This is a genomic window from Pandoraea sp. NE5 (assembly GCF_024363545.1).
Classification (GTDB): Bacteria; Pseudomonadota; Gammaproteobacteria; order Burkholderiales; family Burkholderiaceae; genus Pandoraea; species Pandoraea cepalis.
The window spans coordinates 4517958-4574572 of the sequence record NZ_AP025517.1; the positions used below are offsets into that span (position 1 = coordinate 4517958).

General features: G+C 63.3%; 52 protein-coding genes, 5 tRNA genes and 1 pseudogene (2 of these 58 cut by a window edge). 34 read left to right on the forward strand and 24 right to left on the reverse strand.

Annotation, left to right across the window (positions count from 1 at the left end; all coding sequences use genetic code 11):
* The 8 genes from PanNE5_RS20405 to PanNE5_RS20440 all read left to right on the forward strand — a co-directional run.
* Window positions 1-27 carry the 3' end of a LysE family translocator gene (locus tag PanNE5_RS20405; protein ID WP_017233514.1) on the forward strand. 591 nt of this gene lie to the left of the window's left edge, so only the last 27 of its 618 coding nucleotides appear in the window; the start codon falls outside the window, past its left edge; its stop codon occupies window positions 25-27.
* Window positions 28-277: 250 nt separating this feature from the next.
* Window positions 278-610 (forward strand): DUF4148 domain-containing protein, encoded by a 333-nt coding sequence (locus PanNE5_RS20410; RefSeq protein ID WP_261938720.1) that lies wholly within the window; start codon window positions 278-280, stop codon window positions 608-610.
* A 435-nt stretch (window positions 611-1045) separates the two neighbouring features.
* On the forward strand, window positions 1046-1285 hold the full coding sequence (locus PanNE5_RS20415) for a hypothetical protein (protein WP_017233512.1): 240 nt from the start codon (window positions 1046-1048) through the stop codon (window positions 1283-1285).
* 183 nt (window positions 1286-1468) lie between these two features.
* A complete protein-coding gene (locus PanNE5_RS20420; protein WP_017233511.1) occupies window positions 1469-1654 on the forward strand; it encodes a hypothetical protein in 186 nt (61 codons plus the stop codon).
* A gap of 71 nt (window positions 1655-1725) precedes the next feature.
* Window positions 1726-1801 (forward strand) — tRNA-Lys (locus PanNE5_RS20425).
* Between the two features lie 57 nt (window positions 1802-1858).
* Window positions 1859-1934 (forward strand) — tRNA-Lys (locus PanNE5_RS20430).
* A 55-nt stretch (window positions 1935-1989) separates the two neighbouring features.
* Window positions 1990-2065: transfer RNA gene (locus tag PanNE5_RS20435), tRNA-Lys, on the forward strand.
* 199 nt (window positions 2066-2264) lie between these two features.
* Window positions 2265-2453: a glycine zipper 2TM domain-containing protein gene (locus tag PanNE5_RS20440; RefSeq protein ID WP_150564494.1), complete on the forward strand. Its 189-nt coding sequence runs from the start codon at window positions 2265-2267 to the stop codon at window positions 2451-2453.
* 27 nt (window positions 2454-2480) lie between these two features.
* Here the strand turns inward: PanNE5_RS20440 and PanNE5_RS20445 are convergent, their stop codons facing one another.
* Window positions 2481-2843 carry a hypothetical protein gene (locus tag PanNE5_RS20445; RefSeq protein WP_150564495.1) on the reverse strand — a complete coding sequence of 121 codons (363 nt, stop codon included), beginning with the start codon at window positions 2841-2843 and terminating at the stop codon, window positions 2481-2483.
* A 359-nt stretch (window positions 2844-3202) separates the two neighbouring features.
* On the opposite strand from PanNE5_RS20445, the gene PanNE5_RS20450 reads away from it, so the two are divergent.
* The 4 genes from PanNE5_RS20450 to fusA all read left to right on the forward strand — a co-directional run bounded on the left by PanNE5_RS20450 (window position 3203) and on the right by fusA (window position 8945).
* A complete protein-coding gene (locus PanNE5_RS20450; protein WP_026131863.1) occupies window positions 3203-3472 on the forward strand; it encodes a MoaD/ThiS family protein in 270 nt (89 codons plus the stop codon).
* A 72-nt stretch (window positions 3473-3544) separates the two neighbouring features.
* Window positions 3545-4669, forward strand: coding sequence for an exo-alpha-sialidase (locus PanNE5_RS20455; RefSeq protein ID WP_261938721.1), 1125 nt, complete (start codon window positions 3545-3547; stop codon window positions 4667-4669).
* A 313-nt stretch (window positions 4670-4982) separates the two neighbouring features.
* The gene (locus tag PanNE5_RS20460; RefSeq protein WP_261938722.1) at window positions 4983-6629 is read left to right on the forward strand and encodes a methyl-accepting chemotaxis protein; all 1647 of its coding nucleotides are present in this window, start codon (window positions 4983-4985) and stop codon (window positions 6627-6629) included.
* Between the two features lie 219 nt (window positions 6630-6848).
* Complete coding sequence (gene fusA, locus PanNE5_RS20465) at window positions 6849-8945, forward strand: elongation factor G (RefSeq protein WP_017232355.1); 2097 nt, start codon at window positions 6849-6851, stop codon at window positions 8943-8945.
* 163 nt (window positions 8946-9108) lie between these two features.
* Here the strand turns inward: fusA and fghA are convergent, their stop codons facing one another.
* From fghA to PanNE5_RS20480, 3 genes are all read right to left on the reverse strand, one after another.
* A complete protein-coding gene (fghA, locus tag PanNE5_RS20470; RefSeq protein ID WP_017232354.1) occupies window positions 9109-9963 on the reverse strand; it encodes an S-formylglutathione hydrolase in 855 nt (284 codons plus the stop codon).
* 471 nt (window positions 9964-10434) lie between these two features.
* Complete coding sequence (locus PanNE5_RS20475; protein WP_261938723.1) at window positions 10435-11907, reverse strand: PLP-dependent aminotransferase family protein; 1473 nt, start codon at window positions 11905-11907, stop codon at window positions 10435-10437.
* A gap of 65 nt (window positions 11908-11972) precedes the next feature.
* Window positions 11973-13529, reverse strand: a complete 1557-nt coding sequence (locus tag PanNE5_RS20480) for an EAL domain-containing protein (protein WP_261938724.1) — start codon at window positions 13527-13529, stop codon at window positions 11973-11975.
* Window positions 13530-13777: 248 nt separating this feature from the next.
* Here PanNE5_RS20480 and PanNE5_RS20485 point away from each other — a divergent pair, with 248 nt between their 5' ends.
* A complete protein-coding gene (locus tag PanNE5_RS20485; protein WP_261938725.1) occupies window positions 13778-15229 on the forward strand; it encodes a PLP-dependent aminotransferase family protein in 1452 nt (483 codons plus the stop codon).
* Between the two features lie 14 nt (window positions 15230-15243).
* Here PanNE5_RS20485 and PanNE5_RS20490 read toward each other — a convergent pair whose 3' ends face one another.
* The 3 genes and pseudogenes from PanNE5_RS20490 to PanNE5_RS20500 form a co-directional block, all read right to left on the reverse strand.
* Window positions 15244-16887, reverse strand: a complete 1644-nt coding sequence (locus tag PanNE5_RS20490; protein ID WP_261938726.1) for a diguanylate cyclase domain-containing protein — start codon at window positions 16885-16887, stop codon at window positions 15244-15246.
* Window positions 16793-17779: an EAL domain-containing protein gene (locus tag PanNE5_RS20495; protein WP_261938727.1), complete on the reverse strand. Its 987-nt coding sequence runs from the start codon at window positions 17777-17779 to the stop codon at window positions 16793-16795. The genes PanNE5_RS20490 and PanNE5_RS20495 overlap by 95 nt, the downstream gene beginning before the upstream one ends.
* 138 nt (window positions 17780-17917) lie before the next feature.
* A pseudogene (locus PanNE5_RS20500) lies at window positions 17918-18238 on the reverse strand (alpha/beta hydrolase-fold protein); the annotation flags it as partial.
* Between the two features lie 202 nt (window positions 18239-18440).
* On the opposite strand from PanNE5_RS20500, the gene PanNE5_RS20505 reads away from it, so the two are divergent.
* The 6 genes from PanNE5_RS20505 to PanNE5_RS20530 all read left to right on the forward strand — a co-directional run bounded on the left by PanNE5_RS20505 (window position 18441) and on the right by PanNE5_RS20530 (window position 22787).
* On the forward strand, window positions 18441-19148 hold the full coding sequence (locus tag PanNE5_RS20505; RefSeq protein ID WP_261939882.1) for a succinate dehydrogenase iron-sulfur subunit: 708 nt from the start codon (window positions 18441-18443) through the stop codon (window positions 19146-19148).
* Window positions 19149-19651: 503 nt separating this feature from the next.
* Window positions 19652-19858 (forward strand): hypothetical protein, encoded by a 207-nt coding sequence (locus tag PanNE5_RS20510; RefSeq protein ID WP_017232346.1) that lies wholly within the window; start codon window positions 19652-19654, stop codon window positions 19856-19858.
* Window positions 19859-19970: 112 nt separating this feature from the next.
* Complete coding sequence (locus tag PanNE5_RS20515) at window positions 19971-20159, forward strand: hypothetical protein (RefSeq protein ID WP_017232345.1); 189 nt, start codon at window positions 19971-19973, stop codon at window positions 20157-20159.
* Window positions 20160-20552: 393 nt separating this feature from the next.
* Window positions 20553-20846 (forward strand): hypothetical protein, encoded by a 294-nt coding sequence (locus tag PanNE5_RS20520; protein WP_261938728.1) that lies wholly within the window; start codon window positions 20553-20555, stop codon window positions 20844-20846.
* A gap of 229 nt (window positions 20847-21075) precedes the next feature.
* The gene (locus PanNE5_RS20525) at window positions 21076-21837 is read left to right on the forward strand and encodes a GntR family transcriptional regulator (protein ID WP_261938729.1); all 762 of its coding nucleotides are present in this window, start codon (window positions 21076-21078) and stop codon (window positions 21835-21837) included.
* A gap of 2 nt (window positions 21838-21839) precedes the next feature.
* Window positions 21840-22787: an AEC family transporter gene (locus tag PanNE5_RS20530; RefSeq protein ID WP_017232342.1), complete on the forward strand. Its 948-nt coding sequence runs from the start codon at window positions 21840-21842 to the stop codon at window positions 22785-22787.
* Window positions 22788-22836: 49 nt separating this feature from the next.
* On the opposite strand, the gene PanNE5_RS20535 is transcribed toward PanNE5_RS20530, so the two are convergent.
* Window positions 22837-23919, reverse strand: coding sequence for a sensor domain-containing diguanylate cyclase (locus tag PanNE5_RS20535; protein ID WP_261938730.1), 1083 nt, complete (start codon window positions 23917-23919; stop codon window positions 22837-22839).
* 881 nt (window positions 23920-24800) lie between these two features.
* Here PanNE5_RS20535 and PanNE5_RS20540 point away from each other — a divergent pair.
* Window positions 24801-25004 (forward strand): cold-shock protein, encoded by a 204-nt coding sequence (locus tag PanNE5_RS20540; RefSeq protein ID WP_017232339.1) that lies wholly within the window; start codon window positions 24801-24803, stop codon window positions 25002-25004.
* Between the two features lie 137 nt (window positions 25005-25141).
* On the opposite strand, the gene purT is transcribed toward PanNE5_RS20540, so the two are convergent.
* Both purT and PanNE5_RS20550 read right to left on the reverse strand, forming a co-directional pair.
* The gene (purT, locus tag PanNE5_RS20545; RefSeq protein WP_017232338.1) at window positions 25142-26344 is read right to left on the reverse strand and encodes a formate-dependent phosphoribosylglycinamide formyltransferase; all 1203 of its coding nucleotides are present in this window, start codon (window positions 26342-26344) and stop codon (window positions 25142-25144) included.
* A 96-nt stretch (window positions 26345-26440) separates the two neighbouring features.
* The gene (locus PanNE5_RS20550) at window positions 26441-27151 is read right to left on the reverse strand and encodes a TetR/AcrR family transcriptional regulator (RefSeq protein ID WP_083902198.1); all 711 of its coding nucleotides are present in this window, start codon (window positions 27149-27151) and stop codon (window positions 26441-26443) included.
* A 106-nt stretch (window positions 27152-27257) separates the two neighbouring features.
* On the opposite strand from PanNE5_RS20550, the gene PanNE5_RS20555 reads away from it, so the two are divergent.
* The 4 genes from PanNE5_RS20555 to PanNE5_RS20570 all read left to right on the forward strand — a co-directional run bounded on the left by PanNE5_RS20555 (window position 27258) and on the right by PanNE5_RS20570 (window position 32596).
* On the forward strand, window positions 27258-28154 hold the full coding sequence (locus PanNE5_RS20555; RefSeq protein ID WP_017232336.1) for an SDR family NAD(P)-dependent oxidoreductase: 897 nt from the start codon (window positions 27258-27260) through the stop codon (window positions 28152-28154).
* A gap of 25 nt (window positions 28155-28179) precedes the next feature.
* Window positions 28180-29754, forward strand: coding sequence for a flavin-containing monooxygenase (locus PanNE5_RS20560; protein WP_261938731.1), 1575 nt, complete (start codon window positions 28180-28182; stop codon window positions 29752-29754).
* A 112-nt stretch (window positions 29755-29866) separates the two neighbouring features.
* Complete coding sequence (locus PanNE5_RS20565; RefSeq protein ID WP_017232334.1) at window positions 29867-30862, forward strand: alpha/beta fold hydrolase; 996 nt, start codon at window positions 29867-29869, stop codon at window positions 30860-30862.
* Window positions 30863-30901: 39 nt separating this feature from the next.
* Entirely contained in the window at window positions 30902-32596 is a 1695-nt protein-coding gene (locus tag PanNE5_RS20570; RefSeq protein WP_026131671.1) for an MBL fold metallo-hydrolase, read from the forward strand.
* Between the two features lie 22 nt (window positions 32597-32618).
* On the opposite strand, the gene PanNE5_RS20575 is transcribed toward PanNE5_RS20570, so the two are convergent.
* The gene (locus tag PanNE5_RS20575; RefSeq protein WP_261938732.1) at window positions 32619-32867 is read right to left on the reverse strand and encodes a hypothetical protein; all 249 of its coding nucleotides are present in this window, start codon (window positions 32865-32867) and stop codon (window positions 32619-32621) included.
* A 648-nt stretch (window positions 32868-33515) separates the two neighbouring features.
* Between PanNE5_RS20575 and PanNE5_RS20580 the strand changes: the two genes are divergently transcribed.
* The gene (locus PanNE5_RS20580) at window positions 33516-34679 is read left to right on the forward strand and encodes a GGDEF domain-containing protein (RefSeq protein WP_232424524.1); all 1164 of its coding nucleotides are present in this window, start codon (window positions 33516-33518) and stop codon (window positions 34677-34679) included.
* 79 nt (window positions 34680-34758) lie between these two features.
* On the opposite strand, the gene PanNE5_RS20585 is transcribed toward PanNE5_RS20580, so the two are convergent.
* A tRNA-His gene (locus PanNE5_RS20585) sits at window positions 34759-34834 on the reverse strand.
* Window positions 34835-35022: 188 nt separating this feature from the next.
* Window positions 35023-36036 carry a tRNA dihydrouridine(20/20a) synthase DusA gene (gene dusA / locus PanNE5_RS20590; RefSeq protein ID WP_017232330.1) on the reverse strand — a complete coding sequence of 338 codons (1014 nt, stop codon included), beginning with the start codon at window positions 36034-36036 and terminating at the stop codon, window positions 35023-35025.
* Between the two features lie 243 nt (window positions 36037-36279).
* Between dusA and PanNE5_RS20595 the strand changes: the two genes are divergently transcribed.
* Window positions 36280-37164 carry an EamA family transporter gene (locus tag PanNE5_RS20595; RefSeq protein WP_261938733.1) on the forward strand — a complete coding sequence of 295 codons (885 nt, stop codon included), beginning with the start codon at window positions 36280-36282 and terminating at the stop codon, window positions 37162-37164.
* Window positions 37165-37322: 158 nt separating this feature from the next.
* Here PanNE5_RS20595 and PanNE5_RS20600 read toward each other — a convergent pair.
* Window positions 37323-37399 (reverse strand) — tRNA-Met (locus PanNE5_RS20600).
* Window positions 37400-37599: 200 nt separating this feature from the next.
* On the opposite strand from PanNE5_RS20600, the gene PanNE5_RS20605 reads away from it, so the two are divergent.
* From PanNE5_RS20605 to PanNE5_RS20630, 6 genes are all read left to right on the forward strand, one after another.
* Complete coding sequence (locus PanNE5_RS20605; RefSeq protein ID WP_083902200.1) at window positions 37600-38217, forward strand: NUDIX hydrolase; 618 nt, start codon at window positions 37600-37602, stop codon at window positions 38215-38217.
* 59 nt (window positions 38218-38276) lie between these two features.
* On the forward strand, window positions 38277-39041 hold the full coding sequence (gene aat / locus PanNE5_RS20610; RefSeq protein WP_261938734.1) for a leucyl/phenylalanyl-tRNA--protein transferase: 765 nt from the start codon (window positions 38277-38279) through the stop codon (window positions 39039-39041).
* Window positions 39038-39814 (forward strand): arginyltransferase, encoded by a 777-nt coding sequence (locus PanNE5_RS20615; protein ID WP_017232326.1) that lies wholly within the window; start codon window positions 39038-39040, stop codon window positions 39812-39814. The genes aat and PanNE5_RS20615 overlap by 4 nt, the downstream gene beginning before the upstream one ends.
* A gap of 186 nt (window positions 39815-40000) precedes the next feature.
* Complete coding sequence (locus tag PanNE5_RS20620; protein ID WP_130025676.1) at window positions 40001-41029, forward strand: quinone-dependent dihydroorotate dehydrogenase; 1029 nt, start codon at window positions 40001-40003, stop codon at window positions 41027-41029.
* A gap of 50 nt (window positions 41030-41079) precedes the next feature.
* Window positions 41080-41877: a transporter substrate-binding domain-containing protein gene (locus tag PanNE5_RS20625; RefSeq protein ID WP_026131669.1), complete on the forward strand. Its 798-nt coding sequence runs from the start codon at window positions 41080-41082 to the stop codon at window positions 41875-41877.
* Window positions 41878-41988: 111 nt separating this feature from the next.
* Window positions 41989-42648 (forward strand): amino acid ABC transporter permease, encoded by a 660-nt coding sequence (locus tag PanNE5_RS20630; protein WP_017232323.1) that lies wholly within the window; start codon window positions 41989-41991, stop codon window positions 42646-42648.
* Window positions 42649-42772: 124 nt separating this feature from the next.
* Here the strand turns inward: PanNE5_RS20630 and PanNE5_RS20635 are convergent, their stop codons facing one another.
* From PanNE5_RS20635 to PanNE5_RS20645, 3 genes are all read right to left on the reverse strand, one after another.
* Window positions 42773-44182, reverse strand: a complete 1410-nt coding sequence (locus tag PanNE5_RS20635) for a lactate utilization protein B (RefSeq protein WP_017232322.1) — start codon at window positions 44180-44182, stop codon at window positions 42773-42775.
* Between the two features lie 88 nt (window positions 44183-44270).
* Complete coding sequence (locus tag PanNE5_RS20640) at window positions 44271-44996, reverse strand: (Fe-S)-binding protein (protein ID WP_017232321.1); 726 nt, start codon at window positions 44994-44996, stop codon at window positions 44271-44273.
* A 90-nt stretch (window positions 44997-45086) separates the two neighbouring features.
* Window positions 45087-46136 carry a hypothetical protein gene (locus PanNE5_RS20645; RefSeq protein WP_261938735.1) on the reverse strand — a complete coding sequence of 350 codons (1050 nt, stop codon included), beginning with the start codon at window positions 46134-46136 and terminating at the stop codon, window positions 45087-45089.
* Between the two features lie 555 nt (window positions 46137-46691).
* Here PanNE5_RS20645 and PanNE5_RS20650 point away from each other — a divergent pair.
* The gene (locus tag PanNE5_RS20650; protein ID WP_017232319.1) at window positions 46692-47519 is read left to right on the forward strand and encodes an IclR family transcriptional regulator; all 828 of its coding nucleotides are present in this window, start codon (window positions 46692-46694) and stop codon (window positions 47517-47519) included.
* A gap of 92 nt (window positions 47520-47611) precedes the next feature.
* On the opposite strand, the gene pbpG is transcribed toward PanNE5_RS20650, so the two are convergent.
* The 4 genes from pbpG to PanNE5_RS20670 all read right to left on the reverse strand — a co-directional run bounded on the left by pbpG (window position 47612) and on the right by PanNE5_RS20670 (window position 51871).
* A complete protein-coding gene (gene pbpG, locus PanNE5_RS20655; RefSeq protein ID WP_017232318.1) occupies window positions 47612-48865 on the reverse strand; it encodes a D-alanyl-D-alanine endopeptidase in 1254 nt (417 codons plus the stop codon).
* Window positions 48866-49053: 188 nt separating this feature from the next.
* Window positions 49054-49875, reverse strand: coding sequence for a nitroreductase (locus PanNE5_RS20660; protein WP_017232317.1), 822 nt, complete (start codon window positions 49873-49875; stop codon window positions 49054-49056).
* Between the two features lie 47 nt (window positions 49876-49922).
* The gene (locus PanNE5_RS20665; protein ID WP_017232316.1) at window positions 49923-50876 is read right to left on the reverse strand and encodes a DMT family transporter; all 954 of its coding nucleotides are present in this window, start codon (window positions 50874-50876) and stop codon (window positions 49923-49925) included.
* Between the two features lie 53 nt (window positions 50877-50929).
* On the reverse strand, window positions 50930-51871 hold the full coding sequence (locus PanNE5_RS20670; RefSeq protein WP_261938736.1) for a histone deacetylase: 942 nt from the start codon (window positions 51869-51871) through the stop codon (window positions 50930-50932).
* A gap of 486 nt (window positions 51872-52357) precedes the next feature.
* Here PanNE5_RS20670 and PanNE5_RS20675 point away from each other — a divergent pair, with 486 nt between their 5' ends.
* On the forward strand, window positions 52358-52921 hold the full coding sequence (locus tag PanNE5_RS20675) for a phasin family protein (RefSeq protein ID WP_017232314.1): 564 nt from the start codon (window positions 52358-52360) through the stop codon (window positions 52919-52921).
* Window positions 52922-53161: 240 nt separating this feature from the next.
* On the opposite strand, the gene lpdA is transcribed toward PanNE5_RS20675, so the two are convergent.
* The 3 genes from lpdA to aceF all read right to left on the reverse strand — a co-directional run.
* The gene (gene lpdA, locus PanNE5_RS20680) at window positions 53162-54934 is read right to left on the reverse strand and encodes a dihydrolipoyl dehydrogenase (protein WP_261938737.1); all 1773 of its coding nucleotides are present in this window, start codon (window positions 54932-54934) and stop codon (window positions 53162-53164) included.
* A gap of 20 nt (window positions 54935-54954) precedes the next feature.
* The gene (locus PanNE5_RS20685; RefSeq protein WP_026131554.1) at window positions 54955-55536 is read right to left on the reverse strand and encodes an MFS transporter; all 582 of its coding nucleotides are present in this window, start codon (window positions 55534-55536) and stop codon (window positions 54955-54957) included.
* An 82-nt stretch (window positions 55537-55618) separates the two neighbouring features.
* Window positions 55619-56615, reverse strand: the 3' portion of a protein-coding gene (aceF, locus tag PanNE5_RS20690) for a dihydrolipoyllysine-residue acetyltransferase (protein WP_261938738.1). Its footprint extends 683 nt past the window's final position; only the last 997 of its 1680 coding nucleotides appear in the window; the start codon falls outside the window, past its right edge; its stop codon occupies window positions 55619-55621.

Sequence of the window (56615 nt, forward strand, 5' to 3'; positions counted from 1 at the left end):
GCCGCCGTCGTCATCGCGACGCGCTGAACGCAACACCCGCAGCCATCGCCGCTACGTCGTGATCGCCACCTGCGGGTGGCGTTTTTTTTGGGCGCACGTCGCGCATTGTTGCGATTCCCGGAAGTATTTATTCCCTCAATTGCCATTTTTCCGTGATAGCCAGACGCCTAGACTGTCTTCAACGGTCGCACACAACGCATACCGAAGCCTACGAAAGCGAACGCCGGTACCGATGCATTGCGCGCCCCCGCAACTGAGAAAGACAGGAGTCAACGTCATGAATCGCAAGCACATCGCCTCAGCCGTGATGTCGGTCTTGATGGTCACCGCCGCCGGAGCCGCCTTCGCACAGGCGGGTCGGAGCAGCGATGCCTATCCCGAGGGTTCACAATTCGCGTGGGTGTCGCAAACCTCGCAGGTCTCGCGCGAGCAGGTTCGCCAGGAATTGGTCGATGCCCGCGCGCAGGGCCTGATTCCGCAGAACGATTACGAGTATCCCGTGCTCGCCACGATGCAGCCCAATCAAGCGCCGGGCAAGACGCGCGCCCAGGTGTATGACGATCTCGTGCGCGCACGCCAGAACGGCGAAATGAAGTACTCGAATCCGTAAGCCTTGAGCCCTCGCTGAGCATCGCGGCACGCCGCAGCGCTCAATCGACAGCGTCGGTCGCCGCTCTCAGCCTCCCTCCGAGCCGCGCCGCACGCGCCGTCCCTCGTCGTGCTGCCGTACCCCGGCAGCACGACGTGACGCACACAGGCAGGACGGCATCGCCAGCCTGTGTTGCGTCACCTCGTATTGTCCCGCCGACAGGCACGCGCCTGAGCCTGACCGGGCAACCGGCACGCCCGCTCGTCCAGAACACTTCCCCTCTGGTTGGGCGGGCACCGACGGTTTCCCCACGGGCGCCTCTCCTGTCGCCATGCGCTCCCGCGAGCGCATGGGACCTTCGCCCGCGCCCAGCCCAAGGCGCGGGCTTTTTTCTTGAGTCGCGCAAGCTGCGTGCTACCATGCAGCCGTTTCATTTTGCATAGACAGGATCATCCGGTGAGTCAGATCGAATTCGATATCGAGTGGACCGAACGCGCAGCGAAGAAGGCCGAAAAACTCGTCCCCAAGGGCACCCCTCTCGCGCTGCCGCCGATCGAATGCATGCCAGCCGAAGGCGACGTGCTGTTCCTCGGCCAAGGCGACAAGAAGCAACCGTTTATCGTGGTGGAGCGTCAGTACCACCACGAGGGCGACGACGCATGGACGATCGTGCTGATTCTCGATCTGCCCGAATAACGTTGAGGATCGTTTGCTGCGCCTGGATCGAGTGAATCGAACGTTTCGGACAGATCGCATCGCAACAACGCGCGGCGCGGCCACTGGGGAAATCCCGGTTGCCGCGCCGCTTTGCTTGGACGGGGCCGTTTTCTATACTTGAAACATGATTTGACTCGCGCAATAGCGGCAGGGAGACCGGCGATGATCGTGCCCCACCTTTCCAACGCGGAACTCATGAGCATGTTTGCGATCGCCGCATTCGGCGCGATCGCTGTCGGCGCCATGCCCTGCAAAGGCGCCGTTCGAATGTGCTGGCGCTCGCTACTCGTTGTCGTCGGCGCGGTGCTTGCCGTGCTGGCGTTCGAGCTGGTACCCCTCCTGACATAAGTCGTTTTTGCGGATTTTCACCATTAAGGGTTGACCCCTTACGGAAGAGCCGATATTATCTCGGTCTCGTTGGGGCGTTAGCTCAGTTGGTAGAGCAGCGGACTCTTAATCCGTAGGTCGAGTGTTCGAGTCACTCACGCCCCACCAAACGAATTCTGAAAAAGGCTGCTACGCCGTGCAGCCTTTTTTATTCCCGGTAGCATCGGGGCGTTAGCTCAGTTGGTAGAGCAGCGGACTCTTAATCCGTAGGTCGAGTGTTCGAGTCACTCACGCCCCACCAAAGTACGACAGCGAAGGCTGCGCCGCGTGCAGCCTTTTTTGTTCCCGGCAGCACCGGGGCGTTAGCTCAGTTGGTAGAGCAGCGGACTCTTAATCCGTAGGTCGAGTGTTCGAGTCACTCACGCCCCACCAGATGCATGACGAAGGCCGCACGCTGTGCGGCCTTCGTCGTTTCTGCCCGCCCATGCTCCGCATCCTGCCGGTCATCCCCTGTCGTCCGATTCCTACAGTCAATTCAGTCGCGACCGATAGTCCGCGAAACGCGTGCCATCTAAGCTGGATTCACGTCGTTGCGGGTCGCACGGCCACCTCATGCTTCAGGAGACGCATCATGAATACGACGAAGTCGATTCTCGTTGTCATCACGGCACTCGCGATGGGCTCGTCCCTCGTCGGCTGCACGCTGGGCGGCGCCGCCGCGGGTGGGGTCATCGGGCACGAAGCCACCGGCGGCAGCACCGCCGGCACCATCGGCGGCGCGGTCGTCGGCGGGGTCATCGGGCACGAGTTGGGCAAGTAACGTTGCCGCTCGGCCCGGCGCACGCCGTCATCGCCCCACGGCATAGAGTGGGGAGTTGGCGGCGTAGCCGTACATGATCAGCACCGCGCCCACCAAGGCATCTGCCGCCGCCCGGGCCTCCGCCACATTCGCATAGCGCTTGGCCTGCGCCGTGCAGGTCGCGTAATGACGCGCGCCATGCTTTAACGCGCCGTCGTGCCGACCGATAAACGCCGCCTGACGGCCGCTCCATACGAAGTAGCCTTCACACCTCGCCATCTCCGGCGGCCGCCTGACCGTCAAGTCCTCCTTCTGCGATGCCTCGCCCGCCTTGTGCAAGCGCCACTGACGCTTGATCGCCGCATCGGACCAGCGTCCCATGCCAATGTCTTTTCCTCGGTTCTTTGCCATTGCTCCCTCCTGGAGTTTGCCTGCGGCACTGCGCTCGCGGGCACTCCGATAATGGTGAACAATAACGCGGTGAAGTGGGATGGGGAGTGTCCGATATGCGATGCCACACCCTACGACGACGCCCCACGAGACTCGATACTCGCTGCTCGTCATGCAAAGGAAACCAAACCGCGCCCTCTCGCCTCATGATTGGCCGCAAGGGACGATGAGCCCGCTATCTTCCGGCAAACATAGCGCGGCGAATGCACAACAGTGCTGCACTGCACACCATGCAAGCGATCCGCATTGTCTACACTGAAGGTCTCGTTCTCTTCGGAAGATGGATCCGTTGGCCGCAACGGCATCCGCGAAACCAGGACATGGCGACCGTCACCTTCGCACCCGCAATTCAGCGCCACGTCTGCGTTGACGATCAATGCATCGATGGACCGACCGTCCATGCCGTGCTCGCGCAATGCGTGACGCTCACGCCCGAGTTGCGCGGCTACCTGTTCAACGATCAGGGACGATTGCGTGCGCACGTCGCAGTCTTTGTCGATGGCCGGCTGATCCGCGACCGACACACGCTGGGCGACACACTGAACGACGCCAGCCGCGTGTATGTCGCCCAGGCGCTCTCGGGCGGATAAGGGAGCACGGCGGGAGCGGCGGATGAATGCGCGAGCATCGAACAAGACTCGCGCGAGCCAAGGAGGCAGATCGTGAAACACGTCACCGGAGCCACGTTGCTGGTTGCCACCCGCAAGGGATTGTTCACATGGCAGCGTGAGGACGCCGTCTGGCGCCTGAAGTCGAGCGCGCCCGACTTTCCCGGCGAGCCCGTGAGCATGGTGCTGCGCGACCCGCGCGACGGCACCGATTACGCCGCGCTCAATCTGGGTCACTTCGGCGTGAAGCTCTGGTGCCGCGAACGCGACGCGAGCGAGTGGACCGAACTCTCACCGCCGGCCTTCGCCCCAGAAATAGAGCAGTCCGAAGCATCGGCGAACGATGCGCAGGCGTTGTCGGCACCATCGGTCTCCCTGCTCTGGTCGCTCGAAGCCGCGGGGCCCGACGCCCCCGGCGTTCTGTGGGCAGGCACGATTCCCGGTGGCCTCTTCCGCTCCCACGACCGAGGCCGCACCTGGACACTGGTGCAAAGCTTGTGGGATCGCCCCGAGCGCGCCGAATGGATGGGGGGCGGCTACGATCACCCCGGCATTCATTCGATCTGTATCGATCCACGCGACAGCCGACAGGTGAGCGTCGCCATCTCGACCGGCGGCGTCTGGCGCACACGTGACGACGGACACAGCTGGGCTTTGGCGGCCAGCGGCATGGAAGCCGATTACATGCCGCCCGAACGACGCCTCGATCCGAATGCGCAGGACGTCCACCGTCTCGTGCAATGCCGCGACGCCCCCAACGCCCTGTGGGCACAGCATCACAACGGCATCTTCCGCAGCCTCGACTACGGCGCCTCGTGGCGGCGGATTCAAGCGTCACCGTCGAGTTTTGGTTTTGCTGTCGCCGTCGATCCGCACGACCCCGATGTCGCGTGGTTCGTACCCGCCCAGCGCGATGCCTGTCGCATGCCGGTCGACGCCCGTCTCGTCGTCATTCGCACGCGCGATGGCGGCGAGTCGTTTACATCGCTCTCGCACGGACTGCCGGAGGTGCCGTCCTACGATCTGATCTATCGCCACGGCCTGGATATCGACGCCACCGGCCACTCGCTCGCCATGGGCTCGACCACCGGCGCGCTGTGGGTCAGCGACAACGCAGGCGAGCAGTGGCAATGCCTGTCCACGCACTTGCCCCCTATCTACGCCGTGCGCTTCGTGTAGCGGGCGTCTTGTCGTTCGACATGCCGAGCGTCTCGTCGCCGCGCCCTCGCCCGTTTTGCTGAAGGAAACCTTCAGTTAGCGCGTTTCGCGTCGTAGATAGAGATAGGCGAACTGGCTTCATTGATCCCCCCGTCACGCGTTGCTTGGCGTGGCGCACGCCCCGATGTCGGTGCGTGTGCCAAGGTCGCGTCGTGCTTCCTGCTGAGCGTCGGCACGCACCGCGCAGCGATCGGCAACCCGGCCTCGCAACGCAAGTGGGCCACAACGTCACCCTTGTCGTCCAGGCATCCCATCCCTAAACGGAGTCACCCGAATGCGAATCGCCGACCTGAAAATCCGAACCCGACTGGCCATCGGTTTCGGCACGTTGCTAGCCCTGTTGTTGACCATGCTTGTCATCACCCTGATGCGCTTCGTCGCCATCGAGCGCGATAACGAAGAACTGCTCACCAGCGCGTGGGTCAAGGCCGATGCGGCACACAGCATCGATGCCATGGTGCGTGGCAACGGCCGCCGCATGCTGGAGATCTTCACGATCACCGACGCCGCGCAACGCAACACCATCAACCAGCGTATCGACGCCAATCTCAGCCGGATCGCCGAGGCGCAGGCCGTGCTCGACAAATACGTGGTGTCGGCGCACGGCAAACAATTGATGACCTCGATCCGGCAACACAACGACGCGTTTGTGACGGCACGTCGTGCGATGCTCGCCGCATTGACCTCGGGCGAGCGAGACTTGGCGCTGGACCTCACCCATCGCGACGCCCTCCCCGCGCTCGACGCCATGCAGGCCGAAGCCGCCGAACTGGTCACGCTCCAGAAAAAGATCGTCGACGACACCGGCGCCACAACGCGCGCCGGCATCGTCTTCGCCAAATGGCTGCTCATCGCCATCGGTGCAGCGGCAACCCTCCTGGGCATCGGCGCCGCCTGGTCGGTCACGCGCAGCATCACGCGTCCGCTCGCGCGCGCCGTGGCCGTGGCCGAGCGCGTGGCACAGGGCGATCTCACGAGTCGCATCGATGTGACCAGCCGCGACGAGACGGGCCAATTGATGGGCGCACTCAAACACATGAATGAAAGTCTGGAACACATTGTGCGACGCGTGCGACACGGCACAGCCGCCATCGCCTCAGCATCGGGGCAATTGCTTGCCGGCAACACGGATCTATCGTCCCGCACCGAAGAGCAGGCCGCATCCCTGGAAGAGACCGCCTCGTCGATGGAAGAGTTGACGGCCACCGTGCGCCAGAACGCCGATAACGCGCGGCAAGCCAGCCAATTGGCCGCGAACGCGTCGGAAATCGCCGGTGAAGGCGGCCGGGTGGTCGAACGTGCGGTCGCCTCGATGCAGGGGATTGCGGCCAGCTCGACGAAGATCAACGACATCATTGGCGTGATCGACGGCATTGCCTTCCAGACCAATATCCTCGCCCTGAACGCCGCCGTCGAAGCGGCGCGTGCCGGCGAGCAGGGTCGCGGTTTCGCCGTCGTGGCGGGCGAAGTGCGCACGCTAGCCCAACGCAGCGCCGCCGCGGCCAAGGAGATCAAGACGCTCATCGAGACGTCCGTCGACAAGGTCGAAGACGGCTCGGCACAAGTGCGCGACGCCGGTCGCACGATGGCGGAAATCGTGCAGGCCGTGCAGCGCGTGACCGACATCATGGGCGAAATCTCGGCGGCATCGAGCGAGCAATCGGGCGGCATCGAGCAGGTCAACACCGCCGTCATGCAGATGGACCAGGTCACGCAGCAAAATGCCGCGCTCGTCGAGCAGGCCACGGCGGCCGCCGGGTCGTTGGAAGATCAGGCGCGCTATCTGCGCGACGCCGTCGCCGTGTTCCGGCTGACCGATGGCGACCTCGTCACGTCCATGCTCGACGCCCCCGCCCAGACGGCCGCCAACGGCCCGCTGGGCGACGTGCTGGCGTTCGCCCGGGCGCGCCATACCGCGTAATCGGCATCATCGGCATCATCGGCGCCTTCGCCGTTCCGGCCGTGCCGCTGGGGCGTGCCGGCGAGGCGCCGCGCCCGCCCGCAGGCGGTGCCGCCGGCCGGCGCAAACCCCCATGCCTGCTGGGCTTCCAGCCGATGTCACGCTCAGCGCGGCATGGAGACATTGGAGTATGATGGCTGCTGCTATGCTTTTTCCCACCGTCTGGAAAAGAGGTGTACCGTGGCCCGAAAGACCCCCATCGAGCGCTACCGAAACATCGGCATCAGTGCTCACATCGACGCTGGCAAGACAACGACGACCGAGCGCATCCTGTTCTACACAGGCGTCAACCACAAGCTGGGCGAAGTCCACGAAGGCGCTGCCACGATGGACTGGATGGAGCAGGAACAAGAGCGCGGCATCACGATCACGTCTGCCGCGACGACCTGCTTCTGGCGCGGCATGGCCGGCAACTATCCCGAACACCGCATCAACATCATCGACACGCCGGGCCACGTCGACTTCACGATTGAAGTCGAGCGCTCGATGCGCGTGCTCGACGGCGCCTGCATGGTCTACGATTCGGTCGGCGGTGTGCAACCGCAGTCCGAGACCGTCTGGCGGCAAGCCAACAAGTACAAGGTGCCGCGCATCGCGTTCGTCAACAAGATGGACCGCGTGGGTGCCGACTTCTTCCGCGTGCACAAGCAGATTCACGAGCGTCTGCGCGGCAATGCCGTGCCCATCCAGATTCCGATCGGCGCCGAGGACAATTTCCAGGGCGTGGTCGATCTCGTGAAGATGAAAGGCATCGTCTGGGATGAGGAATCGAAGGGCGTGAAGTTCGAATACGTCGACATTCCGGCCAATCTCAAGGACACGGCGCAGGAATGGCACGACAAGATGATCGAAGCCGCCGCCGAGGCCGATGAGGCGCTGCTCGAAAAGTATCTTGGCGGCGATACGCTGACCGAGGCCGAGATCCGGCAGGGGCTGCGCAAGCGTACCGTCGCGGGTGAAATCGTGCCGATGTTGTGCGGCACCGCGTTCAAGAACAAGGGCGTGCAGGCCATGCTCGACGCTGTGATCGATTACCTGCCGTCGCCCGTCGACGTGCCCGCCATCGCCGGTCACGACGAAGACGACAAGGAGATCGAACGCCACCCGTCGGACGACGAGCCCTTCTCCGCCCTCGCCTTCAAGATCATGACGGACCCGTTCGTCGGCCAGTTGATCTTCTTCCGCGTGTACTCGGGCGTGATCGACTCGGGCGCCACCGTCTTCAATCCGACCAAGGACAAGAAGGAACGCTTGGGGCGTATCTTGCAGATGCACGCCAATCAACGCATCGAGATCAAGGAAGTGCGGGCGGGAGATATCGCCGCGGCGGTCGGTCTGAAGGAAGCGACGACTGGCGACACGCTGTGCGATCCGAACGCCGTGATCATTCTGGAGAAGATGGAATTCCCCGAGCCCGTGATTTCGCAGGCGGTCGAGCCCAAGACCAAGGCAGACCAGGAGAAGATGGGCCTCGCCCTGAATCGGCTGGCGCAGGAAGACCCGTCGTTCCGCGTGAAGACCGACGAAGAATCGGGCCAGACGATCATCTCGGGCATGGGCGAGCTGCACCTCGAAATTCTGGTCGATCGCATGCGCCGCGAGTTCGGCGTGGAGGCGACCGTCGGCAAGCCGCAGGTTGCCTATCGCGAAACGGTGCGCAAGAAAATCGAAGACGTGCAGGGCAAGTTCGTCAAGCAGTCGGGCGGACGCGGCCAGTATGGCGACGTGGTCATCACGCTGGAGCCGGACAAGGAAAAGCCGTATGAATTCGTCGATGCGATCAAGGGCGGCGTGGTGCCACGCGAGTTTATCCCGGCCGTGGACAAGGGCATTCGCGAGACGCTGAACAACGGCGTGGTGGCCGGCTATCCGGTCGTCAACGTGAAGGTTACGCTCACGTTCGGGTCATACCATGACGTGGACTCGAACGAAAACGCGTTCCGCATGGCGGGCTCGATGGCGTTCAAGGAGGCGATGCGCCGCGCCGACCCGGTGCTGCTCGAGCCGATGATGGCGGTCGAAGTCGAGACGCCCGAAGAGTTCATGGGCAACGTGATGGGCGACCTGTCCGGTCGTCGCGGCATGTTGCAGGGTATGGATGACATCGTGGGCGGCGGCAAGATCGTACGCGCCGAGGTGCCGCTGTCAGAAATGTTCGGTTACTCGACCTCGTTGCGCTCGCTCACGCAAGGGCGCGCCACGTACACAATGGAATTCAAACACTACGCCGAAGCGCCGAGGAACGTGGCCGACGCGATTATTTCGACCAAGAAGTAATGCGTCATCGGATGTCGAGCGCGGTGTCAGGCGCGGCGGGTCAGGATTGACCGCCGCGCCCGATGTCGTTATCCGGCTGTCGCGCTCGCTAACGCGCTGACTGCCGCTCCGTCATAAGGCGTGATCGGCCCGAGAGAATCGGGCGTCGCGGGCACGGGCGCGGTCAGTAAGTGCGCAGATGCTCGGCGTGATGCGACAGATGATCCGCCATGAAGGTCTGAATGAAGTAGTAGCCGTGGTCGTAGCCGGGGTGGCGCCGCAGGTTCAGCGGCTGACCGGCATCCTGGCAGGCGCGCTCGAAGAGGTGCGGATGCAGTTGTGATTCGAGGAATTGATCGTTCAAGCCCTGATCGATCAGGATGCCGCCGGGAAACACCACCTGCCCGGCCTTCGCCATCAGTTCGCTGGCGTCATACTGACGCCATGTCTCGCGATCCGCGCCCAGATATCCCGCGAATGCCTTCTCGCCCCATGGGCAACGCGTTGGCGCCGCGATCGGCGCGAATGCCGACACCGAGCGGAATTTGTCAGGGTTGCGCAGTGCTAGCGTCAGGGCACCATGCCCGCCCATGGAGTGGCCGAAGATGCCGATCCGTCCCGCATCGATCGGCAGCGATTGCGTCACCACGCCGTAGAGTTCGTCGACGATATAGCTGTACATGCGATAGTGCGCCGACCAAGGTGCCTGTGTCGCATCGAGATAGAAGCCGGCGCCGACGCCGAAATCCCAGGCATCGGTCTCGCCCGGCACGCCAGCACCACGCGGGCTGGTGTCGGGCGCAATCAGCGCCACGCCGTGTTCTGCGGCGAGCCATTGCGCGCCGCCCTTGATCATGAACGTTTCTTCCGTGCAGGTAAGCCCCGCGAGATAGAACAGCGCCGGCACCGCCCGGCCGTCACGCGCCTGAGGCGGGATGAACACCGAGAAACGCATCGGCAGGCCGATGACAGTCGACGTGTGGCGATAGAAGCGTTGCGCACCACCGAAACAACGGTGTTCGGAAATGAGTTCGAGCATGACGAAATCCGGGAGGGTTCGGGAAGTCGGCCATGGCGCCGCGCCGCCGGGAGCGGGGCAACCATTGCGATGATGGCCGCTATCTTACCTCGCGAGGCGACAGGTGACATCGGCGAGGTGCGTGGGGTGCGCGATGTTCATTCTAGCGGGTTGCATGACGGTCGCGATGTCGCGCAGACGTTCGTTCAGGCGACCTGATGATACCGAAGCCAAAGTCCGTGTTAAGTTGCTGTGCCACCACGTTGCCAACGATTGTGGAACTGGGCTGAAGCTCAGGCGAAAATGCTGCCACCGTGGTACGTCGAATGTCGACGCTCCGGCCTGCTCCGGCCTGGCGACATCGATTGATCGGGCCAGCGAATTCGTCTCCAGCGGTAGAACAACTACTTCCACCGCCCCCGGGCCAATCACCGCCGCATGCAGGTGGCAGGTAGCTCCGGAGGCGCTTCGCTCCGCCGGCATCGCCATCGATCACGGCGCCTCGCCTGCCATTGCTTCCGCGCCTTCACGCCCCGCATGCCTGGCCGCCCGTTGCTCAGCCACGGCTCGCCTCGCCAGCGTGCCCAAAGTGTGTATCTCCTTTTCAACGTCCCGGGTCCACGGACGTCCATAGTTAATCCGGATGTGACGGCGAAATTCGCTATCGCGTGAAAAAATTGCACCGGGTGCTATCGCGATTTCGTGCGCTTCGGCCATTTCGAACAACTGCACTGCCCCTACGCCTTCTGGAAGTTGCACCCAAAGGAAGAATCCGCCCGGCGGCCGGACCACCAGTGTCCCTTTGGGGAAGTACTTTACGACAGCGGCCACCATCCGTGTCTGAAGGGACGCCAGTTCGCGGCGCAGCTTACGCAGCAGCCGGTCGTAATCCCCATGTTCAAGGAGGCCCGCAATTGCGCATTGCACGGGCACAGACGCCGGGTCCATTGTCAGCCAACGCGCGTGCTCAATTCTCCTGGCGTAGCGCCCCGCGGCTACCCAACCGAGGTGCAGGCCCGGCGCAAGGCTCGTCGAGAACGACCCGCAGTGCAGCACGAGACCTTTGGCATCGAAGCGCTTCGCCGGATACGCCGGCGTCAAACCGAAATGCAGTTCGCGGAATACGTCGTCCTCGATCAGCGGCACGCCATATATGGCCAGTAGCCTCACAAGTGCCTGCTTCCGTTCATCGGAGAGCGTCGCGCCTGTTGGCTGATGCAGTGTCGTCATAAACCAGCAAGCCCGTACCGGACGCTGCCGCAACGCCTCCTCTAATACGCCGAGGTCGAGTCCATGGTGTGGATCGACAGGGATTTCCACGGCCTTAAGACGGAGGCGCTTAACCACATCTCGCACGGCGTGGAAAGCAGGCCGTTCAATTGCGATGGTGTCGCCAGGCCGAGTCAGAACCTGCAGACAAAGCATCGTTGCGTCGAGCGCGCCACTCGTCACAACAACCTCTTCGATTGGGACCGCAACACCTGTGACAACGTAGCGCAGGGCGATCTGGCGACGCAGATCCGCTTCTACCTCTCCCGCCGACAAGGCGTTCCGGGAACTCGCCATCCTCCGAATTGCTGCAGCCAAAGCGCGCGCAATCCGGCTAAACGGGAACAGCTTGGCACATGGCTCGGAAGAGCCAAGCCACGGATGCGCGCATCGACGTTGAGCCCTCATGAAGCGGATAGTCAGGCTGTCACCACCCACGTCCTCAACACTGTGCTTCGAAACGAGGGTTAAGGCTTTCGTTGACGCGGGCCCGCTTGCGACGAAATAGCCCGAGCGAGGTCTTGCGACGATCAGGCCTCGTCGTTCGAGGGTGTAGTAAGCATGGAAAACGGTTGAAGGACTCACGCGATACGAACTGCTCGCCCGGCGCACCGACGGGAGTCGCACACCGGGTTCAAGCGTACCGTTCAGCATCAGACTTTCGAACTCCGCCGCCAATTGGAGATAGCGCTTCATTATTGTGTTATGCCAACCAAATGGAGCTATTCCGCTCTGCCCCGGTTGAGGGTGGAACGCGTCGTTCAGAAATTCCGACCCCGCCAACTGAGCGCGGTTGCGGCGCCAGCCGGCTTTTTGGACGCGGCGCTGGCGGTCTCGAAAAGTACCTTCAGCCGGCTGGCGCCGAGCGCACGGCTGTAGAAAAACCCTTGACCATACTCGACACGGTTCGCGCGTGCGACGTTGTGATGCGCCGAGTTCTCAATGCCTTCGACCACGACCACGGCGCCCATCTCATGGCCCATGCGCGTCAAAGTACCGATGTGTCGGGATCGCTCATCGGGATTCATTCCCAGCACGCGCCTGTCAATCTTTACCATCTCAAAGGTCATCGCTGCCGGCAGTTCAGGTTCAACGTCAGCAGGCCGCGCGACCGACAGGGCAAAACGCACGCCTATTTCACGCGCCCGCGCCATCATCGGGATGAGTCGGTTTTTGAACTTCCTCGCGCTGCCCGCCCCGATCTTTAGCATCAACGGGGGAAGACCGAGGGAACCAACGTCGCCAAGGTGCGCGAGGAACGCAGAACTTACCAAGTAAGACGCGGGCGCTGTAACGCCGAGGTAGAGCGATTTTGGAGCACCGATTTCCCGCAACTCCTGGGCGGCGCGCGACAGGACAAAACGTGTCACCGGTCCGATCAAACTACTCTTCTCGATGACGTCCATATAGTGAGCCGGGCCCAGCGCGCCGTACTTCTGGTTGTCCCAACGCAACAGGGCGTCGACGCCCACGCACCTGGCCCGCCTCACGCCAACGACCGGTTGGTACTCAAGGTGGAATTCGCCGCGACGTAGCCCTGCACGCGCAGCACGCAGGAGCGACTTGTCGTAGCGAAACCACCGCTTGAGGGCCCAGCCGACAACGACGACCAGCACCGCCACCAGGATCGGCCACAATACAAAGCCCGATAGGGTCCATGCTGAGGCGCGCTGTGTCGCTGCGCTTGCCGACGGCCGCGCCGGGGCGAGCGTGTCGGCCTCGATCCAAGGCGAGTTCGCCCGGGTTTCACAATCCGCACCCAATGAGCAGTCCGAGACCGGCATTGTCGGCGGTTCCGGCGATTGCTTCGCCAGGTCGGCCCGCGACGTGCTACCCACCAGCGCGTCAGAGGCTAGAAGGCCATTTCGTTCTGCCGCTGCCTGGCCGCTGATTTGCCACCGCACGTCGCTGAGCAGCGTCGCAAGGTTCGCCTCTGCATGGGCCCTTACAGCAGTAGTTCCAATGACAACTTCACGCGCATCCTTCAGCGAATCGCAGGTATTCGTTAGCACAGGCACCGGGCCGGCGACCGGGCCGACAAGGGCTGCGGGAACAACGGGCAACCGTACAATGGACGCGCAGGGTGCGCCAAAGCGAATCGGGGGCGCGGGTGGGTCGGCGAGCCTGTCCGTCAATGGTTGCCAGTCGTTATGTTCAAGCGTATGAATGCGACTAGAGCGGGTGTCGGCCGGATCTGCAAGAGCAAGTGTGGTGCCTGCGCAGATGACCAGGATGACTGTCAACCCTTGTTCCGAGGCACGACCGAGCGCGACGAACGCGCTGCGCCTGATTTTTGATACAGGGAACCCAAATGCCATTGGTCTATCACTAAAAGAATTCGGCTTGAAAAATCGTTATGGATCGGACCGCTTCGCGTCGGCGAAACTTCGAAGGCAGTGGAGCCTGTCTGGGCCGCACTTTGCCAGCGTGTGTGCGTCCGCAATAGAAGCAGATTGCGAAAGAATGGCCGTATCAGATTGAGAAGTGGCTATCTTCCGAGGTTAGGCGTGTGTGCTGGCGGGGCCGGTCCGATGCCCGAAATCGTGTTTTCCGTAAGGAGCACCCGTTGAAACGGTACGAGCGGTTAGCCGAACAAATCAGTGAGCTCATCAAGCGCGGTGATCTGCCACCCGGCGCGCGTATTCCTTCGGTTCGCTCGGCTTGCAAGGCATGGGACGTGAGCCCCGCGACGGTATTTCGCGCCTACTACCTGCTCGAAGACAGGGGCGTGATCAAGGCGCGCCCGCGCTCAGGCTATTTCGTGTCGCCGACTACCGGAGCATTACCGCGGCAAAGGCCCCGGACCTCGCCGGGTGCCGATCCGAAGACCGTCAATATCAGCGACCTTGTCTTTGAGGTACTCGAGACGATCAGGCAGCCCGAGACTGTCCCATTGGGTTCAGCGTTTCTGAGCCCTACGTTGCTTCCAATGGCACGTGTCGGAAAGTCATGCGCGACTGTCAATCGCTCAACGCACCTGGCCAGCATGGTTGACGGCCTGCCGCCGGGGTTTGAAGGATTGCGCCAGCAGATTTCGTTGCGTTACCTGATGTCGGGGATGATGGTGCCTGTCGATGAGATCGTCATTACGAGCGGTGCACTCGAAGCCCTGACGCTCAGCGCCCAGTTGCTGGCCGCGCCAGGCGATGTGATCGTGATCGAAAAGCCGACGTTTTACGCAGCGCTGCAGGCTATCGAGCGTTTGAGGCTGAACGTAGTGGAGATTCCCGTCGACCCGGTGAAGGGTCATGATCTGGATGCGCTAGCGCGGGCGCTGCAGCAGCATCCGGTTCGGGCCTGCTGGTTCATGACCTCGTTCCACAATCCGACCGGAGTGACGCTGGTCGATTCCAGAAAGCAGGCGCTGGTTGATCTGCTCGCCAAACACGACGTGCCGCTCATTGAGGATGACGTCTACCACGAACTGCATTTTGGCCCGGACCCGGTGCGTCCGGCCAAATTCTTTGACCGGAAAGGTCTTGTCATCCATTGTGGATCGTTTTCGAAGTGCCTTGCCCCCGGATATCGTATCGGCTGGGCGGCAGCCGGAAGGTTCGCGGGCAGGCTGGAACGTGCGAAATGGATGACCACGCTATCGGCCAGCATGCCGGCCCAGCGCGCAATCGCCGACTATCTGGAGCACGGCGGCTACGAACGATTTCTTAAAAAACTACGTCGCGAGTTGGCCCATCAGCAATCGCAGATGCTTGACGCGATCAGCCGGTACTTCCCGGCCGATACCCTAGCCACCAAGTCCGACGGCGGTTATTTCACCTGGGTAACGCTTCCGGACCACGTAGACTCGATACAGTTCTTCCAGGCTGCGCTCAGCAGTGGCATCAGCGTCGCGCCCGGACCTATCTTCTCAGCGGACGGCGCCTTCCGGCACCGTGTACGACTGAACTATGGATACCCATGGTCAGCGCGGCTCGAGAATGCGGTTGCGACACTAGGTGCCCTGTGCGCTGATGAATCGCGTTGCGGCGCCAGGCTTGCCGGTCCGGTTCGGCCGGCATGATACGGACGTCGATCTCAACCCGGCACGCCGGCCGGTGAATCGTGAATCTCATGCACGACAATACGCGCCTTGCCTGCGACTTTCGCACGATACATCGCGGCATCCGCCGCACGTAACAGGGCTTCGCCACTTAACGACGCTGCCTGGCCGCGCAGTAGCATGCCGATACTGGCTGATAACCTGACGACCTTCGCCCCAAACGTTATGGGCTGGCTCAGTGTCAGCAGGATCGCCCGTGCAATTCTCTCCAGTGCAGCGTGATCGATGGCAGGGCCGGCCAGCAGCACGGTGAACTCATCCCCGGCGTGCCGCGCAACCAGATCCCCGCCACGCACGCAGCGGCTTATCCGGCGCGCGGTTTCAACCAGGACTTCGTCGCCGCACTGATGCCCGTAGGTATCGTTGACAGCCTTGAAGCCGTCCAGGTCGATAAACATGATGGCCGCCACACCGTCGCTGCCTGCTGCGCACGCCTCATCGAGCCTCTCGAAGAACGAGCGTCTGTTCGGCAGGCCGGTCAGCGCGTCGTGGAATGCCTGGTGCCGCAGGCGATCGAGCAACGCCCTTCGCTCAGTCACATCCTGCACCAGCAGGCAGTACCCATCATCCGCCTGATCATGGACACGACGCGGCACCATCACACCACGCAGGACACGTTGGCTCCCGTTAAGCGTCGCTCCAACCTCGTACTCGACCCTTTCGCCGCTGAGCACGCGCTGGACGTACGGCTCGATGGCAGCAAAAAAATCAGCGTCGAGAACCTCGTGGGTGAGCCGTCCCACGATCTCCTCGGGGTCCAACCCCAGCCACTCGCGATAGGTTGAGTTGGCGAACCGATAACGTCGCTCACCGTCGACGTACGCGACCAGCGCCGGCAGATTGTCAGCGATAGCGCGCAAATCCACGCGCGTGGCTCCCAATTGTCGCTCGGCGCTCGTCAGTTGCTCATGCGCCTTGCGCAGACCTTCCGAGGCCTCATGGGCTCCCCGATGCAACGCAGCCTCCCGCGCATCGCGCGCGGCTTTTTCCTGTTGCTCCGCCTGGGTATCATGAATGACAAACAGCCAGCCGCCGTCGCGGGCCGACGTCGTCTGCCTCCGTGCCACCTGCACTCGCGCTGGCTTTCTTTGCTTGTTGCGCAACCTGAACGTTACGTCGAGTGTCAGGACCTCGCCCCCCCGGCTACGAATATCCAGGGACTGCACGGCCTGCTCAAACCTGGTCCGGTCGCTCGCATCCAGCAGATCGCGTATGTTCGTTTTCGTCAGCGGAGCGCGCGAGTGCGCGAAGAATTTCACGCAGGCATCATTCATGTGTCGCCACTCCCAGTCCCTTCCGATATGTGCGATAGCGACTGGAGTCCGATGGAACGTCTCGACGTAAAGCGTGTGCTGGGTCTGAAGCCGGTCGATCGCCCGAAGCACCTGCAAGCGATCAGCGCTGTCCAGCTTGCGCAGGCCAATTTCGTGCTCGAGCATTTGCCCCAGGTCTGCCAGCATCTGACGCTGTTGGCGCGTGAAACGCCGCGGCATCGAGTGCATCACACATAGCATACCGATGGGTTTACCGCACGGTAGACGCAGCGCAATGCCTGCGAAAAAACGGATTCCAAAGTGGTGGGTTGCCAGTGGCCCCTGCGCAAGCTCCGCATCGGACAATGTATCCCTGACGACAAACGGTTCCTCGCATTGGAGCGTCCGGCCATAGTAAGTCGCCACATGGAATACGACGTTCCGTTGCAGCGACCGACTTCAGAAACTGGATGCGCGCATCGCCACGCATGGCTAGAAAACGCCGGTCTACTTTCACGTAATCGAACCGGAAGTCCGCGAGCAAGTCAAAATTGGTGACGCCTGTACCGAAATCGTCGAGTGACAGGTGTACGGCGCGTTGCCTTAAGTGGCCAAGGGCCGTGACAACCCGCGGCGTACGCTCGACGCAACTGCGCTCGGTGAGTTCCAAAATGAGGCGCTCCAGCATCGGACCGGCGGACTCGCAGACATCCTCGACAAAGCCGTCCTTCATCAGATGCCGCGCGCAGACGTTGACCGATATATGCCAGTGCTGGGGGAACGGCGGCTGGCTCAGTGCGTTAGTCGCCTCGCGCAGCACGAAACGGGTCAACGCGCCGAGCAGCCGCGAGCCTTCGAGCTTCCCAATGAACTGCCCCGGCCCCGCGGCGCCGAACTTTGGATGGCCCCACCGGAGCAGCGCTTCCACGCCCACGCAATGTCGCATGCACATGTCCACAATGGGCTGATAAACGACATGGAACTCACCACGGCGAAGACCGATGCGCACCGCGCGCCGCAATCTCGCTTTTGGGTGAACGCAATAGCCAACGTACACAATCGCGTCGCAAGCAGATAGTGCGAAAAGCAGAACGACGGCGGCGTGAGCGGCGAACAGGCTGGCCGCGAGGAAGCCCGCCAGGCTCGACGCAACGACGACAGTCACCGCCGCGTCGGGATGCTCGTCGAATATATAGGTCGCAGCCAGCGTATTCGTGCTGTGTAGCGTTGCAAAAATCGCATGGCGTTCTTTTCGCACGGTTATCGTAGTTGCGAACTATGACCTGGCTGCGATCCCAAAACGAGTAGCAGTCACGTATCAAAACATGCGTATCAGATCCGATGTCGTACCCGGGCAAGCTGGCCGGCAACTCACCGGAGCAGGCTTGTCTGCTTACACGATGCCGCCCGGAAATCCCACCTGACCGGCCTTGGCCATCAGTTCGCTGGCGTCATACTGACGCCACGTCTCGCGATCCGCGCCCAGATATCCCGCGAACGCCTTCTCGCCCCACGGACAACGCGTTGGTGCGGCGATCGGCGCGAATGCCGACACCGGGCGGAATTCATCAGGTTTGCGCAGAGCGGGCGTCAGGGCACCATGCCGGCCCATCGAGTGGCCGAAGATGCCGATGCGTCCCGCGTCGATCGGCAACGATTGCGTCACCACGCCGTAGAGTTCGTCGACGATGTAGCTGTCGATGCGATAGTGCGACGATTGGCAATTTCGCGCATGTTGGCTTCGCCCGGGATTGATCCAAGTCATCACGCCTGGCTCGGTCTTTTATATCCTATTGAGATATATCCAAAGCGCGCATGGTATGTCGCGACGCGATGCGCTCATGCCGCTGCCAGGCCCATGCGCGCAGCAGTGCCGATGCATCAGCGATGCTGACGCAGAAAATGACGGGGGAGCCTCCATGACCGAGTTCAGAACATTCGACATCTTCCGCTACGATCCGGACGGCGATTCTGCGCCACGCATGCAGACGTTCACGATCGACATCGCGCCAACCGACCGGATGCTGCTCGATGTGTTGATGCGACTGAAGGCTCTTGACGAAACGTTGAGTTTCAGGCGCTCGTGCCGAGAGGGCGTATGCGGGTCGGACGCGATGAACATCAACGGCAAGAACGGTCTTGCCTGTACGACGAATCTTCACGATTTGCCACGTCATACGGTGTTGCGCCCGCTCCCCGGCTTGCCGGTCGTGCGCGACCTGATCGTGGACATGACGGCATTCTTCGAGCAATACCATTCGATCATGCCGTACCTGATCAACGATACGCCGCCCCCCGAACGCGAGCGCCTCCAGTCACCGGACGAACGCGATGCGCTCGACGGACTCTACGAATGCATCCTGTGCGCCTGTTGCTCGAGCGCCTGTCCGTCGTTCTGGTGGAATCCCGACAAATATGTTGGCCCCGCGGGGCTGCTGCAGGCCTACCGGTTCCTCGTTGATTCACGCGATGAAGGCGCAAACGCAAGGCTCGACAATCTCGAAGATCCGTATCGGCTGTTTCGCTGCCGATCGATATTGAACTGCACCGACGTTTGCCCCAAGGGATTGAACCCAGCGAAGGCCATCGGCGAGATCAAATCCATGCTGGTGCGCCGGACCCTTTAAACCGAACGCCACGCGAGCCCTCGGAAAACTGATCCACGCGCGACCGGCCGGCCGGCCCAAGCGTGAACGGTGCCAAGTCGGTGACGCTCATGCAATCCGACCCGCTTGAGGTCGTACAGCCTTCGACTAGAAACACCCCCCGTCTCAAAAAATTTGTCACAATTTCTAAACTTTTCGCCGCACACGTCGCTATACGGTAAAGGACGTGGGAGACGTGCGGTGATCTGTTGCACCGCGCTCGACGCGAGATGTTCCCCGCCGGGAGATTTGTCACATTTGCCGGTTATGATGCGTCCCGCCATGTGAGACGCGAATGGCGATCAGGCCGCGTCAGGCACACCGAGCCCCGTCCCGCCAGGCAGTCGCAGCAACGTAGTCCATTAGCAGTGCACAACGAAGCATCGCGCCACCACTGCCGGCACGGTCTCCCTTCAAGGATCGGTCAGGACAAGGACGACGATGCATGACACCGACCAGATCATCAGAGATTTACCGGGGCCCCAATGAAGCTGATCCTGCTGGCGCTTGCCGCCTCGCTGTTTACGCTCGTCATGATGGTACAGGCGCGCAGCGAAGCCGACGACGTAGGTATCTCCGCTGCCCGCGCGCAACCGCCGGGCGTCATCGTCAGTGACCGCGTACGTACGCGCAAGGACATGGCGATGTGGAATGCTCGCCGCAAGATGCATGCGGTGCGTCAGGAAGACTGACGCGGCCAGGGCATCGGTTCCCGTGCAGCAACATGCTGCAACGCACCAAACTTGGGCATCCTCCGCAACCGTCCTATAGTGGAAGGGAAATTCAGGTGAGGAGACAAGAACGATGCCCGCACTTCACTTCAACCTTTACGACCTGACCCTGTTCCTGCCGATGGCCGTGGCCGGTGCATTGCTCGTTGGCGGCATTCCCGTCACCACACGGGCCACGCGCTACAGTCTGCGCGCGGTCGGTGCCGTGGTCGGCGCCCTCGTCGCGTTGCTGGTCATGGAGGCGTTGCCCGTGTTGGTGTAGCCACCGGGCGCCCCGAGCAGGCAAGTCGCGATCCGGCTTCGGATAGCGACTTGCGGAGCTATCCCTGTCGGCCCCGTCGCCCGTAGCCCGTTGGCAGGTTGGCCCTGCCGTGCTAGTCGCGACGTCGGTCACGTCGCTGTCATCACGGCCACCTATGCTGGTTTGCGGCAACTTCGGTTGCGCTGTCACCCTCTCTGTTGCGCCGCCGACCCGCTCGGCGGCTTTTTTTATGTCGAGGCCGATGCCCCGCATCCCCGCGTTTGCACCGGCATCGTTTTCTCCCAACGCGCACACCGCCATGGCCTACAATCACCGGAAGTGCAACGCTTCGCGCCAAGTCTCCAGCGCTCGACATCCGGGACACCGCGCTACGCCGACAGAGGAGGTTTCCGTATGTCCGACGCGCTCTCCCGCGCCTTCGCCGTGGTCATCAATCAGTACCGCTCGCCCCGTCAGTACACCGTTTCGGTCGAACGCACAAGTGAGATGATCGCCAAAAATATCGGGCTGTTCTCCGACGGCTTCGCCGCGGAACCGCATCTGATCGTCGGCTTGTTCGAACGCGAAGCCGACGCCTGGGCCCTCGCCCGACGTCTGCAGCGCACCCGCACCACCATGCAGGCCCTGCTCCAGACGCCCGCCCGCGCCACCTCCGTCTCGCCCCCCGAACTCGATCCGAGCGACTGATACCCCTCACGTCTTTCGCCGCCCCCCTCGGCGTCGCCGCTTGACTGCGTCACCGGATCCTCTCTCGCCCCTTCCCGTCCCGCGTCCGCCGCATGCCACGTCCTCTTCCTCTTATTCCTCGCGCCAGCACACGTTAACCGGTGATCTAAAAAACGTCCCCCGGCGTTCGCTTGCAAGCGTAGAATTCGGAATTCCATATATCACTGATACCGGCAAGCACCGGAATCCCATGTCGAACCCCGCTGCCAGCGCCGACTTTCCGGCGTCCTACCCAGCTTCCGCGCCCCAAGCGGCGCTTGCGCCGCTTGGCCCACTGACCAGCACGCCGGTGCTGATCGACCTGGTGTATTCGCGTCTGCGCGACGCCATCGCCGATCTCACATTGCCGCCGGGCGAGCGCATCCGCCAAGCCGAGTTGGCCGATGCCTTGGGCGTGTCGCGTCAGCCTGTCAGCCATGCGTTGCAGTTGCTCAAGCGCGACGGTCTGGTCTGCGACAGCGGGCGCCAAGGGCTCGAGGTCGCGCCGATCGACGCCGACCATCTTCGCCAGCTCTATCAGGTGCGCACCGCGCTGGATGGGCTCGCCGCCCGGTTGGCGGCCACGCGCATGGCACAGGGCACGCTGACCGACGTCGAATTGCGCCGCCTGCAGGACGCCGTCGCCGCCGGCATGGCGATGACACGAGGCACGCCGGTGGCGCGTCAAGTCCGCGTGGAGGTTGCCTTCCACACGGCGCTGCACGACGCGTCGGGCAACCCATTGATCGCGCAAACGGTAGCGCCGCAATGGCCGCACATCATGCGGGCGATGGCGGCAACGCTCGGCGCGATGCCGATGCAGGAAGTCGTCTGGCATGAGCACGGGGAGATCGCCGCGCGCATCGCGGCGGGCGACGCCATCGGTGCCGAAGCCGCCGCACGCGAACACACCGAAGCCGACGGCGGCCAGTCGCGACGCGAGTGGCTTGCCCGACTGGCGGGGACCCACTGACGATGCAAGCCGTTATCTCTGCTGCCCTGCCCGTCTTCGGGCTGATCTTCGTGGGCTATCTCTGCGCCCGCCGGGCCTGGCTCGGGGAGGGCGCCCTCGACGCCCTCAACCGTTTCGTCGTCTATCTCGCCCTGCCCGCCGTGCTGTTCCAGTCGATGGCGCAGATTACGTGGGCGGAGCTGGTCAATCCGGGGTTTCTGGGGGCGTTCGGCGGCGGCATGGCGGCGACCTTCGCGCTGTCGTTCCTGCTCGATCGCACGGTACGAGGACGGCTGACCGACGCGAGCATCGAAGGCATGGGCGCCGCCTATCCGAACGCCGGGTTCATGGGACTGCCGCTGTGCCTCGTGGTCTTCGGTCCGGCCAGCGTGCCGGCGGTCGTCGTCGCGATGCTGCTTACCGCCACCGTGCTCTTCGCAATCTCCATCGCGATCATCGAGACGGATTTGCAAGTCACGCCGAACTGGCGTCGCACGGCAGGCTTCGTAGTCCGCGCGCTGGTGCGCAATCCGCTTGTCGTCTCACCGTTCGCCGGCATGGCATTTGCGGGCGCCGGTATCGCGTTGCCCGCCCCCGTGCTGCACCTCACGACATTGCTCGGCGGTGCCGCGAGTCCCTGCGCATTGGTCGCGATCGGCCTGTTTCTCGCGCAGCGATCGGGCGCGGCGCGAGCGCCGCGCATGGCGCGGGCGGTCGGGCGTCTCGTCGGACTCAAGCTGGTGTTTCAACCGGCCATCACGGCGTTCCTGGCGTTCCGCGTCTTCGATCTTCCCGCGATCTGGGCACACAGTGCCCTGCTGCTCTCGGCGCTGCCCATCGGCACCGGCCCGTTCATGCTCGCGCAACTGTACGGACGCGAAGCCACCGTCGCTTCGCGCGCGATTCTGATGTCGACGGTGCTCTCCGTGGTAACGGTGTCGCTGCTGATTGGGTGGTTCAGCGTGCGTTAAGCGCGCGGAAAGCAACGCCCCGAGACGGCAGGCGCGAACGGCGATCCCTTCAGCCCAGGCTCGCCGCGGGTGCCACGACCACGCGGTCGCGTCCCCCGCGCTTGGCCGCGTAGAGCGCCGCATCGGCGGCGCCGAGCAGGCGCATCGGCAGCGTGTCCCGGTCGGAGACATCGCGCGGATCCACGCTGGCAAGCCCGATGGAAATCGTGAGCGGTACGCGCGCGCCATCGTCGTCGGGCACGTCCAGCCCTGCCACGGCCCGACGCACTCGCTCGGCGACCGTGCCCGCCCAGTTCTGCTCGGTCTGCACGAGCAACGCGGCAAACTCTTCCCCGCCATAACGCGCGAGCGTGTCCGTCACCCGAAGTTGCGCACGCATGCACGCGCTGGCCGCCCGCAAGGCCCGGTCGCCTGTGGCATGACCATGACTGTCGTTGACGCGCTTGAAATGGTCGATGTCGATGAGCAGGCACGCGAGCGGCGCGCCATAACGCGCCCCCCGGATCACTTCTTCCCGCAAGCGCTGATCGAAGTAGCGTCGGTTCGACAAGCCCGTGAGCGGATCGGTCAGGCCGATACGCTTCAAACGCTCGCGATTCCACATGTTCTCGAGACACACCGCGACGACCGCGCCGAAACGTTCGATGAAATCGGTGGCCATCTCCGGCGCGAAGCGGCGCGCGTCGCGGCTACCCAGCGCGATCACGCCGAAATACCGGCCGTTGCGCGCCAGGGGCATCACCACGGCGCTGGCCGGCGGACGTGCCCCGAAGAGCGGCGCGTGGCGCTCGCGCGGCGCACCGATCCAAAGCTGCCCGTCGCCACAGACGGCCGCGAACGTGCCGGCATCCTGCGCAATGCACAGACCGGCGTCGAGTGCGCGAATGCCCTCGGCCGTATCGATGAGATCGCGCAGGGTGTCGTCGACCTCGGCGAGCATCAGCCGTACGCCCGACAGGTCGAAATCGTGACGCAGGCGATTGAGCACCACTTCCAGAAACTCGCCGAAGTCCGGGGCGCCCATGAGCGCCAACTCGATATCCTGGAATCGCTTTAGCGAACGCTCATTGCGCTGGACCGTCGCCAGCAGCGATTGCAAGGAGTCGAGCGTCGGTGCCTGGTTGGTTGCCACGTAAGGTCTCGAAAGACACGCGGCACTTCGCGGCCGCCTAGCGTGATCGCCCGGCATCGTGCCGTAGCGCCCCGGTATCGCGCTCGCACTGCGCGCCGAGAAACAAGTTCCGGGCAGAGACGCACACGTTGAACGCATTCGCCGAACCCGATGGTGAGGCCATGACGACGCCGGTTATCCGACTGTCATTAATTAGCCGTTAACGGCACGCCCCCCACCGGAGTGAAGGGTAGCAGAATCGAATCTTGCCAGACGTGAAATCGAGCCGTCACGCGGCCCTCCCACACCCTAGGGAAAATACTTAGTTCACCCCAACGTCATGCGGCAGCGCATCAAAACACTCGCTGCGGCTCAGGACGTCGTCCGGGCGATCGGCCGGCCATCGCGCCAAGTCGCAGTCGACGGCAACCCATCGCCTTCATGGTGCATCAGCAAAATCGTTGACAGTCGGTGTCGCGAGCCCGCAACGCGCCCGCCACCGCTCGCGTTGCGCCCGCGCCACATGACATTGGCCCGCATTCGGCTTGTGCGCGTGTCTTTGCGTCGTCGACGCGTGGCTGCCGACGGGGCCGATACGCCGGACGCACTGTCCGGATATGAGATTCCGATATTGGGAAACCGGTCGTCCGGAACGCATGCATACCTATCGCAACGCAGCGAAAAATCTTCGAAAACTGGCGTAGATCAACAATCCCAATGTTTCCCTGCTTGACACCTTCCCACCTTTCCCGTAAAAAAACGAATGCATGAACGTTGTATGGCGAGTCTTGTGTTCATCTAATGTCGCCCTAGCGTCGCCTCGGTTGTACCTGATCAGCTTTAATGTCATGCGCTCACTGAGCTTCTGGCTCGCTCATTTGAAAACTTTAAGGATTTAAGAAATGGCAACTGGTACCGTCAAGTGGTTCAACGACGCCAAGGGTTTTGGTTTTATTACGCCGGACGAAGGTGGTGAAGATCTCTTCGCTCACTTCTCGGAAATCCAGTCGAAGGGCTTCAAGTCGTTGCAAGAAAACCAGAAGGTCACCTTCGAAGTGAAGATGGGACCGAAGGGCCGTCAAGCCAGCAACATCCAGCCGGTCTAAGCGACGGATGTTTCGCTGCTGATCGCTTAACGCGATCGACGCGTCTCGGGCAGGGTTAAACTAGCCCGCCCGAACTGAAAACCCCGCTCTCGCGGGGTTTTTTCGTTTCGCTCGACCGGCGCGTCAGCGCCGCGTAATCACGCCGCGCGTGGCTTCACCCGACTCGCGGCTTCGAGCGCGTGACGACGGGCCACCTCCAGATCGTTGTCGTACGCCAGCGCCACCCCCATACGACGCTTCACGAAGCTCTCCGGCTTGCCGAACAGACGAATATCGGTGTGCGGCACCTGGAGCGCCTGATCGACGCCGTCGAACACAATGCCCGCCGCATCCACGCCACCATAGATGACCGCGCTCGCCCCTGGCGTCTTCAGCGTGGTGTCGACCGGCAAGCCGAGAATCGCCCGCGCATGCAGTTCGAACTCGTTCTGCCATTGGGTAATCATCGTGACCATGCCCGTATCGTGCGGACGCGGACTGACTTCGCTGAACCACACCTCATCCCCTTTGACGAACAGTTCGACACCGAAGATGCCCTGCCCCCCAAGGTTGTTCGTCACCTCGCGCGCCACCACGCGCGCACGCTCGAGCGCCACCGACGACATCGGATGCGGCTGCCAGCTCTCGACATAATCGCCGCTCACCTGCTTGTGGCCGATCGGCGCGCAGAAGTGCGTTTCGACCTGGCCGTCGGCGCCACGTGCGCGCACGGTCAACAGCGTTATTTCGTAGTCGAAATCGATGAAGCCTTCAACGATGATGCGGCCGTGACTCACGCGGCCACCGGCCATGGCGTAGTCCCACGCCGCCTTCACGTCGTCGGGGCCGTCGATCTTGCTCTGTCCCTTGCCCGAACTGCTCATCACCGGCTTGACAATGCAGGGGTAGCCGATCCCGCTATCGATGGCCGCTTGCAGTTGTGCCAGCGAATCGCAGAATTGATACGGGCTCGTCGGCAAACCAAGCGTCTCGGCCGCCAGACGGCGAATGCCTTCGCGATCCATCGTCAGACGCGCGGCACGGGCCGTGGGAATGACGCGAACGACACCGTCGGCCTCCAGCGCTTCGAGCATCGGCGTGGCGATGGCTTCGATTTCGGGCACGACGAGATCCGGCTTCTCGGCTTCGATCAGCGCCTTGAGCTGCTCGGGATCGGTCATCGCAATGGTGCGCGCGTGATGCGCCACCTGCTGCCCCGGCGCATTTTCATAACGATCGACGGCAATCGTCTCGACGCCAAGACGCTGCAGTGCGATCAGCACTTCACGGCCGAGTTCGCCGGCGCCCAACAGCATGACCTTCGTCGCGCTCGGCGACAGCGGTGTTCCGATAGTGGTCATGGGTGACCTTTGGAGAGTGAGAAATCTGGCGCGTCGACGCCCTTTGGCGTCATACGCGAAAGTCGTATTGTAGCGAGCATGAACGGCAACGCGGCATCAAACCAGCGCGCCACGCAGCACGCGACGGCAGCTTGCGACCATGCACGCATCGGTCTCCTGGTAGCCCATGAGCACCCAGGCGGTGCCGGCGTGGGTCATGGCGCCCACTAGCGCCAGGCCCACGATTCTTGCTTGGGCTTGCGCGTCCTCACCGAGGGGCGGCGGCGCGTCGGCCATTCCCAGGATCAGCCTCGCGAATTCGAAGATGTAGCGCTGATAGATCTGGTCCGTCTCCGGACTCACGCCCATCACTTCGAGCAGCAAGACGCGCGCCGCTGGCGGATGGCGCAAGAACGCGAAAAAGGTATGCAGACCTGCATCGAGCCGGGCATCGAGGGTCGGTGCGCTCGCGGCAATGGCGGCCTGCAACCGGTCGACCAGCGTTTGCGCGTGATGGGCATACGTCGCGCGCAACAATTGCTCCAGGTTCTCGAACGCCGCGTAAAAGTACCGGTCGTTGAGCTTGGCCAGACGGCAGACCGAGCGCACCGTGGCGCGGCGAAAACCCACCGTGCCGAAGACTTCCGTGGCGGCGTCGAGCAGCGCCGCACGGCGCGCCTGCTCTCGCTGCGCCTGCCCCACGCCACCGTAGCGCCGTCCGGGCGTCGCCCCGGGCGGTGTCGCGTCCGTGCCGACCGGTGCCGATGCCGATGCTGTCGACGCGGTATCCCTCGATTCGAGTCCTTGTTCCATTTCGCTATTTGACATCACTCGGACGCAAAACTAAAGTGGTGACACGTATCACCACATTATAGGCAGCGCGATGCCCGTAGCCAAACGGCCTATCGACGCGGCGCCGATGGGAGACAGCACCATGAAGACATTCACGGACAAGGTGGCGGCCATCACCGGCGCAGGCTCCGGCATGGGCCGTTCGTTGGCGCTTGAGTTGGCGCGGCGAGGGGCGCATCTCGCGTTGTCCGATATCGACGAAGCGGGCGTGACGGACACTGCCATCGCCTGCCGCGCCTTCGGCGTGCGCGTCACATCGCAACGGCTCGATGTGGCCGACCGAGAGGCCGTCTTCGACTGGGCCCGCGAGGCCGCCGCCGCGCACGGCAAGGTCAATCTCATCTTCAACAATGCCGGTGTCTCTCTATCGGTGCCGGTCGCGACCGCACGCCACGAAGATTTCACATGGCTGATGGACATCAACTTCTGGGGCGTCGTGCACGGCACGCAGGCATTCCTGCCCTACCTGAGCGCGTCCGGCGACGGCCACGTCGTCAATACGTCCAGCCTGTTCGGCCTCATTGCGATGCCAACGCAATCCGCCTATAACGCGAGCAAGTTCGCGGTACGCGGGTTCACCGAAGCGCTGCGCATGGAGCTCGATCTGGCGAATGCCCCAGTGTCCTGTACCTGCGTGCATCCGGGCGGCGTGGCGACGAAAATCGTGCAGGCCTCGCGCATCGATGACAGCATTGCCGCGCTCACCGGCGTCGATGCACTCACACACCGGCAACGTGCGAACCAACTCATCGACGTGACGAGTGCCGACGACGCCGCGCGGCAAATGCTCGCAGGCGTCGAGCGCAATGCGCGGCGCGTGCTCGTGGGCCCCGATGCGCGCCGCGTCGACAAGCTGGCCCGCCTGCTGGGTGCGCGCTATCAAGGCATGGTCGTGTGGTTCTACCGGCGCACGGCCATGTCGCGCAGACCTTCGTCGAACAAAGGCCGCGCGACAACGCGCCCCACCACGCCCCAATAACGGACGACGGCCGAAGGACATCGCGATGAACACCCACACCACAGCCACCGATATCGCCAGCGCCGCCACGGATCTCGACGTCATCGTGGTTGGCGCCGGGCTCTCCGGCATTGCCGCCGCGCATTACCTGAGCGAGCGCTGCCCGGGCACGCACTTTGCCATGCTCGAAGCGCGCCAGTCGCTGGGCGGCACATGGGACCTCTTCCGTTACCCTGGCGTACGCTCGGACTCCGACATGTTCACGCTGGGCTTCAGCTTTCGCCCCTGGCCAAGCGACCAGGCGATTGCCGAGGGCGGCAAGATCCTCGACTACCTCAACGACACCGCCCGCGCAGAGGGCCTGGACGCTCGGATCCGCTACGGCCACAAGGTGCTTGAAGCCCGCTGGGATTCGAGCATCGCCCGCTGGACGCTGCACATCGAACGCACGCACGCCGACGGCGCTCAGGATACGCAATCGCTCACGTGTCGCTTTCTCTTCATGTGCAGCGGGTACTACGCCTACGACGCCGGACACACGCCGACGTGGCCGGGCACGGACACCTTCACCGGCACCGTCGTCCATCCGCAGCATTGGCCGGCCGATCTCGACTATCGCGACAAGCGCATCGTCGTCGTCGGCAGCGGCGCCACCGCCGTGACACTGCTGCCGAGCCTGGCGGCAACGGCGGCACACGTCACGATGCTGCAACGCTCGCCAAGCTATATCCTGTCGATGCCGCAGCGCGACGGCGTTGCCGAACGGCTGCGCGCGTGGCTGCCGGCGCGCGTTGCACATCGCATCGTCCGCATGAAGAACGTGCTCATTGCGCTCGGCTTCTATCAGGCGGCGCGACGCTGGCCGCATGCCATCCGCCGCGTGCTGATCCGGCGCGCGGCGCAACAGGTGCAGGGTCATGCCGACGTCGCACGCGATCTCACGCCGCGCTATCAGCCTTGGGATCAACGGCTTTGTCTCGCGCCGGGCGGCGATATCTTCAAAGCACTGCGCGGTGGACGAGCGGCCATCGTGACCGACGAGATCGCGTCGTTCACACCACGCGGGCTGGCACTCAAGAGCGGCAAGACGCTCGACGCCGACATCGTCGTGACGGCCACCGGCCTGCGCGTACAACTGATGGGGGGCGCGCGCCTGCGGGTCGACGGCAAACCGGTGGATCTCTGCGACGCGGTCGCCTACAAGGGCATGATGTACAGCGACGTGCCCAATCTCGCGTCGATCTTCGGTTACACCAACGCATCGTGGACGCTCAAGGCCGAGCTGATTGCGCAATACGTCTGCCGCCTCATCAATCATATGAACGCACACGATGTCGACACCTGTGTGCCGCGCCTGCGCGAAGGCGAGCATGGCGAGTTGCCGGCCATTGGCCTGACGTCGGGCTATATTCAGCGCGCCGCGGGCGTGCTACCGAAGCAAGGGCGGCGCAAGCCGTGGGTGTTCTATCAGAGCTACCTGCGCGATCTTCGACTGATGCGCTGGGGCAGCGTCGACGACGGCGCCATGCGCTTCGAGCGTCGCGCCACGCGCTCGGTCGCCCAGGCCACAACGACGCGCGCTTCCGATACGTCGAGTGCAGTGGCCACCGCAGCGCGTTAGTGCGCGTCCTTCGACGACGTCTCCCAAGACATGCGGCGCCCGATAGCCACCCCATGCCGCGCGTTGCTACGATGCGGCCTAACTTAACTTGCCTGCGGATCCACTCGACACTATGCTCATCGTCTACTTGCTGGGTTGCCTGGCCATTGCGATTGCCGCCGTGGTGTTCGTGCTGAGACGCTTCACGTGCCGCGTCGAGCGTCGCGCCGAGGCGGCCGTGCCACCGGACGGCCAATATCTCGACATCGATGGCGACCGCCTGCACTACGTCGACATCGGGCGTGGACCGGCCATCGTGTTCATCCACGGCCTTTGCGGCCAGTTGCGCAACTTTGCCTATCTGCCGCTGGAGACGCTGGCCCGAACCCATCGCATCGTACTGATCGACCGTCCAGGGTCTGGCTACTCGACGCGCAACGCGCTGCGCGACGGCGGCCTCACGTCACAGGCGAACGCGGTCGCGCGCTTGATCGACGCGCTCGCGCTCGACCGGCCGCTGGTCGTGGGGCACTCACTGGGCGGCGCAATAGCGCTCACGCTGGCGCTCGACCATCCGCAGCGAGTGGGGGCGCTCGCGTTGATCGCCCCGTTGACGCAACCGGTGTCCGACGTGCCGGCACCGTTTCGGTCGCTTGCGATTCGCAGTGCCGGGTGGCGTCGCTGGATCGCGCGCACGCTCGCAGTGCCTGTCGGCATGATGACGGGCCGCACGACGCTCGCCTATGTCTTCGGCCCGGAAGACGCGCCAAAGGACTTCCTCATTCGCGGTGGTGGCGTGCTCGGCTTTCGTCCCGGCAACTTCGAGGCCGGCTGCGCCGACGTGCTCGCCGCCGAACGCGACATGCCGGGCCTCGCCGCACGTTACGCCGCGTTGACCGTGCCCGTCGACATTCTCTACGGGCGCCGCGACCGCATCCTCGACGTCCGCGTGCATGGCGAAGCGATGCCGCCGCTCAGCGAACGCGTTCGCCTGACGCTCGTCGATGGCGGGCACATGTTGCCCGTGACACAACCGGAAGCGACTCTGCAATGGTTACACGACGTCGTTGCACGAATGCCCGCGCAGCAAGCACCGCAATACGGCGTCGCCCAACCGATGGCACACTAGGGACTTTCCGATTTCGCGCGGCGGGTGCGCGCACGTCTCATGTCCGATCGTCCTGAAGTCCCCCGCGGACCGTCCAGCTTGCGCATGGCCGCCAGTCTCGTCACGCTGCGCGAGCGCGCAAGCGGCATGGAAGTCTTGTTGCTCCGCCGCGCCGTTCGGGCGAACGACCATAGCTCCGATGCGTACGTCTTCCCGGGCGGCGTCGTCGATGCGGCCGATGCGTTCGGCCACGCCGCCTGCGACGGACTCGACGACGCCACTGCCAGCCAACGCCTGTCCCTCACGCACGGCGGCCTCAATTACTACGTGGCCGCCATACGTGAATGCTTCGAGGAAACCGGCGTGTTGTTTGCCGACGATGTCTCGGGCATGCCGGTCGACGCAGCTCGCCTCGTCGCCATGCGCGCGCAACGCGATGCGCTGCATGAGGGGCGGATCGATCTCGTGTCGCTGTGCCGATCGTTCGGCGTCAGGCTCACACCGGAACGTCTGCACTATCTGAGCCACTGGGTCACGCCTTTGGGTCTACCGAAGCGCTTCGATACGCGATTCTTTCTGGCGATGCTGCCCGCGGGTCAGCAGGTGGAAGTCGACCAGGTCGAGACGGCGGCGCACCGCTGGATGCGCCCCCAATATGCGCTCAAGCATGCCGATCAACTTCGGCTGTTGCCTCCCACACGCAAGCTGCTGCAATGGCTGGACGGTCTCGGCACGGCGGATGCTGCCATGGCGGCCGCCGGGGCGCTGGCGGCGGTGCCACGCATTCAACTGCGACTGGCCACCGGCAAGCGCGGCCGCTGGCCGGTCACGCCCGACGAGCCCGCGTGGGCCGAACTGACACTGACCGATCCCCATGAACTTGGCACCGGCAGCTACGACATCGTGCCTGGGCGTAGCGTGACGCTGATGCCGGGCGTGCTGCGTCTCACCGCCCCGAATCCCGGCATGATGACTGGCCCCGGCACGAACACGTACCTCCTGGGCGGTGGGCCCGACAATGCGTGGGCCGTCATCGATCCGGGCCCGGATGATCCGGCGCACGTCGACGCGATTCTGGCCGCGGCGCCCGGCACCATCCGGCAGATCTTCGTGACGCACACTCACCGCGATCATTCGCCGGGGGCGCGCCGACTAAAGGCGACGACGGGCGCAACGACCTACGGCATGCGCGCGCGTCACGACGAGGGGCAGGACGCGGCGTTCATCCCTGACGTGGCGCTCGCCGATGGCGATGGGGTGCCCTTGCCGGATGGCCGAATCTTGCGGGTCATTCATACGCCGGGGCATGCGGCCAATCATCTGTGCTTCGGACTGGACGACGCGTCGCTTGTCTTCACTGGCGATCACGTCATGCAGGGTTCGACGGTCGTCATCAACCCGCCTGACGGGCATATGGCGACCTATCTGGCGTCGCTCGAGAAGCTTGCGGCACTTGCGCCTGCGTGGCTCGCGCCGGGACACGGCTTCGTGATGGATCGGCCGGCGCAGCGGATTGCGCGGCTCATGGCGCATCGACTCGCGCGCGAATCGCGCACGCTCGAGGCGCTTGCGCAAATCGGCCCGGCCACGCTCGACATGCTCATTCCGGTGGTCTACGCCGACGTGCCCCTGGCACGTCACGCAGTGGCGCGACGCTCGCTGCAGGCGCATCTGGAGAAGCTGGCGGAGGATGGCCTCGCGGCGGTGTCGCCAGACGCGCGGTGGCGGCGTGTCGGAACGATGGCGGCAGGGTGACGCCTACTGGCGTGGGTCGACGTCAGTCGTAGGCGTCGCCGATCAACTCGTCTACGATGCGTTCCCCCGCCTTGCGCCCGGCCATTTCGGCGTCGAGGCGATTGTCGCGATGCCCGTCGGGGGATCGCACCTCCGGCCCCTCCGGCTTGCCGTGCCGGATGACCTGGACCAGGGAGTCCCACGGTCCCGCGTACTCATTCTGAAAGGCCCGCACGCGAATCTGATAACCCGCGCGATAGTCGTAGACCTGCTCGTGCGATGCATAGCTCATGACGGACTCCGCTTGTCTTGAAAACGCCCTGCTCTGCTAAAAAGCGTAGCATCTTCACGATTCGTCGGCCACATAGAGGTTTGGCTCCAAACGAGAGAACAATGCCGTGAACCGGCGAAAAAAAACCCACCTGAGCGAGGTGGGTTTCGAAGCCGGGACGCATGGGGCACCATGACACGCCCGGGAAGACAGGGTCATGCGAACATGACGAGCCCATTATGGACGGACGTGCTCCCTCAGAGTGCGTGTGCCGTGAGTGGAATTAGACATAGATCAAATGTTGCGATATTGAGAGCGTCGTGAGGGATGCGTCGGCGGATTGCGCAGGCAAAATGCGGGCTGCGCTGACGGCAGACATCGTCGATCGACCGGCGCCCGCTGTGCGCGACATTCGCCCAGGGGACGCAACTTCCGCCGGGCGGCGCATCGGCCACGGATCAATGAGATCGTGGCGCCTTCATCGAATTCGGCTATGCTGACGACAAAACACGCCGAGACGCTGGCAAAACGACACGACATGGGGATGTCGCCCGAGGGAACGGGGTCGTATTGTCGGGCAACTGCGTCAGTAGGCGAAACATCATAATCAGTCACGCGGCCATGCCCATTTCGGCAGTTTTTATCAGCATTGCGGTTCTGTCTTGCGTCATGAGCGTAGCCGTTCTGGGTTCGTTGTTCGGAACGAAAGTCCCGGGGGTGCGCCTGTGGTGCTTGGCGAGCGCACTTCTGGCGATCGTGGCGGCGCTGCTCCTGACGGGAACCTCGGACATTGTCGTCGCGGTATCGAGCAGCGGGCTGCTCATCGCCTCGCTTATCGGCTTGCACGGCTTCCGGCAATTCCTCAACGCCCGAGCCTCGTACGCCTGGGAGTATGTCGCGCTTGGCGTCATCCTCGTCATGCTGATCTATTGGACCTATATTTCGCCCCACGTCGACGCTCGCAGCACCATGATCTCGGGGTGTATTGCGTACGTCCGCTTCAGTATCGGCGGGGCGGTGCTGAAATACCGACCGCGGGAACGCCCTAAATACGCGTATTACTTTGTGGCCATTGCGGCGATTCTCGGTGCCGTTGTGCATGCCGTTCGTGCCATTGCGTATGGACTGGGTCTGGCGCATGAATCCACGTTCCTTCAACCGACGCCGTTGAACGTCATGTTCCTGGGCATGGCGACGCTGACGCTGCCGTGTCTGTCGGTCGGCATGGTGCTGTTGGCGCACGACCGGCTGGCCGACCGCATGGAACGCCTGGCGACGTTCGACGACCTGACCGGCCTGCTCGCGCGGCGAGCGTTCATCTCGCGTGCGGAGGCCATCGCCAGGGAGTGCGCCCACAAGCAGTCGACCTTTTCGATCGCGATTCTGGACATCGATAACTTCAAGAGCATCAATGACCGTTATGGGCACGCCGCGGGAGACCTTGCGCTTGCGCATGTGGCGTCGTTGATCGCCGGGGCGGTGCGCGCCACCGACATTGTCGGACGCATTGGCGGCGAAGAGTTTGCGTTGTTGCTGCCGGGCGAAACCCGGGAGCACGCGGGACATCTCATCAATCGGTTGCGCGACATCGTGGCCTCCTCGGGCTCCTGTGTCCCCGGCAGGGACGTGATGTCCACGCTTAGCGCGGGCGTCGATGCGTTTCGCGAGGGCGACACGTTGGCCTCCGTGATGGCGAGAGCCGACGCGGCGCTTTATGCCGCAAAGGCCAAGGGCAGGAATTGTGTCGTGGTCGCGCCCGCGATGGAGCCGCTGCCTATCGTTGTCGAGCACGGGAATGGCGCCGGCTTCGGCGGCAAGACCGCGAATGGCTGATGCTGGAGTAAAACTTTTGGAGAATTCCCGAATCGGGAGAGAAATGACGCGCGAAACGCTTTGAACTACAAGGGAATTTTGGGGTGACCGATGGGACTCGAACCCACGACGACTGGAATCACAATCCAGGACTCTACCAACTGAGCTACGGCCACCGCCGTGATCAGCAACATCACTTGCTTGCTGAACAGAGACAAGATTATAGCGACGTTTTTATCGCGCTGCCAAGCACTATTTTCACTCAATCGAAATATTACTTCGCTGGCATGCACGATCGATGCGCGAGATCGTCATCTCACGCGGCGAGCGCTCTCAACGCAACGCCGCGATTCGATGCCGTGCGTCACGCCGTCGCGAGAGCCGCTACGCCATCGCGCTCCGAAAACGCCCCCGCACGCAACTGAGCACGCGCCTCTTCGAACGCGCCAATCCCCGCTTTGAGACGCTTCGGATCCGACAACACCCGGCGCCATCCCCGCGCGCCCGGTACACCGCGATACAGACCCAGCGCATGACGCGTGATCGCGCCGAGGTATTGGCCCTTCTCCACCTGCGCCGCCGCGTATTCGATCAATGCGTCTTCCACCGCCTCGCGCGATTTCACCGCAGACGTATCGCCGTAGAACCGCGCATCCACTTCCGCAAGCACATAAGGATTGTGATACGCCTCGCGACCCAGCATCACGCCATCGACGTGCCGCAAATGCAGCTCGACTTCATCGAGCGTCTTCACGCCGCCGTTAATCAGAATCTCGAGTTGCGGGAAGCTTTGCTTCAGACGATACGCATAGTCGTACTTGAGCGGCGGAATCTCGCGATTCTCTTTCGGGCTCAGCCCCTTGAGGATGGCATTACGCGCATGCACGATGAAGGTCGAGCAACCGGCTTGCGCAATGCTGCCAACGAAGTCCTCGACGAAGGAGAACGATTCGACGTCGTCGATCCCAATGCGATGCTTGACCGTCACCGGCACCTGCACCACATCGCGCATCGCCTTGACGCAATCGGCCACCAGCGCCGGCTCCGCCATCAGACATGCACCGAACGCGCCACGCTGTACACGCTCCGACGGGCAACCGCAGTTCAGGTTGATTTCGTCATACCCCCATTGCTCGCCGAGCTTCGCGGCCCGCGCAAGGTCCTGCGGCTCGCTTCCGCCCAATTGCAGCGCGACGGGATGCTCGACGGCATCGAAATCGAGATGGCGCGCAACGTCGCCATGCAACAGCGCACCGGTCGTGACCATCTCGGTATAGAGCCACGTGTGACGCGACAACTGACGATGAAAAACCCGGCAGTTCGAATCCGTCCAATCCATCATCGGCGCCACGCTGACGCGGCGGGCAGGCAAGTTCATGCAAATTCCTCGGCTACGGCAAACGTCGTCTCACTCCAGCAAGACGACGTCTCTTGATACGCAAAACACGAAGTATACGTCATGCCCCCATCGAGCACCGGCGCGAGCGCGCCCCCTCGGCCCCGCGCCACATCAGTCCACGAGGGCATTCGCGCGAGGACTTCCCCACCACACGTCGACGCCCCAGGAGTACACTTTCGCCTTCCCGAACGTCACACCAATGCCGCACAAGGAGACGCCAGCATGGCACCGAAGGACTTGTTACGGGCACTCATCGTCGTACTCGCCTGGGGCGTGAACTTCGTCGTCATCAAGGTCGGGTTGCACGGCGTGCCGCCCATGCTGCTGGGTGCGCTGCGATTCCTGCTCGCGGCCTTCCCCGCGATCTTCTTTGTCAAACGCCCGCAAGTGGCATTGCGCTGGCTAATCGCCTACGGTGCGACGATCTCGTTCGGGCAATTCGCGCTCTTGTTCACTGCGATGTACGTTGGCATGCCCGCCGGCCTTGCCTCGCTCGTCCTTCAGGCACAGGCGTTCTTCACCTTGGGGCTCGCCGTGGCGTGTCTGGGCGAACGCTTCCGCGCGCAAAATGTGGCCGGTCTGCTGATCGCGGCGGCAGGCCTCGCCGTCATCGGCATGCAAGGCGGCGGCGCCATGACGCTGCTCGGCTTCGCGCTCACCCTCTGTGCCTCGCTTGCCTGGGCAACGGGCAACATCGTCACCAAAAAGATCGGCAATGTCGATCTCGTCGGCCTTGTGGTCTGGGCAAGCCTGATCCCGCCGATTCCGTTCGCGCTGCTGTCGTATTGGTTCGAAGGCCCGCAGCAAATCGCGAACTCACTCGCACATCTCTCGGCGGCGTCGATCTTCGCGGTCGCCTACCTGTCTTTCGTCGCGACGCTTGTCGGCTATTCGCTGTGGGGTCGTTTGATGACGCGCTATCCGGCCAGTCAGGTCGCGCCGTTCTCGCTGCTTGTGCCGATCATCGGGCTCGCATCGGCGGCACTGCTGCTCGACGAGCAACTCACGGCGCCGCAAATTGCGGGCGCGGCGCTGGTCATGGCGGGCCTCGTGGTGAATGTATTCGGCGCAAAGCTCAAGCAACGCCTGCTGCCGACCTCGCAATAGCGCTCAATAGCGCTCTTCGGTGCGGAAGCGGGCGCGCCCGCTTCCGACCGGGACACGACGCGCGCACGACACCGGCGGACACAGGCGCGATGCCGCCGACACCCGCCGAGCCGAAACGCAAAAAGCCTGATTTCGTGAAGAAATCAGGCTTTCGAATTTGGTTGCGGGGACAGGATTTGAACCTGTGACCTTCGGGTTATGAGCCCGACGAGCTGCCAGACTGCTCCACCCCGCGTCTGAAGAATTGAAGTATATGACAATTGCCACCGCAGTGCAACATAACTCGTCGATTATTTTCCTCGTGACCACGCGGCCGCTAACGCCGGTTCGCCGCACGCGGCGGCAACCCGGGATATCCCGGCCCACCACGTGCGCCACCGCACAGCGTGCGTTGCCGATGATACACTCGCAGCAACCATGAACCGACGCCCTCCCATCCAATTCTGTTCCGCCTGCGGCCACTCGGTCGAGTCGCGCATTCCGCCCGGTGATAACCGCGAGCGACACGTGTGCACCCATTGCGGCACCATTCACTACGAGAACCCGCGCAACGTGCTTGGCACGGTGCCCGTGTGGGGCGATCAGGTGCTGCTGTGCAAGCGCGCAATCGAGCCGCGCCTGGGCTACTGGACACTGCCCGCCGGCTTCATGGAAATCGGAGAGACAACGGCACAGGCCGCCGCACGCGAAACGCTGGAAGAAGCCGGCGCAAACGTCGAGGTCGGCGCCCTGTTCTCGCTGCTCAACGTGCCGCATGTGAATCAGGTCCATATTTTCTATCTGGCGCAGATGCGCGAGCCGCAGTTCGCCGCCGGAGAAGAGAGCCTCGAAGTCGCCTTGTTCTCGGAGCACGAAATTCCCTGGGATGACATCGCCTTCCCGACGGTGGCGAAGACGCTGCGCTTCTTCTTCGAAGACCGTCGCGCAGGGGCCTTCGGCGTGCACCTCGAGGCCTCCCGCAACGGCGCTGCGGCGCCCGGCGTGCCGGTGCCGTCGCTGCCCGTCAATACGGCGCACACCGAGGATATCCTCACGCCGATGCTGCGTGTCTGAGCCGGCCTGCGCGGCCCATCGCACCACGTCACCCGACACGCCGGAACGCTGACATCGACATGGTCGTCTGGCTCGAAGCAAACGATTCCTTTCCCCCGGTGGACGAAGCGCTCGACGCATCGAGCGAGGCGCCGGGTTTGCTGGCGGCCGGCCTCGACCTCTCGCCGCAACGTCTGCTCGCCGCCTACCGGCAAGGCATCTTCCCGTGGTACTCGCAGGGTCAACCCGTGCTCTGGTGGAGCCCGGACCCGCGCATGGTGCTGCGTCCCGAGAATTTCGTCGTCAGCCACAACTTCCGCAAACTGTTGCGTCGCGTGCTGCGCGACGACGCCTGGGAAATCCGTCTCGACGCCGACTTTGCCACCGTCATGCAAGCCTGCGCACAAGCCCCCCGGCGCGCGCAGGACGGCACATGGATCACGCCTGCGATCATTGCCGCCTATCGCGCACTGCACGACGCCGGGCTCGCCCACAGCGTGGAAACCTTCTACGAGGGTGAGCGCGTCGGCGGTCTTTACGGCGTGGCGCTCGGACGCATGTTCTATGGCGAATCGATGTTCGCCCGCCGCACTGATGCGTCGAAAATCGCCCTCGCCGCGCTCGTCGCGTTTGCACGCGCACACGCAATAGAGGTGATAGACTGCCAGCAAAGTACCGCTCATCTGGCGTCGCTCGGCGGCAGCGAAATTCCCCGTCAGGCATTTCTGACGCATGTGCAGAAGGCGGTCGTGGCGCCCGCCCCGGTCTGGCGTCTGGATAAGCAAATGCTCAGCACGCTGGCCTACGGTAACGCAGCAGACAAGGCTCACGAGGTTTCCCAGTGACCCATCCGAACGAACTGCCGCTCTCCCCGCTGTCTGCCCTTCAGTTCTACGCAACGGCGCCCTACCCCTGCAGCTACCTCGACAATCACACGGCACGCTCGCAGGTCGCCACGCCCAGCCATCTGATCAACTCGGACGTCTACAGCGAACTCGTTCGCGCCGGGTTTCGCCGCAGCGGCGTATTCACGTACCGCCCGTATTGCGACGGCTGCCGCGCGTGTGTGCCCGTGCGCGTACCGATCGCGCGCTTCGCGCCGAACCGCACACAACGTCGCATCTGGCGCCGCCACGCCGGCCTCGCGGTCAACGTCTCCGGGTTGCATTACACGGAAGAGCATTACCAGCTCTACATGCGCTACCAGTCGCAACGTCATGCGGGCGGCGGCATGGACCACGACAGCCGCGAGCAGTACGAGCAGTTTCTGCTGCAAAGCCGCGTGAACTCCCGACTGGTGGAATTTCGCGAGCCGCCCGGCCATCAGGGCGCAGGCACGTTGCGCATGATCAGCATGGTCGACATCCTGAGCGACGGCCTGTCGTCGGTCTACACGTTCTTCGATCCCGACATCGAAGGCGCGTCGTACGGCACGTACAACATTCTTTGGCAGATCGAGCAGGCGCGCGCGCTTGGACTGCCGCACGTCTATCTCGGCTACTGGATTCAGGCAAGCCGCAAGATGGTCTACAAGGCGAACTTCCGCCCCCTGCAAGGCCTGCTCGACGGCCAATGGCAAGACATGCCGGAAGCCATGCTCGACGCCGCCGGCGAGTAACGTCGGCACTGTGCTCCGTGGTGCTGTCAGGCGTGCGATTCGCGGGGCGGCCACCCGTGCGCACCGCGCTCATTCCCTTGCCACCGCGCCGCCATTCAGGAGTACGCAGAGCGTAGAAAATTGACGCGCTCGGCGACCGGGATACCGGTAAAATGGCGACTTTCCGATTCTGCCGAACCCGACATCGTGCTTGCGCCCCTCTACCCTCTGGCCCGTCGCGCCCTGTTCTGTCTTGATGCCGAACAAGCCCACCATTTGACGCTGGCCACGCTGCGCAGTGCTGCCTCGCTCGGCCTGGCCGGTCTCATCGGTCAGACGCTGCCCGAAGATCCACGCACGGTCATGGGCATCCGCTTCCCGAATCCCGTGGGCCTCGCCGCAGGCCTCGACAAGGACGGGAGCTGCATCGACGGCCTCGCCGCACTGGGCTTCGGCTTCGTGGAAGTCGGCACGGTCACGCCGCGTCCGCAGCCGGGTAATCCGAAGCCGCGCATCTTCCGCCTGCCGCAAGCCGAAGCGATCATCAACCGCATGGGCTTCAACAACGGCGGTGTCGAGCAGTTTCTTCAGAACGTGCAGTCGGCGCACTACAAGGGGCCGCTGGGCCTGAACATCGGCAAGAACGCCGACACGCCGATCGAGCGCGCGGTCGACGACTACCTCATCTGCCTCGAGAAGGTGTACCCGTACGCCACCTATGTGACGGTCAACATCTCGTCGCCCAATACGAAAAACCTGCGCCAGTTGCAAGGCGGCGACGAACTCGACGCCCTGCTCGGCAAGCTCAAGGACAAGCAACGCGCGCTGTCCGACCGCCACGGCAAATACGTGCCCATCGCCCTCAAGATAGCGCCGGATCTCGACGACGAGCAGATCAAGGTCATCGCGGGCACACTCACGCGCCATGGTTTCGACGGCGTGATCGCCACCAATACAACGCTCTCGCGCGAGGCGGTAGCGGGCCTGCCCTATGCCAACGAAACCGGCGGCCTGTCGGGGCGGCCCGTGTTCGAAGCCTCGAATCGCGTGATCCGCGCACTGGCCGCCGAGCTGGGCGGCGCCCTGCCGATTATCGGCGTGGGCGGCATCCTGTCGGGTGCCGACGCGCAGGCCAAGCTCGATGCCGGGGCCAGTCTGGTACAAATCTACAGCGGGCTGATTTACCGCGGCCCCGAGCTGGTGCGAGAATGCGTGCAAGCGCTGCGTACGGCCTGATCGGCCGCACGTCGCGCCCCCTTTATTTGACACAGGGAGACCTCAACATCATGAAAAACTGGCTCAAGTCGCTGTGCCTCGTACCGCTGACCGCCGTTGCGCTGCTGGGCACCGCGCCCGCGCGCGCCGCCGATCTGCTCGACACCGTGAAATCGGCGGGCGTACTGAAAATCGGGATCGAAGGGACTTATCCGCCGTTCAACTATCGCGCGGCCGATGGCCAGCTCGAAGGCTTCGATGTCGACGTCGCCAAGGCCGTTGCCGAACGTCTCGGCGTAAAGCCGGTGTTCGTGACGACGGAATGGAGCGGCATTATCGGCGGTCTCGTGGCCGGTAAATTCGACGTCATCGTCAATCAGGTGGCCATTACCGACGAACGCAAGCGCTCGCTCGACTTCAGCCAGCCGTACACCTTCTCGGCCGCGCAGCTCATTCAGCGCAAGGACGACAAACGCGAGTTCAATTCGCTCGACGCCCTCAAGGGCCACAAGCTCGGCGTGAGTCTCGGCAGCAACTACGACAAGCTCGCGAAGGCGGTGCCGGGCATCGACGTGCGCACCTATCCGGGCGCGCCGGAGTACCTGCGCGATCTCGCCGCCGGGCGCATCGACGCGGCGCTCAACGATCGCCTGATGCTCGCCTATCTGATCAAGACGTCGAACCTGCCGCTGCGTGCGGGGGCCGTGTTGCAAGGCGCCAGCGAGTCGGTGGGCATTCCGTTCCGCAAGGGCAACCCCAAGTTCGCGAAGGCCATCGACGATGCCCTCACGGCCATGAAGCAGGACGGCTCGCTCGGCAAGCTCGCGCTGAAGTGGTTCGGCGAGGACACGTCCAAGCCGGCGAAGTAACCCGCAAGCCGCGCGCGACACACTTCGGTCGCATCACGGCCGGCACCACGCAAACCACGCGGGTGCCGGCCGTCGTCGTTCCGGCCCACGTTCCCCCCAGACACCCCCCTCATGAATCCATTCGAACTCGCCGCCCAATCCATGCCAGTGCTGCTGCAAGGCACCGTGCTCACGATCAAGTTCGCCTTGATGTCGATGGTGTTCGGCCTGGCGATCGGCGTGATCGTGGCGATCATGGGTATCGGCAACGTCCGCGTGCTGCGCGGCATCGCCCGCACCTATGTCAGCATCATGCGCGGCACCCCGCTGCTGGTGCAGATCTTCGTGATCTACTACGGCCTGCCGGGCGTTGGCATCGCGCTCGATCCGACACCCGCCGGTGTGCTCACGCTCAGCCTGAACGTCGGCGCCTATCTGTCGGAGAGCATGCGCGGCGCCCTCGAAGGCATGCCGCGCGGACAATGGCTCGCGGCCTACAGCCTCGGCCTCTCCTATTGGCAGACGCTGCGTTACGTCATCGCCCCGCAAGCCCTGCGCATCGCTGTGCCGAGTCTCGGCAACAGCCTCATCAGCCTGATCAAGGACACATCGCTGGTCTCGGTCATTACCGTGACCGAGTTGCTGCGCTCCGCGCAGGAGGTCATTGCAACGACCTACCAGCCGCTGCCGCTCTATCTCGCCTGCGCCGCCATCTACTGGGTGTTGTCGACCGGGTTGTCGGCACTGCAGCGACGCATCGAGAAACGTCTGGCGTTGCCCGCCAGAACCTGACGGGCGCGCCAACAAAAAAGCCGGGCCCCGGATGCCAATGGCAGACATTCGGGGCCCGGCTTTTGCTTTGAACGCCGGTACGTCAAGGCCACCGGTCGTTCCACATCGCTGAACGCTTAACCGCTTACCGCGGCGCGCGACGCTCGCGATACATCGTGCGGAACGTCTTGCCACTCGGGGCAGGCATTTCCCGCGTGTCGCTCCATCCTGCGGCGAGCGGCAGCTTCGAGAGGCTGCCACGCTCGCGCCCCATCCAATGGAGTACACGCGCACCCAGGCCGGCAAGCGCGGCATACAGACGAGGGCGACGCGCCGCAAACGCCCACGCGGCGAGCGCCGTGCGCTCCTGCCACGGCCGCAGGCCGCGATCGACCTGGCGCTCGCGCAGCTTGCGAAGCAGATCGGAGATCGGAATGCCCACGGGGCAGACGCGATTGCACTCCCCGCACAGCGTGGCGGCCTGCGGCAGATCGAGCGTCTTCTCCAGGCCGACATAGCTCGGCGTGAGCACCGACCCCATCGGCCCCGGATACACCCAACCGTAGGCGTGCCCGCCGATCTTCTGATAGACGGGACAATGATTCATGCAAGCGCCGCAACGGATGCAACGCAGCATGTCCTGAAACGCGCCGCCGATCAATCCCGAGCGGCCACCGTCGACCAGCACGAAGTACATATGGTCGGGGCCATCGAGCTCACCCTCGACGCGCGTACCGGTCAGCAGCGAGAAGTAGTTCGACGTGCCCTGCCCGGTCGCGGAGCGCGGCAACAGACGCATGGCCGTCGCCAGATCCTCGAGCGTGGGCAACACCTTCTCGATACCGGTCACGGCCACATGCACGCGCGGCATGATCGTGCACATGCCCTCGTTGCCTTCGTTCGTCACCACGGCCACGGAGCCGGTTTCGGCGACGAGAAAATTGCCGCCGGTCACGCCCATGTCCGCCGAGAGAAACTGCGGACGCAGCATCTCGCGCGCTTCGCGTGTCATCGCCGGAATGTCGGTCAGACGCGGCTTATGGTGAACGCGAGCGAACAGGTCGGCAACCTCGTCCTTGTCCTTGTGCACGACCGGCGCAATGATGTGCGACGGCGGTTCGTTGTCGTTGATCTGCAGGATGTATTCGCCCAGATCGGTCTCGACCGATTGCACACCCATGTCGGCGAGCACCTTGTTGAGCTGCAATTCCTCCGTGACCATCGATTTCGACTTGATCACCTTCTTGACGTCGTGCTTGCGGGCGATTTCGGCAATCAGGCGGGCAGCGTCCTGCGTCGATTCGGCGAACAACACCGTGGCGCCACGTCGCGTGGCCTCGCGCTCGAAAATCTCCAGCCAGACATCGAGCGTCTCGAGCCCGCGATTACGACGTGCCTTGAGCGCCTCGCGCGTGGCCTCGAAGTCGATTTCCTCGATGGCCGTGGCGCGCGCCGTCACGAACTTGGTCGAGAGTTTCCGGAGGTTGGCCTGCAGACGCTGGTCCGCGAGCTTTTGCCCGGCGCGCGCCTTGAATTGCATCGATTGAACTTGCATCGCGACTCACTGGAGGTGATGGCCGCCGGTGTGCGTCATCGCACACACGGGCGTGAAGGTCGGGAGGGTCGGGAGGACAGCGGCGAGCTCACACATCGCCCGCGAGCACCTGGGCAATGTGGAGCACGCGCGTCTTCGTGTCGCCGGTGCGGCGCAGACGTCCTTCGATGTTGAGCATGCATCCGAGGTCGCCCAGCACGACCGCTGGCGCCCCGCTCGCGGCGATGTTCGCGCACTTCTCGTCGACGATGGCCGTCGAGATGTTGCCGTACTTGAGCGCGAAGGTGCCTCCGAAACCGCAACAAGCCTGGCAGTCCTTCATTTCCGTCATCTTGACGCCCGGCATTTTCGCGAGCAATGCGCGCGGCTGCGTCTTGACGCCCAGCTCACGCAACCCCGAGCATGAATCGTGATAGGTCACTTCGCCGTTGTAATCGCCGGGCACGGTATCGATGTGCAGCACATTGACGAGGAAATCGGTCAGCTCGAACACGCGCGGGCGCAGTCGCTCGTAGCGGCCCATGAGTTCGGGGTCGTCGGCGAAGAGGTCGCCGTAGTGCGCCTTGACCATGCCACCGCACGATCCCGACGGCACGACGACGTAGTCGAACGATTCGAACTCCTCGAGGAACTTCTGAGCGAGATCGCGGGCAATGGCCCGTTCGCCCGAGTTATAGCCGGGCTGACCACAGCAGGTCTGGGAATCGGGAATCACGACCTCGCAGCCCGCCGTCTCCAGCAGCTTGAGCGTCGAGAAGCCGATCTCCGGACGCATCAGGTCGATCAGACACGTGACAAAGAGTCCGACGCGCATTGGGGGAATCCTCTTTCCGGGAATAATGCGCCATTATAAGTCGCTGGGCCGGTCTGGCCCAGCGTGGATTCCCGCATATCGCGCAGACGATTACGCCATTCGGGGCGTGATGTCGCTCAACGCGTTCAACGAGTTCGTCCGCGTCAGTCCCCGCCGCTCGGCGGGTGGCGCCGCCGGAGGATAGGGCATGAGTGCCAGGCGCGCCGCCATCATCTCCTGCACCCGCGACAACCGCTGCAAATCGCGCCTGAAGCTTTCAAATTTGGCGTCAGTGTTCGCGAACCCTGCCGCGACTTCCGACGCCAGGGAGTCCACTCGATTCGTGAGGGTGCCGAATTGATCGGTGAGGCTGGCGACTTGATCGGTGAAACCGTCGAACCGATTGGTGAGGGTGTCCACTTGATCGGAGACCGCATACATTTGATCATCCAGTCGGTTCGCCACGGTTTCCATTTGATTCGAAAGGGTCCCAGCCCGAGTATCCAGCGACTCCACCTGATGATTGACTTGGCCAAGCCCACTCTTGATGCCATTCAACAGATTCCACACCATATCTTCACGCTCGAGCGCGGCACGCCGATCGGCCACGTCCAAGTACGTTCTCATCATAGTCCCCTCCGTTTCAATGAATTGCCCGGTGCTTGCCAACAGACTTTCGACAGACTTCCATCCTCGCTCACGATCGAACCCACGAATGCTTCCCAGGCTGACCCCGCGGATCACCAGCGTCATCACCGTCGCCACAATGGCGAGAATGCCGCCCGACACAAACAGTCCTGCCACCGCAACGGCCGCCGCCGCGGCGTAAAGGGAAGTCGTAATGCCAACGCGCTTGCCATAGTGCTTCCGTTCCGGCCACACCTCCTTTGAGGCCAGTGCGATCGACTCGCGCACGCCCGTCAGGCATCGCTCGATCTCGGCGATGCCATCGGCACGCTCGACCGACAGGCGCTGGCTTGCCGTCTTTTGGATATCGGGTTCGCCAAAGGTCGCCCCGCCAAACCCCACCGAGCGCTGCGCCATTGCGAAACATTTCGTCAGGATTTCCTGCTCCTTGCGCAGTGCTTCCGTCAGATGTCCCAGAATCGCCGAGAACCGCCTGGCCGACGGCGTGAGACTGTCGACGTCGTGATCGTTCAACTGCTCGCCAACCCGGCAGTACGGACCCGATCGGCTCGCGTTACCGGCATATCGATAAACCCCGTCCCAGAGTCCGCCCCCCCAGTACCCTGATGTCGCTTTCCTGTAAGTCGCGTAGAACGTGTTTTCCAATCGGGAAAGCGAGCCGCAGTCCAATCCCAGTTGCGCCTTCGCGTTGGCGATCTGCCGAAACTGACCGACGATGTCCGCATGCTTGTCGGCAATCGACTTTTCGTAAGTGACTGCCCCCCGACTACGCGTGCACCTTGGCGGCGACCAACTCCCTGCCGCCGGCGAAAACCCATACCTGTACATTCCCCGAACCTCCTTGAGCGTGCCGATCTCGTCTTTCAACCCAGCCGGACACTGAATGAAATGACAAGGCCATGGTAGTCGTCTGGACGAGAGACCACTTTCGGTTTCAGTCAGCCGAGACTGCGGCAACGACGCTCTCCTGTGGCACGCCCACTTTTCGCAGAAGTCCTCTACAGGAAGGGTGCGAATTTTTCACAATATGATATAGAATCACCCCTATACGAAACTCGGCCCTCCCCCATGAAAGACGAAGGTAGTCAAAGTACGGAGTCGCGCACGTCCATCCAGGTCATCGAGCGCATGATGCGTCTGCTCGATGCCCTTGCCGCCCATGCCGACCCCGTCAGCCTCAAGGAATTGGCGCAGTCGACGGAACTGCATCCGTCCACGGCGCACCGTATCCTGAACGACATGGTCGCCTGCCGCTTTGTCGACCGCTGTGATCCGGGCACGTACCGTCTGGGCATGCGCCTGCTCGAACTCGGCAATCTGGTCAAGGCACGGTTGTCGGTGCGCGATGCCGCCCTCGCGCCCATGCGCGGCCTGCACCGGATGACCGGCCAGACTGTCAACCTGTCGGTGCGCCAGGGCGATGAAATCGTCTATATCGAGCGGGCCTACAGCGAGCGTTCGGGGATGCAGGTGGTGCGCGCCATCGGTGGTCATGCGCCCTTGCACCTGACATCGGTCGGCAAGCTCTTCCTCGCGGCGGACGAAGCCGCGCGCGTGCGCGCGTATGCCACGCGCACCGGCCTGTCGGGACACACCCGCAACAGCATCACCGATCTGCAAAAACTCGAGCGCGAGCTGAGCCACGTGCGCCAGTCCGGCTATGCCCGCGACAACGAGGAACTCGAACTGGGGGTTCGCTGCATTGCGGCGGGCATCTACGACGACAGCGGAAAGCTCGTGGCCGGACTCTCGCTGTCGGCACCCGCCGACCGTTTGCAGGACGCGTGGCTCGCAAATCTGAACGAGACGGCGCTGCAGATTTCCGCGTCGCTCGGCTTTCACGCGCCGCCCCCCGCCGTCGGCAGCAACGTGTCGCATGTGGCGACAGCCGAATAGCCCGAACCGACATCGCGCTTCGCGAATCCGGTCGCGGAATGCAAAAGGCGCTCCCGAGGGAGCGCCTTTTGTTTGGCAACGGTTTGGGCGACTTACAGCGCGTGTTCGCTGTTGGTCGCGACTTGTGCCGTCGGTGCCGTACCCGCCGTGCGTTGCGGCGTAGCGCCGCCCCCTTCGAGCAGCCACTTGCGAACGCGCGTGGCGTCGGCGAAGCGCGAGTACTTGCCGGTCGAATCGAGCAGAATCATGATCACCGGACGGCCATCGACGTTGGCTTGCATCACGAGGCATTGCCCCGCTTCGTTGATGTAGCCCGTCTTCTGCAGACCGATTTCCCAGCCCGGGTGTCCGATCAGGTGATTCGTGCTGACATAGTGCAACTCGCGACGGCCGGTATTGACGTCGTAATTGCTGTCCGTCGAGAAACGGCGAATCATCGGGTACTGATAAGCGGCCTTGACCATCTTCACCAGATCACGTGCGCTCGACACATTCTGGCTCGACAGGCCCGTTGGATCGTTGAAGTGCGTGTCGTTCATACCGAGCTGCTTCGCCTTGCGGTTCATCGCCGCGAGGAACGCCGGACGACCGCCCGGGAAGTAACGCGACAGCGCAGCGGCCGCGCGATTCTCCGACGACATCAGCGCAATGTGCAGCATGTCTTCACGCGACAGACGCGACCCCACCGACAGACGCGAGCCCGTACCCTTCTCGTAATCGCGATCTTCGTCCGTCACTTCCATCATGTCCGTCATCGGCACGCCCGCGTCGAGCGACACCATCGCGGTCATCAGCTTCGAGATCGACGCGATGGGCAACACGGCTTGCGAGTTCTTGTCGAACAGCGATTCGCCGGTGCGCTCATCGACAACATAGGCCACCGAGGAACGCAGCGCCAGCGCGTCAGGGGATTCATGCAGACCGAATGCGCGCCCGGCGGACAGTCGATCCTGCGCCTGCGGCGTAAAGTTGACCGTGCGATACGACGTCACGACACGACGTTTGCCGTGCTTGTAGACGACGTGTTTGATGGCAACACGCTTGGTGGCCGCGTCTTCTTCGACGGTAGCCAGTTTGCGCGCCTTGGCGCCCGCCTTCTCGCGCGAGGCGGTCTTGGCAACGGCACGTTTGGCACCGGAATGGGAGGTGGCGACAGATTTCGTCGCCTTGGAATTGGCACACGCGCGCTTCTGGGCGGCCGTCTTGGCTGCCTTGGACGAGCATACGCTCGTCTTACCGGCAGCTTGAACGACGGCTGGGGCACCGGCGGCGAGCGAGATCGCCACGACGGCAGCACCCCAGAGGCGGGAGCGGCACAGACGCGCAAGGGTGGTGATCGCGTACATAGATTGGGGGTAGCGTAAGGTTGACAGGCAACGAGTTTGGAAGAAGTTTAGTAACTTCCCAAAAAATAAGCAATATGAATGACTTAGCTGAAATACTTAAACCGGCATCTGGCAGTTTTGTGCGGCGCAATCCGCCAAACTGCACATTCGCAACAAATTGCCAAATAACGCAAACATCCAGAGATGATTCAGCTAAGGAAATGCGCCCACTCAGCCAGCGGCGCACGGTCGGTGACAAGCTGGTTTTCGATGGCATCCGGATCCGCATACCCCAATGCCATGCCGCACACCACCATTCGGGTCTCGGGCAGGCGCAGTTCCGCCGCAATTACCTGGTGAAACGTGGCGAACGCGGCCTGCGGGCAAGTGTCGAGGCCTCGCGCCCGCGCCGCGACCATCACGCTCTGCAGGAACATGCCGTAGTCCAGCCAACTTCCCTGCTCCAGGTGTCGATCGATCGTGAAGATCAGTCCGACCGGCGCATCGAAGAAACAGAAGTTGCGCGCGTGCTGCCCCTGCATGCGGTCTTTGTCGGCGCGGCCAATACCCAGCAGTCCATACAAATCCCAACCGACCTTGCGCCGCCGTGCCTGGTAAGGTTCCGTCCACTCGCGCGGGTAGTAGGCGTATTCCTCCTGATGCATCAGGCGCTGCGCCGGGTCGTTGAACGCCTCCAGAAGGCGCGACGTCAACGATGTCAGCGCCTGGCCGGTCAATACATACGTTTGCCAAGGCTGAATGTTGCTGCCCGACGGCGCACGCGAGGCCACGCCAAGAATGTCCGCCACCGTTGCCTGCGGCACCGGCGTGGGCAAGTACGCCCGAATCGATCGCCGGCTGCGAATGGCCTCGTCGACATAGGCCACACGCTGCTCGGCGTCATTGCCGATCGTCGGGCGACGCGCCCCCTCCCCCGTGCCCGGCTGCGCATGCAAGTCGGCTGCCTCGGCGGCGTTCTGCGCCGAGGACTGTGTGGCGTCCTGGTGCGGGTGTTGGTGTAGGTGTTTCATAAGTCAGGCTCACGGCAAACGAAGGGAGAAATGCGTCGCCCGGCTGCTCATGGCGACGACGCGGCCGGCACCGCCCGCCGCTCGATGACAAGCGCAACGCCAAGCGCCGCGACGACCATCCCGGCGGCACTCAGCGGGGACAACGTCTCGCCGAATAGCAACCAGGCCATGACCGCGGTCGTCGGAGGCGTCAGATACATCAGGCTGGATACCTTGGTCGCGGCACCCTGTCGAATCAGCAGAAACAGCAAGGAGATGGCACCGATCGACAACGCCAGCACCGACCATACCAGCGCGCCGATCATTGGCGCGTTCCAGCGCACTTGCATCGTCTCGAGCATCCACGCGGCGGGCAGCGTTACCGCAAACGCCGCACCGAACTGCACGAGCGTGCCGACACGCAAATCGAAATGGGCGCAAAACCGTTTTTGATAGAGCGTGCCCGCCGTGATCGCGAGCAGGCTCAACACGCACAAGGCCACCGGACCCACACCGATGCCGCGAACGCCAACCTTGTTGGCCACCACCAGCCCGACGCCGGCGAATCCGCACAACAGCCCCAACCATTGCCGGCGCGAGACCGGCTCACCGACCACACGTGCGAAGAGCGCCGTCAACAACGGCTGGATGCCGACGACCAGCGCGGCCAGCCCGGCGGGCGCACCGTGCTTGATCGCTGCCCAGACGCCGCCGAGATACACCGCCTGGATCAGCGTGCCGGACACGGCAAGATGCGCAATGAGCGGCCAGTCGATGGGCCCGATCGTGCCGGCCGGTACCGTCCGGCCCTCCACCGCGCGCCGCCTCGGCCATGACATGCCCGTCAACCAGGCGATGGGAAGCATGACCAGCAGCGTGCCGCCGAAGCGCAGCGCTAGAAAGGTCAGCGGCTCGGCATTCGGCATGCCGTATTTGGCGACAATAAAACCGGTGCTCCAGATCAACACGAACCACCACGGCATGGCCGCGCGCCAGATCGCCGCACGTTCGGTGCCGGCCATCTCGCGACCATGTGGTGCATTCGCGGGCGAAGGTGACACGGTGCGATGCTCGCTCATACGAGAGCACCTTCTGCCGGCGCAGGGTGCCGACGGCGGACCGCCAGTTGGAACTGATCGGCGAGGCGGATCGTCGCAAAATGCGCGGCGACCGTCTGTTCGATGTCGCGGCCGTAGCCGCCTGCCATTGCGATAGCCACCGGCAGCCCGCGCTCTGCGCAGGCCGTCAGCACCCGACGGTCGCGCGCGAGCAATCCGTCATGCGTCAATGCCAGCCGGCCAAGCCGGTCATTCGCCAGCGGATCGGCGCCCGCGAGATAAATCGCAAGGGTCGGGGTGAATTGCGCGAAGAGATCGGTCAGTGCGTGGCCGAGCGCGACCAGGTAATCGTCGTCGCCGCAGCCGTCGGGCAATGCCACGTCGAGGTCACCGCGCGCCTTGTGAAACGGGTAGTTGTGCTCACCGTGCAGCGACAGCGTGAACACGCTCGGGTCGTGCTCGAAAATGGCCGCTGTGCCGTTGCCCTGATGCACGTCGAGATCGATGATCGCCACACGCGTGCCCGGACCGAGTTCGGCCTGCATCGTGCGCGCCGCGACCGCTGCGTCGTTGAACACGCAGAAGCCTTCGCCGCGGTCGGCATACGCGTGATGTGTTCCCCCAGCGAGATTAGCAGCCACGCCATCGGTCAGCGCGGCCCGACAGGCGGCCACCGTTGCCCCCGCCGACCGGCGCGAGCGCTCGACCATTTGCGGTGACCATGGGAATCCGATCGTACGCTGCTCTTTGGGATCCAACTGACCGGCGCTCACTCGCGCCACGTACGCCGGCGAGTGGACGCGACCGAGCATCACGTCGTCCGCGGACAATGCCTCGGCAAGCGCAACGTGCGGCAACTCCCCCGCCACGCGCTCGCGCAGACGGGCATACTTTTCCATCGGAAACCGATGCCCGGGTGGCAACGGCAGCACGAAATGATCGCTGTAGAACGCTTGCATCGACGCGAATGGCCGGCAGTGGCGGCACGCAAAAAGGCGTTGAACGACATCGGCACAGGCGCATCGACCACGCGAGCCACGCTCGGTAAGGCAGCGAGCCGTTGACCGCGAAGATGTTTCGCCAGTGCCGGAACTCGACGATAGTAACATCGGCGCACGGGGTGCGCCGGGTGCCAAAACGGTGCGGAGCCGCACCAATGAAGCGTTTCCGGACGGTGCCCGCCATTCGCCGCAACGCGGTGTCATACGTTAGTCACGGGATCCCAACCGGTTGATTTTGTAAGCTTTTATTGAATTGTTGCAGCGCACAAAAAAGACTTGACAGCGACAAAAATATCTCTACACTTGCAATTGTGCGATGCACAAAAGAAATCGCACCCCCATTTAGAGGCCCCAACCGTGTTTTCACCAGGATAAGGTGAGAACTCATTTGCGAACACGGAGTGGGTCGATACGTTGTGTATGACACCATCATAGGAGAACGCCATGTCGTTTCTGACCCCCGAGCAATTCGCCGCCGCCCACAAAGCCAATCTCGAAACCCTTTTTGGCCTGACCAACAAGGCGTTCGAAGGCATGGAAAAGCTCGTCGAGCTGAACCTGCAAGCCGTCAAGGCATCGCTGGCCGAGTCCGCCTCGACCGCGCAGAAGGCCTTCGCAGTGAAAGACGCGCAAGAGTTGCTCGCCCTGCAAGCCAACCTCGTCCAGCCCGCCGCCGAAAAGGCGATTGCGTATGGCCGTCACCTGTACGAAATCGCTTCGTCGACGCAAGCCGAAGTGACGAAGGTGGCCGAAGCCCAACTGGCGGAAAGCTCGCAGAACATGCAAGCCCTGTTCGACAATCTGGCCAAGAACGCCCCGGCCGGTTCGGAGTCTGCCGTTGCACTGGCCAAGTCGGCCATGTCGGCAGCCAACAGCGCGTTCGACAGCGTGCAGAAGGCCACCAAGCAAGCCGTTGAAATCGCCGAGACGAACTTCGCTGCCGCGACCAGCGTCGCCACGAAGGCTGCTGCTCAGGCTTCGCGTGCTGCCTCCAGCGCCAAGAAGTAATCGATAGCGTTTCGCGACGCTAGCGTTCGAACCCGGCCTCGTGCCGGGTTTTTCTTTTTTGGGGCGAACGGCGACGTCGCCGCCATAAAAAAACCGCCATCTCGGAGCGAAATGGCGGTTTTTTTGGCATCCGACCTCGCCCCGAATGCGGCGCGGCGGACATCGGTCACGTCATGCATGCCCGGCGCGCCCCCCCCCCCCCCGGAATCATCCGAGGCGCGCACCAGACACCGACGCGCTTTACTTCTTGCGGGCCGGCGGAACGTCGGTGCAAACACCTTCGTAAATCTCCGCCGCCATACCGACCGATTCGGCCAGCGTCGGGTGCGGGTGAATCGTCTTCCCGATATCGACGGCATCCGCGCCCATCTCGACGGCCAGGCAAAGTTCGCCGATCAGATCGCCAGCGTGCGTGCCGACGATGGCACCGCCAACGATGCGATGCGTTTCTTCATCGAACAGCACCTTGGTGAAGCCTTCGTCACGGCCGTTCGCGATCGCGCGACCCGATGCCGCCCACGGGAACACGGCCTTGCCGTACTTCACCCCTTCGGCCTTCAACTGGTCTTCCGTCTTGCCGGCCCAAGCCACTTCCGGATCGGTGTAGGCGACCGACGGAATCTGGATGGCGTCGAAATAAGCCTTCTCGCCTGCCGCCGCTTCCGCCGCGACGTGGGCTTCATGCACGGCCTTGTGGGCCAGCATCGGCTGACCGACGATATCGCCAATCGCGAAGATGTGCGGCACGTTGGTCCGCATCTGCCTGTCGACATCGATGAACCCGCGATCGCCCACGGCGACGCCCGCGTTCTCGGCGCCGATCTTCTTGCCGTTCGGGCTGCGGCCCACGGCGACCAGCACGAGGTCGTAACGCTGGGGCTCCGCCGGTGCCGCCTCGCCCTCGAACTTCACGTAGATGCCATCGGCCTTGGCCTCGGCACCCACGGTCTTGGTCTTGAGCATGACGCGGCCGAAGCGCTTCGCGTTCATCTTCTCCCAGACCTTGACCAGATCGCGGTCGGCGCCTTGCATCAGGCCGTCGAGCATTTCCACGACATCGATCTCGGTGCCCAGGGCGCTATACACCGTCGCCATTTCCAGACCGATGATGCCGCCACCGATCACGAGCATCTTCTTCGGCAGTTGACGCAACTCGAGGGCGCCGGTCGAATCGACGATGCGCGGGTCCTCCGGCAGGAACGGCAACTTCACCGCCTGCGAACCCGCGGCGACGATGGCCTGCGCGAACTTCACGGTGCGCTTGCTGCCGTCTTCAGCGACGACTTCGATGTGATTCGGGTCGAGGAACGTGCCGACGCCGCGCACGACTTCCACCTTGCGCATCTTGGCCATGCCGGCCAGACCGCCCGTGAGCTTGCCGACCACGCTTTCCTTGTAGGCGCGCAGTTTGTCGAGATCGATCTCGGGTTTCGCGAACGAAATGCCGTGATGACCGAGCGTCTGGGCCTCTTCGAGAACGGCCGCCGTATGGAGCAGCGCCTTCGACGGGATGCAACCGACGTTCAGGCACACGCCGCCGAGGGTCGCATAGCGCTCGACGAGCACAGTCTTGCGGCCCAGGTCGGCACTGCGGAACGCCGCCGAGTATCCGCCCGGACCGGCGCCCAACACGAGCACGTCGCACTCGGTGTCGGCACCGCCGCTGTGCTTGGCCGCAGCCGGGGCCGGGGCGCTCGGCTTTGCCGCAGGCACGGCGGCGGCAGGCGCTGCCGGCGCGGAGGCGGCCACCGGGGCTTCGGCCTTGGCGGCACCGGCACCGTCCACTTCGACAAGCGCGATCAGCGTGCCTTGACTGGCCTTGTCGCCCACCTTGATCTTCACTTCCTTGACCGTGCCCGACACTTCCGACGGCACTTCCATGGACGCCTTGTCAGACTCAAGCGTAATGAGCGATGCATCCTTGGCGATCTTGTCGCCCGGCTTGATCATCACTTCGATGACATCCACGCCCTCTGCGCCGATGTCCGGTACTTTGACTTCGATGAGACTCATGCGGGGTCTCCCTGTCGCATTTATGACTTGATGGTGGTATCGATCGGAAACGTGTGCACCTGAAACGGGGCGGCGGAACTCTTGTCGAACTCCGCCCCCGCCTTCACGCCCGCTTCGGCGATGGCGCTGGCACTCAGATCCTGGTCATAGAGGGCGTACATGGCGCCGAGCGCGAAATTGCGCCCTGAGCCAATCCCCCAGAACCGATCGAAAACAAACACTTCCCGGTAGGAATAAATCCCGTAGATGCCGGTCGGATTCGCTATCACGCAGGTGATCTGCGACGACTCGTACGGATCGTCTTCCTCTTCCTTGGTGTTGAGGAAATACTCTTCCTTGAGCTTCTGGTGGACGCGGCAGAACGTGCGGAACACCTCGTCACGCGAGTGCAGACGGCATTCGTCCGCCATACCGGAGAGAATGGCGCGCATGACCGGAAAGTGTGCGGTCGTGCCCGCCAGGCCAACATAGGAATCGCCTACGAGAAAAACCTTGCGATTTTCCTCGTACGATTGCGAGAGCCGCGTATCGCCGAACGTCACAAGCGAATCGGCGGCAATCGCGATCTCACCGGCCTTCTTGACGACTACCACGGTGGTCATGATGCCCTCCCCGTCCAGATCCTGAAGCGTTCGCGCGAGCGCCGCCGGACTTGCGCTTGCGCGCAACCGGCGGCGCCTGCCATTACAGCATCGCGCGACGGAAATCCTGCAACAGTTGCCCCAGGTAGGCGTTGAAGCGTGCCGCCTCGGCGCCGTCGATCACACGGTGATCGTAAGACAGCGACAGCGGCAGCGTCAGTTGCGGCAGGAATTGCTGCTTGCGCTCATCCCACACCGGCTTCTGATACGAACGCGACAGGCCCAGAATGGCCACTTCCGGTGCGTTGATGATCGGCGTGAAGGTTGTGCCGCCGATACCGCCGAGCGACGAGATCGAGAAACACCCGCCTTGCATCTGGTCAGGCTTGAGCTTGCCTTCGCGGGCGAGCTTCGCCAGTTCCGAGGTCTCGCGAGCGATTTCGAACACGCCCTTCTTGTCGGCGTCGCGAACAACTGGCACCACCAGACCGTTCGGCGTGTCGGCGGCGAAACCGATGTGGAAGTACTGCTTGAAGACGAGGTTGTCGCCGTCCAGACTTGCGTTGAACGTGGGGAACTTCTTCAGGGCCATCACACAGGCCTTGACGACGAAGGCGAGCATCGTGACCTTGACGCCAGCCTTCTCGTTTTCCTTGTTCAACTGCACGCGGAACGCTTCGAGTTCGCCAATATCCGCTTCGTCGTTGTTCGTGACGTGCGGAATCATGACCCAGTTGCGGTGCAGGTTTGCACCCGAGATCTTCTTGATGCGCGAGAGCGCCTTGGGCTCGATCGGACCGAACTTCGAGAAGTCGATCTTCGGCCACGGCAACAGGTTCAGCTCACCACCACCGGCAGGCGCGGCGCCCGACACAGCAGGGCGATTGCCCGCAAGCGCGCTCTTGATGAAGTTACGCACATCGTCAACGACCACGCGGCCCTTCGGACCGGTCCCCTTCACTTGCGTCACATCCACCCCCAGTTCGCGGGCGAACTTGCGCACCGACGGACTGGCGTGGCTGATCGGCGGATGGTCCGACGCGGCAGCGGGGGTCGCTGGCGCGGCGGTCGGGGCCGGCGCCGGAGCCGGGGCTGCGGGG

What these genes read in the sequence shown, in the direction of transcription:
- PanNE5_RS20665 (WP_017232316.1), bottom strand. Translation starts at nt 50,876, where the DNA reads ATGGCCGGCACCGAACGTGCGGCGATCTGGCGCGCGGCCATGCCGTGG.
- PanNE5_RS20685 (WP_026131554.1), bottom strand. Translation starts at nt 55,536, where the DNA reads ATGACCACCGTGGTAGTCGTCAAGAAGGCCGGTGAGATCGCGATTGCC.
- PanNE5_RS20630 (WP_017232323.1), top strand. Translation starts at nt 41,989, where the DNA reads ATGAATCCATTCGAACTCGCCGCCCAATCCATGCCAGTGCTGCTGCAA.
- PanNE5_RS20520 (WP_261938728.1), top strand. Translation starts at nt 20,553, where the DNA reads ATGTCCGACGCGCTCTCCCGCGCCTTCGCCGTGGTCATCAATCAGTAC.
- PanNE5_RS20510 (WP_017232346.1), top strand. Translation starts at nt 19,652, where the DNA reads ATGAAGCTGATCCTGCTGGCGCTTGCCGCCTCGCTGTTTACGCTCGTC.
- fghA (WP_017232354.1), bottom strand. Translation starts at nt 9,963, where the DNA reads ATGCTCGAACTCATTTCCGAACACCGTTGTTTCGGTGGTGCGCAACGC.
- PanNE5_RS20515 (WP_017232345.1), top strand. Translation starts at nt 19,971, where the DNA reads ATGCCCGCACTTCACTTCAACCTTTACGACCTGACCCTGTTCCTGCCG.
- aat (WP_261938734.1), top strand. Translation starts at nt 38,277, where the DNA reads ATGGTCGTCTGGCTCGAAGCAAACGATTCCTTTCCCCCGGTGGACGAA.
- PanNE5_RS20640 (WP_017232321.1), bottom strand. Translation starts at nt 44,996, where the DNA reads ATGCGCGTCGGACTCTTTGTCACGTGTCTGATCGACCTGATGCGTCCG.
- PanNE5_RS20625 (WP_026131669.1), top strand. Translation starts at nt 41,080, where the DNA reads ATGAAAAACTGGCTCAAGTCGCTGTGCCTCGTACCGCTGACCGCCGTT.
- PanNE5_RS20475 (WP_261938723.1), bottom strand. Translation starts at nt 11,907, where the DNA reads ATGAAGCGCTATCTCCAATTGGCGGCGGAGTTCGAAAGTCTGATGCTG.
- PanNE5_RS20460 (WP_261938722.1), top strand. Translation starts at nt 4,983, where the DNA reads ATGCGAATCGCCGACCTGAAAATCCGAACCCGACTGGCCATCGGTTTC.
- PanNE5_RS20575 (WP_261938732.1), bottom strand. Translation starts at nt 32,867, where the DNA reads ATGAGCTATGCATCGCACGAGCAGGTCTACGACTATCGCGCGGGTTAT.
- lpdA (WP_261938737.1), bottom strand. Translation starts at nt 54,934, where the DNA reads ATGAGTCTCATCGAAGTCAAAGTACCGGACATCGGCGCAGAGGGCGTG.
- PanNE5_RS20555 (WP_017232336.1), top strand. Translation starts at nt 27,258, where the DNA reads ATGAAGACATTCACGGACAAGGTGGCGGCCATCACCGGCGCAGGCTCC.
- PanNE5_RS20660 (WP_017232317.1), bottom strand. Translation starts at nt 49,875, where the DNA reads ATGAAACACCTACACCAACACCCGCACCAGGACGCCACACAGTCCTCG.
- PanNE5_RS20440 (WP_150564494.1), top strand. Translation starts at nt 2,265, where the DNA reads ATGAATACGACGAAGTCGATTCTCGTTGTCATCACGGCACTCGCGATG.
- PanNE5_RS20565 (WP_017232334.1), top strand. Translation starts at nt 29,867, where the DNA reads ATGCTCATCGTCTACTTGCTGGGTTGCCTGGCCATTGCGATTGCCGCC.
- PanNE5_RS20445 (WP_150564495.1), bottom strand. Translation starts at nt 2,843, where the DNA reads ATGGCAAAGAACCGAGGAAAAGACATTGGCATGGGACGCTGGTCCGAT.
- PanNE5_RS20670 (WP_261938736.1), bottom strand. Translation starts at nt 51,871, where the DNA reads ATGCAAGCGTTCTACAGCGATCATTTCGTGCTGCCGTTGCCACCCGGG.
- PanNE5_RS20540 (WP_017232339.1), top strand. Translation starts at nt 24,801, where the DNA reads ATGGCAACTGGTACCGTCAAGTGGTTCAACGACGCCAAGGGTTTTGGT.
- PanNE5_RS20420 (WP_017233511.1), top strand. Translation starts at nt 1,469, where the DNA reads ATGATCGTGCCCCACCTTTCCAACGCGGAACTCATGAGCATGTTTGCG.
- PanNE5_RS20480 (WP_261938724.1), bottom strand. Translation starts at nt 13,529, where the DNA reads ATGGCATTTGGGTTCCCTGTATCAAAAATCAGGCGCAGCGCGTTCGTC.
- PanNE5_RS20530 (WP_017232342.1), top strand. Translation starts at nt 21,840, where the DNA reads ATGCAAGCCGTTATCTCTGCTGCCCTGCCCGTCTTCGGGCTGATCTTC.
- PanNE5_RS20570 (WP_026131671.1), top strand. Translation starts at nt 30,902, where the DNA reads ATGTCCGATCGTCCTGAAGTCCCCCGCGGACCGTCCAGCTTGCGCATG.
- PanNE5_RS20560 (WP_261938731.1), top strand. Translation starts at nt 28,180, where the DNA reads ATGAACACCCACACCACAGCCACCGATATCGCCAGCGCCGCCACGGAT.
- dusA (WP_017232330.1), bottom strand. Translation starts at nt 36,036, where the DNA reads ATGAACTTGCCTGCCCGCCGCGTCAGCGTGGCGCCGATGATGGATTGG.
- PanNE5_RS20450 (WP_026131863.1), top strand. Translation starts at nt 3,203, where the DNA reads ATGGCGACCGTCACCTTCGCACCCGCAATTCAGCGCCACGTCTGCGTT.
- purT (WP_017232338.1), bottom strand. Translation starts at nt 26,344, where the DNA reads ATGACCACTATCGGAACACCGCTGTCGCCGAGCGCGACGAAGGTCATG.
- pbpG (WP_017232318.1), bottom strand. Translation starts at nt 48,865, where the DNA reads ATGTACGCGATCACCACCCTTGCGCGTCTGTGCCGCTCCCGCCTCTGG.
- PanNE5_RS20650 (WP_017232319.1), top strand. Translation starts at nt 46,692, where the DNA reads ATGAAAGACGAAGGTAGTCAAAGTACGGAGTCGCGCACGTCCATCCAG.
- PanNE5_RS20580 (WP_232424524.1), top strand. Translation starts at nt 33,516, where the DNA reads ATGAGCGTAGCCGTTCTGGGTTCGTTGTTCGGAACGAAAGTCCCGGGG.
- PanNE5_RS20550 (WP_083902198.1), bottom strand. Translation starts at nt 27,151, where the DNA reads ATGTCAAATAGCGAAATGGAACAAGGACTCGAATCGAGGGATACCGCG.
- PanNE5_RS20525 (WP_261938729.1), top strand. Translation starts at nt 21,076, where the DNA reads ATGTCGAACCCCGCTGCCAGCGCCGACTTTCCGGCGTCCTACCCAGCT.
- PanNE5_RS20595 (WP_261938733.1), top strand. Translation starts at nt 36,280, where the DNA reads ATGGCACCGAAGGACTTGTTACGGGCACTCATCGTCGTACTCGCCTGG.
- PanNE5_RS20410 (WP_261938720.1), top strand. Translation starts at nt 278, where the DNA reads ATGAATCGCAAGCACATCGCCTCAGCCGTGATGTCGGTCTTGATGGTC.
- PanNE5_RS20505 (WP_261939882.1), top strand. Translation starts at nt 18,441, where the DNA reads ATGACCGAGTTCAGAACATTCGACATCTTCCGCTACGATCCGGACGGC.
- PanNE5_RS20635 (WP_017232322.1), bottom strand. Translation starts at nt 44,182, where the DNA reads ATGCAAGTTCAATCGATGCAATTCAAGGCGCGCGCCGGGCAAAAGCTC.
- PanNE5_RS20675 (WP_017232314.1), top strand. Translation starts at nt 52,358, where the DNA reads ATGTCGTTTCTGACCCCCGAGCAATTCGCCGCCGCCCACAAAGCCAAT.